Below are 57671 nucleotides of genomic sequence, written 5' to 3'. Positions count from 1 at the left end.
CAAGGCCAACCTCAACCTGCGCAACTTCTACATCAACCGTAACTTCGTCGACCCGGCCAACCCCCAGGGCAAGGCCGAAGAATGGACCCAGAGCTTCATCCTCGACGCCAAATCGGGCTTCACCCAAGGCACCGTCGGCTTCGGCGTGGATATCCTCGGCCTGTACTCGGTCAAGCTCGATGGCGGCAAGGGCACGGCGGGCACCCACCTGCTGCCGGTGCATGACGATGGCCGTCCGGCCGACGACTTCGGCCGTCTCGGTGTGGCCCTGAAAGCGAAGATCTCCAAGACCGAACTGAAGGTCGGCGAATGGATGCCAGTGCTGCCGATCCTGCGTTCCGACGACGGCCGCTCACTGCCGCAGACCTTCCGCGGCGGCCAGGTCACCTCCCAGGAAATCGACGGCCTGACCCTCTATGCCGGCCAGTTCCGCGGCAACAGCCCGCGCAACGACGCGAGCATGGAAGACATGTTCATGAACGGCAAGGCGGCCTTCACCTCGGACCGCTTCAACTTCGCCGGCGGTGAGTTCACCTTCAACGAAAAGCGCACCATGGTCGGCCTGTGGAACGCGCAACTGAAGGACATCTACCAACAGCAGTACATCAACCTGGTGCACAGCCAGCCGCTGGGCGACTGGACCCTGGGTGCCAACCTCGGCTACTTCCTCGGCAAGGAAGACGGCTCGGCCCGCGCCGGCGACCTGGACAACCGCACCGCCTCGGCCATGCTCTCGGCCAAGTACGGCGGCAACACCTTCTACGTCGGCCTGCAGAAAGTCAGCGGTGACGATCAGTGGATGCGGGTCAACGGCACCAGCGGCGGAACACTGGCCAACGACAGCTACAACTCCAGCTTCGACAACGCCAAGGAACGTTCCTGGCAGTTGCGCCACGACTACAACTTCGCTGCCCTCGGCGTGCCTGGCCTGACCCTGATGAACCGCTACATCAAGGGTGACAACGTGCATACCGCTACCGTCGACGACGGCAAGGAATGGGCGCGGGAATCGGAGCTGGCCTACGTGATCCAGTCCGGCACCCTGAAGAACCTGTCGGTGAAATGGCGCAACTCCACGATGCGCCGGGACTACAGCACCAATGCCTTCGATGAGAACCGCCTGATCATCAGCTACCCGATCAGCCTGCTCTGACCCTTGGGGCGGCGGCGGCCCCTCTCTCGCCGTCGCCCGTTTTGCTTATGCAATACCGAGCTAACCAGTCAAGAATTAATTCTTGGACGAAATAAGCATCTGGCTTTACAACACCGGTTTTCATCGGTGATGCCGAGGGCAGTACACGACGCGCTTGTAGGAGCGTGGCTTGCCCGCGAAGGACCGCGCAACGGTCCCATTGGCAACACTGCCCCGCCCTGAAACACCGGTACTTCAAATGGATCTCCGCCAACTGCGCTATTTCATCGCGCTCAACGATCACCGCAGCTTCGTGCGTGCCGCGGAAGCCATGGGCATCACCCAGCCGGCCTTCAGCCGCAGCATCCAGGGCCTGGAACAGGAACTGGGCTGCATCCTGGTAGATCGCGGCAACAAGGACCTGCGCCCGACTCCCGAAGGCCAGATGGTCCTGCAGCACGCCTTGCGCCTGGTCCAGGGCGCCAACCAACTTAGCAACGACGTGCGTCGCATGACCAAGCTCGATGCCGGCGAACTGCACTTCGGCGCAGGCCCCGCCCCCGCCGTAGACCTGGTGCCACGTGCCCTGACCAGCTTCCTCAAGGCCCATCCCCGGGTACAGACGCGCCTGCGCGTGGACAACTGGGAAAACCTGAGTCGCGCTCTCAGCCGCGAAGAAATCGAGTTCTTTATCGCCGATATCCGTCATTTCGAAGCCGACCCGAACTTCCAGACCCGCGCCCTGACTCCCCGCCGCGGCCTGTTCTTCTGTCGGCCGGGACATCCGCTGCTGAGCAAGGACAGCCTGTCCACCAACGACCTGTTCGACTATCCGCTGGCCACGCCGCAGATACTCCCCGGCGCACGCAAGCTGCTGGCCAACCTCAGCGGCAAGACCGACTTCTCGCCCCAGGTACAGACCGAGCACCTGCCGACCCTGCTGAAGGTGGTGCTGGACAGTAATGCCATCGGCATCGGTCCGGAAGAAGCCTTCGCCAACGAGATCGCCACAGGGGAGCTGGTGGAACTGCATTGGCGCAACCTGCCGGTGAACCAGGAAAGCCTCAAGGCCCGCTGCGGCATCGTCAGCCGCAGCGGTTATCGGCTGTCACCGGCGGCGCGGGCGATGATCGAAACGCTGGTGCAGCTCGACCACCAACCGGCGGCCAACGAACTAGCCCTTGGCTAGCTGCTCGAGACGGGCGCTATCGACAATCTCGATCTCGCCGTAGCCCAGGCGCAGCGCGCCTTCCTGCTGCAGGTTCTTGAGGATCTGGTTAGTGGTCTGGCGTGACAGCGAGAGCATCAGCGCCAGTTGCTCCTGGGACAGGTGCAGCACCCGCCGGGGGCCGTCCACCTCGCCGTAGCCTGCGGCCATCTGCAGCAGGCGGAAGGCCACGCGAGGCGCGGCCCCCATCAGGCTCTGCTGCTCCAGCGCGACGAAGGCCAGGCGCAGCTTGTGGCTCATGAGCAGGGCGAACTCGCGCCAATAGCGGGGCTGCTCGTCGAGCAACGCCTGCACGCTGGCCTGCGGCACCCGCAACAGCCGGGTCGCGCCTTCGGCATAGGCGTCGTGGGTGCGCGGCTGGCCGTCGAACAGGCAGATCTCACCGAACCAGTGCGGCGCCTCGACCAGGGTCAGCAGTGCTTCCTTGCCATCGGCGCTCAACGCTCCGATGCGTATCGCCCCGGACAACACCGCATACAGGCCGCAGGGCGCATCGCCGCGCTGGAACAGGCGCTCGCCTGCGGCCAGCACCAAGGGCCGGGCGGCCTCCAGCAGGCGGTCCTGCAAGGCAGGCGATAACTGCCTGAACCAATGACCGTGTTGCAACTGTTCGCGCCAGGCGTGGGTATCGTTCATCCGGAGCCTCGGAAGCGACTGTCGGGCAGGCGACAGACTGGGGCGGGCCCGCCGGGCATGCTGGGTCATCCCTGACGGAGGAACAACAATGAAAAACCTCGTTGAACATCTGAGTCAATACGCCAGCTACCACCGTGATCCGCGCAATATCGCCACGCACTTCGTTGGCATCCCGATGATCGTGGTGGCGGTGACCGTGCTGCTGTCGCGGCCGGGTGTCGAACTGGGCGGGTTGTGGCTATCGCCGGCGTTGCTGGTGGCGTTACTGTCGATGGGGTTCTACTTGCGGCTGAACCTGAACCTGGGCGTGCTGATGACCGGGCTGTTGCTGTTATGCCTGTGGGCCGGGAAAGTGCTGGCGCTGCAGAGCACCGGGGTGTGGCTGGGAGCCGGGCTGGGGCTGTTTTTCGTGGGCTGGGTGATCCAGTTCGTCGGGCACTACTACGAGGGACGCAAGCCGGCGTTCGTCGACGATGTCAGCGGGCTGATCGTCGGGCCGTTGTTCGTGGTGGCGGAGTTGGCGTTCATGTTCGGGCTGTTGCCGGCGTTGAAGGCAGACATCGAGCGGAACGCGGGGCCGGTTCGTGTTCGGCAGAAGAAAGCGACTGCCTAACTTTGTGGGAGCGGGTTTACCCGCGATTGCAATGGTGAATTCACCGACGTAATCGCGGGTGAACCCGCTCCCACAGGGTACGCGTCGTTCTTAGGTACGCGATTCGACCCCAAGCTCATCCCACACCGACTCAGCCAGGTGGAAGGTGGCATTGGCCGCGGGAATGCCGCAGTAGATCGCGCTTTGCATCAGCACTTCCTTGATCTCGTCGCGCGTTACGCCGTTGTTGGCGGCGGCGCGCAGGTGCAGCTTGAGCTCTTCGTTGCGGTTCATGCCGATGAGCATGGCGATGGTGATCAGGCTGCGGGTGTGGCGCGGCAGACCCGGGCGGGTCCAGATATCACCCCAGGCGTGCCGGGTGATCATTTCCTGGAACTCACTGTTGAATTCGGTGAGGTTGGTCAGGCTGCGATCAACATGGGCATCGCCCAGCACCGCACGGCGAACCTGCATGCCGGCGTCGTAACGTTGTTTCTCATCCACGGGTACAGCTCCTCAACGGGCCAGCAGGAAATCGATGACGCGGCGGCTGAACGGCTCGCCCACTTCGACGTTGGACAGGTGGGCGGCATGGAACTCGGCGTATTCGGCACCGGGCACATGCTCCTGGATGAACAGCCCGCCCGATGGCGGCGTGACCGCATCGGCGGTACCGGAAATCACCAGCAGCGGCGCCTTGATCTCGCCGAGTCGATCGCGAAAATCGGCATCGCGCACGGCCGCGCAGTTAGCTGCGTAGCCTTCGGGCGAAGTGGCCGCGAGCATATCGGTGATGCGCTTGGCCGACTCGGGGTTGGCTTCGGAATACGCCGGGGTGAACCAGCGCGCGATGGAGGCATCGCGCAGGCCGACCATGGCCGCCTCACGGTCACGCAGCACGGTTTCGATCCGCGGGTTCCAGACCTCGGGCGAAGCGATCTTCGCGGCGGTGTTGCACACCACCAGGCAGTCCAGGCGCTCGGGGCGTTGATCCCCAGCCACTGGCCAATCAGGCCGCCCATGGACAGGCCGCAGAAATGCGCCTTGTCGATCTCCAGCGCATCCAGCAGCGAGAGCACGTCGCGCCCCAGTTGCTCGATGCTGTACGGCCCTTCGGTGACCAGCGACTGGCCATGGCCACGGGTGTCGTAGCGCAGCACACGAAAGTGCGCGGCGAACGCCGGGACCTGGGTGTCCCACATATGCAGGTTGGTGCCCAGCGAGTTGGACAGCACCAGCACCGGTGCGCCTTCAGGACCGTCGAGCTGGTAATTCAGAACGCCATCGGCGAGTTGTACGCTTCCCACAGCAGCCTCCTTCAGGCTTTGAATCGTTGATGTTCGGCCACTGCACGCTCGACCCAGGCCTTGGCCTGGCCGAGGTAGTTGGCCGGGTCGAGCAGGCGGTCGAGTTCTTCGGCGGACAGTTCCGCGCTCACCTGGGCATCGTCGCCGAGCACCGCGCGCAAGTGACGCTGTTCGGCCACCGCACGCTTGCAGCAGGTTTCCAGCAGATGGTGCGCATGGTCGCGCCCGAGGCGCTGGGCGAGGACGATACTGACGGCCTCGGCCAGCACCAGGCCCTGGGTCAGATCGAGGTTGCGGCGCATGCGCTCGGCATCCACTTCCAGGCCCTCGGCAATGATCCGCGCCTGACGTAGCGCTCCGGAGACCAGGCAGCAGATTTCCGGCAGGGTTTCCCATTCGGCATGCCACAGGCCGAGGCTGCGTTCGTGCTCCTGAGGCATCGCCGAGTACAAGGTGGCGATCAGGCCGGGCACGCGGGTCGCGGCACCGATCAGCACCGCCGCGCCAACCGGGTTGCGCTTGTGCGGCATGGTCGAGGAACCGCCCTTGCCCGGCGCCGACGGCTCGAACACCTCACCGGCTTCGGTCTGCATCAGCAGGCTGACATCGCGGCCCATCTTGCCCAGGCTGCCGGCGACCAGGCCGAGGACCGAGGCGAATTCGACAAGACGGTCGCGCTGGGTGTGCCAGGGTTGTTCCGGCAAGCCCAGCTTGAGCTGGTCGGCCAGGGCCTCGGCGATCGGCAGCGCCTTGTCGCCCAGCGCCGCCAGGGTGCCGGAGGCGCCGCCAAACTGCAGGGTCAGCAGGCGCGGCCTGAGTTCGGCCAGGCGCTGGCGGCTGCGGTCGAGGGCGCCGAGCCAGCCGGCGATCTTCATGCCCAGGGTTACCGGGGTCGCGTGCTGCAGCCAGGTGCGCCCGGCCAGCGGGGTGTCGGCATGGGCGCTGGCCTGTTTGGCAAGCACGTCGGTCAGTTGTGCCAGCTCGTCTTCGATCAGGGCCAGTGCGTCGCGCAGTTGCAGGACCAGCCCGGTATCCATTGCATCCTGGCTGGTAGCGCCCAGATGCACATAGCGCTCGGCTTCGGCCACACCGCTGGCGATGACCTTGCCCAATGCCTTGACCAGCGGGATCGCCGAGTTGCCAGCGCTGCCGATGGCCTCGGCCAGTGCAGCAAAATCGTAGCGTTCGGCCTGGCAGGCCATTTCGATGGGCGCCACCGCTACCGCCGGGATTACGCCGACGGCGGCTTCGGCGCGGGCCAGGGCGGCCTCGAAATCGAGCATGCCCTGGACCCGGCCACGGTCGGAGAAGATCTCGCGCATGGCCGGCGCGGTGAAGTAGGCATCGAACAGCTGGTTGCCCGGACGTGGTTGCATGTCTGGTCCTTCAACAGGACGCGCTGCGCGCAGCGCGTCGATAGGTCAATGATCGTGGTGCAGGTACGCGGCCTGCTTCGGCAGGCGCAGGCTGAACAGGAAGGCAATCGCCATCATCGCGGTAACGTACCAGTAGAACGCGTTTTCAACATGGGCAGCCTTCAGGCTCAGGGCGACGAACTCCGCCGAACCGCCGAACACCGCGTTGGCCACGGCATAGGCCAGGCCAACACCCAGCGCCCGGACCTGGGGCGGGAACATCTCGGCCTTCACCAGGCCGCTGATGGAGGTGTAGAAACTGACGATGGCCAGGGCCAGGGTAATCAGCACGAAGGCCAGGAACGGGCTGGTCACGGTTTTCAAGGCCATCAGGATCGGCACGGTGAACAACGTGCCCAAGGCACCGAACAGCAGCATCGAATTGCGCCGGCCGATACGGTCGGACAGCATGCCGAACAGCGGCTGCATGCACATGTACAGGAACAGCGCGCCGGTCATGATGAAGCTGGCGGTCTTGGCGCTCATCCCGGCGGTGTTCACCAGGTACTTCTGCATGTAGGTGGTGAAGGTGTAGAAGATCAGCGAGCCGCCGGCAGTGTAGCCAAGTACGGTGATAAAGGCCGCGGCGTGGTTGCGGAACAGGCCCTTGATGCTGCCGGCTTCCTTGTCGCTACGGGTTTCGGCACTGCTGGTTTCCTCCAGGGAGCGGCGCAGCAGCAGGGAGATCACCGCGGCGATGGCGCCGATCACGAAGGGAATCCGCCAGCCCCAGGCACGCAGCTCGTCCTCGGTCAGCAGCTGTTGCAGGATCACCACCACCAGCACCGCCAGCAACTGGCCGCCGATCAGGGTCACATACTGGAACGAGGCGAAGAAACCGCGTTGGCCACGCAAGGCCACTTCACTCATGTAGGTCGCGGTGGTGCCGTATTCGCCACCGACGGAAAGGCCCTGGAACAGCCGCGCCACCAGCAGCAGCGCCGGAGCCATCACGCCGATGCTGGCGTAGGTCGGCAGGCAGGCGATCACCAGCGAACCGGCGCACATCATCAGCACCGAGATCATCATCGAATTCTTGCGGCCATGGCGGTCGGCAATGCGGCCGAACAGCCAGCCACCGATCGGGCGCATCAGGAAGCCCGCGGCGAACACGCCGGCGGTATTGAGCAATTGCACCGTGGGATCGTCGGACGGGAAGAACGCGGGGGCGAAGTAGATGGCGCAGAAGGCGTAGACGTAGAAGTCGAACCATTCGACCAGGTTGCCCGAGGACGCACCGACGATGGCGAAGATGCGTTTGCTGCGTTCTTCGCCGGTGTAATAGCTTGAGGTCATGACTGCATACTCCTGGAGTGTATTAACGAGTCTAGACACACCCGGTAACACTCTCGTTCCGCCTGACAATCACCCCGGACGACCGGCCTTGCGTGGAGGCCGTCCGTCCGGGGTCATTGGTTTTACACGCGCTCGATGGCCAGTGCGAGGCCTTGGCCGACGCCGACGCACATGGTCGCCAGGCCTTTGCGGCCACCGGATTTTTCCAGTTGGTGCAAGGCGGTCAGGATCAGACGCGCACCGCTCATGCCCAGCGGGTGGCCGAGGGCGATGGCGCCGCCGTTCGGGTTGACCTGCGGCGCGTCATCGGCGAGCCCCAGGCCGCGCAACACCGCCAGGCCCTGGCTGGCGAAGGCTTCGTTAAGCTCGATCACATCGAAATCGCTGACCGCCAGGCCCAGGCGCTCGGTGAGCTTGAGCACCGCCGGAACCGGACCGATCCCCATTACCCGGGGCGCCACACCGGCACTGGCCATGCCCAGCACGCGGGCACGCGGGGTCAGCCCGTGTTTCTTCACCGCTTCGGCGGAGGCGAGGATCATCGCGGCAGCACCGTCGTTGACACCCGAGGCATTGCCGGCGGTGACGGTCTTGTCCGGGCCATTGACCGGTTTCAGCTTGCTCAGGATTTCCAGGGTGGTGTCCGCGCGCGGATGCTCGTCATGCTCGACCACGGTCTCGCCCTTCTTGTGGGCAATACGTACCGGGACGATCTCCTCGGCAAAGAAACCGGCGGCCTGTGCCGCCGCGGTGCGCTGCTGGCTGCGCAGGGCAAAGGCGTCCTGGTCGGCGCGGGAAACGTTGTAGTCGTCGGCGACGTTATCAGCGGTTTGCGGCATGGCGTCTACGCCGTATTGCGCTTTCATCAGCGGGTTGATGAAACGCCAGCCGATGGTGGTGTCTTCCAGCTTCATGTTGCGCGAGTAAGCGCTTTCGGCCTTGCCCATGACGAACGGTGCACGGGACATGGACTCAACGCCGCCAGCGATGGCCAGTTCCATCTCGCCGCTGGCGATGGCGCGGAAGGCAGTGCCCACCGCGTCCATACCCGAAGCGCAGAGACGGTTGAGGGTCACGCCCGGCACGCTCTCCGGCAGTCCGGCCAGGAGCAGCGCCATGCGCGCCACGTTGCGGTTGTCTTCACCGGCCTGGTTGGCACAGCCGAGGAAGACTTCGTCGATCTGGTCCCATTGCACGGTCGGGTTGCGCTCGATCAGCGCCTTCAGCGGGACTGCCGCCAGGTCGTCGGCGCGCACGCCGGCCAGCCCGCCGCCGAAACGGCCGATGGGTGTACGAATGGCGTCGCAGATAAATACATCACGCATCAAGGCTTCTCCTGAGTTCCGGCGCTATGGGCAGGGTGGTATGGAGATGAGAGTACGGCGGGGGTTGGAGCGGTTCAATCCGATAATCGGCATAGAGTTCGATTATCGAACGGATTGTTGTGGCGGGTTTGAGGGCCTAATCGCTGGCAAGCCAGCTCCCACAGGGTGTGGGAGCTGGCTTGCCAGCGATTAGGCCCTCAAGGGCAATGAAGATCAGCGATCAGGTCGCATCAGCATGGCTGACCACACCCTTGACGATCACCGCCACGGTGGCCAGGCCTGCCGGAATCACCAGCGCCGTCAGCACCTGCTCGAAGTTCCAGCCCAGGCCCAGCAGGGTCGCGCCCATCCAGGCACCGAGGATGGCGCCGAAGCGACCGATCCCGAGCATCCACGACACACCGGTCGCCCGCCCCTGGGTCGGGTAGAAGCGTGCCGCCAGCGAAGGCATCGCCGATTGCGCGCCGTTCACGCACATACCGGCGATCAGCACCAGGGTCGCGAGCAGGGTGATATTGCCCAGGCTCTGCCCGACCGCGTAGGCGAACACCCCGGCCAGCAGGTAGAAGGTGCCGATGACCTTGTGCGGATTGAAGCGGTCCATGGCCCAGCCGACGCCCACTGCACTGAGCACGCCACCGAACTGGAACAGCGCGCCGATGAACGCAGCCTGCTCCATGCTCGCACCGCTGTCGCGCATCAGTGTCGGCAGCCAACTGGTCAGCAGGTACACGATCACCAGGCCCATGAAATAGGTCAGCCACAGCAGCAGGGTGCCAATGCTGTAGGTACCGGAGAAGATCACCGCCAGCACGTTGCGGCTCTTGACGGTCTTCTGTTCCGGCACGCTGAAGCTGCTGGCCCGGGCTACGGTGGCCGGCTCGATCGGGGCAAGGGTCTTGCGGATCTTGTCGATGCTACGGTTGCGCACTACCAGGAAGCGCGCCGACTCCGGCAGCCAGAACACCAGGACTACCGCCAGCACTACCGGCAGCAAACCGCCAATCAGCAGCAGGCTGTGCCAGCCATAGGCCGGGATCAGCTTGGCGGAAATGAAACCGCCACCGGCCATGCCCAGGTTGAAACCGCAGAACATGCTGGTCACCAGCAGCGACTTCAAACGCTCGGGTGTGTACTCCGACAGCAGGGTCGTGGCGTTTGGCATACCGGCGCCCAGACCCAGGCCGGTCAGGAAGCGCAGTACCAGCAACTGGTCGACATTGGTGCTGTAGGCCGATGCCAGGCTGAAGCCGCCGAACACCACGACCGCACCGACCAGCACTACCTTGCGGCCGAAGCGGTCGGCCAGCGGCCCGGAGCCCAGGGCTCCGAAGACCATGCCGATCAACGCGGCACTCATCACCGGGCCGAGGCTGGCGCGATCGATGCCCCAGTCCTGGGACAGTGCCGGAGCGATGAAGCCCATGGCAGCGGTGTCCAGACCATCGAGGAATACGATCAGGAAACAGAGGATCACTACGCGCCACTGATAACGCGACAAGGGTTGGGCATTGATGAAGGACTGGACGTCCAGGGAAGTTCCGGTAGCAGCGTGCGGGCTGTTCATTGTTGTTATCCGATAAATCAGGCGAGCAGGCGCGAGCGCGTCTTGGCTAAACGCGAAGCGCGGGTCTGGACAAGGACGATCTGGTAAAGCGTAAACGAGTGATCTAGCCGGTGCGGCTAGGGATGGATGTGCGGGTCATTGGACTGTGCCTCTCGCTCATTATTATTGACGGACCGGTCAGGCCGGCCGTTGCGAGCGACATTAATAAGGGCCGCGAAACCGCGCAATTCGATAAACGCATCAGTGTGCGTTTATCGAACAGGTTTGCATGCCTTTCAGGCGAAAAGCTGGGCGCTGAGATCGCGACTGGCGGCGATCATGATCGGCAGGAAACGCTGCTCCAGCTCGCTGCGGCTGACCCTGCCGGCATGCGTACTGACGTTCAGCGCCGCCAGCACCTGCCCCGAAGCATCGTAGACCGGCACGGCGATGGAGCGCAGGCCTTGCTCCAGTTCCTGATCAACGATGCACCAGCCTTGCTGGCGGACCACCTGCAGGCATTCGAGCAGCGCTTGCGGATCGTGGATGGTGCGGCTGGTCTTGGGCTGCAGGTCGGCGCGATCGAGGTATTCATGGAGGCTGGCGTCGTCCAGGGCAGCGAGGAGAATGCGGCCCATCGAGGTGCAGTAGGCCGGAAGGCGCCCGCCCACCGACAGGTCCACCGATATCAGCCGCTGAACGGTGGCGGACCGGGCTATATAAAGGATGTCGTCGCCTTCCAGGGTCGCCATGTTGCAGGCTTCATGCAGTTGGTCGCTCATGCGGTCCAGGTACGGCTGGGCGGAAACCGCCAGCGGCGTAGACGACAGATAGGCGTGGCCCAGGGTCAGGACCTTGGGCAGCAGGGAATAGGTGCGCCCGTCGGTGGTGGCATAGCCCAGCTTGATCAGGGTATGCAGGCAGCGCCGCACCGCCGCCCGGGGAATCTCCGTACGGTGGCTGATCTGAGCGATGGTCAGGTGTCGCTTGCGCTCCTGGAATGCCTGCACCACCGCCAGGCCACGGGCCAGGGAAGTCATGAAATCCGGATCGCCGGTGAACGCCTGGATGCGCCTGGCTGGCGACGCCACGATAGGCGGCGCCAGTGACGAGAATGAATTGCGTACCTGGTCGCTCAAACCTGAACCCTTCGGGGCTGTTTCATCGCTCATGACTCACCTCGGTCACACTCTCACGAGGGCGATTATCGAACCATCGACCGATAATCGCAATTGACCAAACGCCATAATTGCTTATACCTTTCCTTCGCCCTTGTGGCTTCTTGGAGAGACTGGTCAGGTACCCACCGTAGAAGTCCCGGGTACGGCCTCGCCCACCAGCGAGGCCGTTTTTCTTTGAACCCGTAACAAGCGGTTCTTGCATATATATTGTTTTACGTAACAAAGAGGGAAACAAAGTCCCTTCTTTTAATGTCCTGATTCTTCTACCCCATAATTGGACGTATCCATCTTCCCTTCACTTGCTATACTCGGGCAACGATGTCGCCCGTCCGGGCCTCGTCGATATGGATTCCCTGTTGGACTTGCCGAATCCCCGTGTCAGGCGCAACCCTGCGCCGACACCAGACGAAAGTCTGTTGCTACGACAGCCTTTATCAACTCTGGCAACCGTAGCCGCGCGCGCGTGACGTCACCTCAGTACTAACGCCTCGCGTAAGCCAGCGTAACTTGATCGACAGGTAGCACTGTGACGAAAGACGAACTGCGCGCGGAACTTGAGCGCCAGGAACAACGTTTCAAGGAAGTCTATGGTGGCGAAGTCACCACCTATGCCGCGCAACCCGAACCGGAACGCAAGCCCTGGCGCAAGCGTGCCACGGTGATGGACCAGGTATTCGCCGAAGAACTGCGCAAGATGGAACAGGAAAAGGACGGCAAGCCCGAGGAGACTTGAGCCCCGACGCCGACCCGTTCCGGACCGCAACGGTACCTGTCCATGCAGGTACCCCGGCGCCTGCATCAGCTATTGAAGATGAAACCGTAATGGTTTCTGACAAATTTCATACGTTCGTTTGAAATTTTTCTGACATCAAGAATTCACGATTTTCATACCAAATAGTCGCTTTCTCGTGGATTTTAGCCGCGTTTTTCTTCCAGCCACTCGTCCGAACGGGTGAACCTGCGGCACTCTGCTGCCCTCCACCCGTCAGCAGCCAGTGCATTGATTACGGGGGATTTCTGGCATAATCGCGCCCCCTTATGACCGGGTCAGAAAACCTTCATGATCGAATTATTCAGCGGACTTGATGCGTGGGTACTGGTGAGCCTCATCCTCGCCTTGACCTTCGTACTCGCCTTCGAGTTCATCAATGGCTTTCATGACACCGCGAACGCGGTAGCGACAGTCATCTACACCAAGGCCATGCCCCCGCAACTGGCGGTCTTCGCCTCCGGTGTCTTCAACTTCCTCGGCGTGCTGCTCGGCGGTGTCGGTGTTGCCTACGCCATCGTCCACCTGTTGCCGGTGGAGTTGCTGATCAACGTCAACACCGGGCACGGCCTGGCCATGGTCTTCTCGCTGCTGGCCGCCGCCATCGCCTGGAACCTGGGCACCTGGTATTTCGGCATTCCGGCTTCCAGTTCCCACACCCTGATCGGTTCGATCCTCGGCGTCGGCCTGGCCAATGCACTGCTCAACGACATTCCCTTGGGCGATGGCGTCAACTGGCAGAAAGCGATCGATATCGGCATGTCCCTGGTCCTTTCGCCCATGGCCGGCTTCCTGGTCGCCGCGCTGGTGCTGCTGGGCCTGAAATGGTGGCGTCCGCTGTCGAAGATGCACAAGACGCCGGAGCAACGGCGCATGCTCGACGACAAGAAGCACCCTCCTTTCTGGAACCGCCTGGTGCTGGTCATGTCGGCCATGGGCGTGAGCTTCGTGCACGGCTCCAACGATGGCCAGAAAGGTATCGGCCTGATCATGCTGGTACTGATCGGTATCGTTCCGCAGCAATTCGTTCTTGACCTCAACAGCACCACCTACCAGATCGAGCGGACCCGCGACGCCACCCTGCACCTGAGCCAGTTCTACCAGCGCAACCACGAAACCCTTGGTGAGTTCCTGGCTCTGGGCAAGGCTGCCAAGGGCGATCTGCCTGAGCAGTTCAGCTGCAACCCGCACCAGACCGAACCGACCATCGCCGCGCTGCAGCAATCGCTGGAAGGCGTCGCCGACTATCGCGCGCTGAGCGCCGAGAAGCGTGTCGAAGTGCGTCGTTACCTGCTGTGCCTGGACGACACCGCGAAGAAGGTCGGCAAGCTGCCGGGCCTGGAGGCTCGCGAGAAGTCCGACCTCGACAAGCTGCGCAAGGACCTCACCGCCACCACCGAATATGCGCCGTTCTGGGTCATCCTGGCCGTTGCCCTGGCCCTGGGCCTGGGCACCATGGTTGGCTGGAAGCGCGTCGTGCTGACCATCGGCGAGAAGATCGGCAAGCAGGGCATGACCTATGCCCAGGGCATGTCGGCACAGATCACCGCGGCGTGCGCCATCGGCATGGCCAACGTCTTCAGCCTGCCGGTATCGACCACCCACGTGCTGTCGTCCGGTGTGGCCGGAACCATGGTCGCCAACCGCAGCGGCCTCCAGGGCGGCACCGTACGGACCATCCTGCTCGCCTGGGTACTGACCCTGCCGGCGTCGATGGGCCTGGCGGCCGGGCTGTTCTGGTTGTCGACGCGGTTCGTTGGCTGATTTGCAGAGAATTGAAAAAGGCGCCTCTACAGGCGCCTTTTTTATTGCCCTCTCGGGCCTCATCGCTGGCAAGCCAGCTCCCACAGGTTTCGCGGCGTACACAGAACCTGTGGGAGCTGGCTTGCCAGCGATGAGGCCCTCAAGAACAACACATCACTTGCGCTTGCCGCCCAGCAAAGACCCCATCAACCCCCGCACCAACTGCCTCCCGAACTGGTTCGCCGCCTGCCGCACCGCCGACTTGATCGCCTGCCCTGCCGCACTCTGCAAGAACTCCCCGGCCTTGTCCGCCAGGCTCTCCTCCTCCTTGGCAGCTACCACCGGCGCCTCGCCCTTGCGCGTCATCAGGATTTCATAGGCCGATTCGCGGTCGATCGGTTTGTCATAACGCCCCGCCAATGGAGACCCGGCCACCAGCGCCGCCCGCTCCGCTTCGCTCAAGGGACCGATCCGCGACTGTGGCGGGGCGATCAACACGCGCTGCGCCATCCCCGGCGTGCCTTTGTCCTGCAAGGTGCCCACCAGCGCTTCGCCAATTCCCAGCTCGGTGAGCACCGTGAGGGTGTCGAACGCCGGGTTGGGCCGGAAACCGTCCGCCACCGCACGCAGCGACTTCTGCTCCTTGGCGGTAAAGGCGCGCAAACCATGCTGAACCCGCAAACCCAACTGGGCCAGCACATCATCCGGCAGATCAGTTGGCGACTGGGTCACGAAGTACACGCCCACGCCCTTGGAGCGAATCAGCCGCACCACTTGCTCCAGCCGATCCTGCAAGGCCTTGGGCGTGCCGTTGAACAGCAGGTGCGCCTCGTCGAAGAACAGCGCCAGCAATGGCTTGTCCGCATCACCGCGCTCCGGCAACTGTTCGAACAGCTCCGCCAGCAGCCATAAAAGGAAGGTGGCATAGACCTTGGGCGACTCGTGAATCAGGCGGCTGGCGTCGAGCAGATGAATGCGCCCGCGCCCGTCCGGTGCAGGGTGCAACAGATCTTCCAGTTGCAGTGCCGGCTCGCCGAACAGCGCCTCGGCGCCCTGCTGCTCCAGGGTCGCCAGGCGTCGCAACAAGGCCTGGGTCGATCCGCTGGTCATCAGCGCGGCGTCCTCACCCAACACTTGCGGGTTGTCCTTGAGGTGGCCGAGCAACGCCTTGAGGTCCTTGATATCCAGGAGCAACAAACCTTCCCGGTCCGCTACCTTGAATGCGGCATACAGTGCAGCCTGCTGGCTGTCATTCAACTCCAGCAGGTTGCCCAGCAACAGCGGCCCCATTTCACTCAAGGTGGTACGCAGCGGATGACCGGATTGACCGTGGATATCCCACAAGGTCACGGGATAGGCCTGGAGGCGATGGTTCAGCCAGGACATCCCGGCAATGCGCTCGGCCACCTTGCCTTGGGGATTGCCCGCTGCGCCCAGGCCACAAAGGTCGCCCTTCACATCGGCGGCGAACACTGCCACGCCGGCATCGCTGAAAGCTTCCGCCAGGCGTTGCAGGGTTACGGTCTTTCCGGTGCCGGTGGCACCCGCGACGAGGCCGTGCCGGTTGGTCAGGCGCAGGGCCTGGGAAACCGGCTGTCCGTCAAGGTCTGCACCCAGAACGAATTGCGTGGAGTCCGGCATGTTTTTTCATCCTCCATATAAAGCTTTTGTGTGAATCAGCCGATATCAAAGTGTGATTGATCGCTCGAAAAACAGGAAATCCCCGATAAGGACATGGGACCTCTCTCTGACTCTCATCAGCGACTCCGTGCGAACCACCCGGATATTCAAGACCTTAGCGGACCCAACACGCCATGAATAAAAATCTCCGTTTCAGCCACAAGATATTGTTGGCTGCCTCACTGATCGTGATGCTCGCGTTCAGCCTGTTCACCTTGTACAACGACTACTTGCAGCGTAATGCCATCCGGGAAAACCTGGAGAACTATCTCGGCGAGATGGGCGATACCACGGCGACCAATATCAAGAATCTTTTTGATGGCCGCATTCTGCTGGTAGAGAACGCGGTGCAGAACATCGCTGCCGATCCACAGAACGTCGGCACCGTGCTCGGCCAGAAAGCACTGACATCCAGCTTCCTTACTACCTACATGGGTCATCCGAATGGTGACTTCACCATTCGCCCGCAGTTGAAGATGCCCGATGGCTACGATCCACGTGCTCGTCCCTGGTACAAGGACGGCCTGGCCGCCGGCAAGACCATCCTGACCGAGCCCTACATCGATATGAGCACCGGCAAGATGGTGATCTCCATCGTCACCCCGGTATCCGCGCAGATCGGCGTGGTCGGTGGCGACCTGGCCCTCGATGGCCTGGTGGAAATCATCAACTCGCTGAATTTCGGCGGCATGGGCTACGCCTTCCTGGTCAGTGACCAGGGCAAGATCCTCGTTCACCCGAACAAGGACCTGACCATGAAGGCCATGAGCGAATTGTTCCCGAGCAACACCCCACGCCTTGACAAGAAGCCGGTGGAAGTGGAAATGGACGGCAAGCCGACCATCCTCAGCTTTACCCCCGTCAAAGGCCTGCCTTCGGCCAACTGGTATATCGGCCTGGCTGTAGACAAGGACAAGGCCTACGGAATGCTCAGCAAGTTCCGCACGTCGGCAGTGATCGCCACCCTCATTGCAGTGGGCTTCATCATCGGCCTGCTGGGCCTGCTGATCAACGTGCTGATGCGTCCGCTGCACACCATGATCCGCGCGATGGAAGGCATCGCCCAAGGCGAAGGCGACCTGACCCGTCGCCTGAGCATTCACAACCACGACGAATTCGGCATGCTCGGCAAGGCCTTCAACCATTTCGTCGAACGTATCCACCAGTCGATCCGCGAAGTGGCCTCGGCCACCGAGCATGTCAACGAGGTGGCCCTGCGCGTGGTCGCGGCCTCCAACTCGTCGATGGTCAACTCCGATGAGCAAAGCAACCGCACCAACAGCGTTGCCGCGGCAATCAACCAGCTCGGTGCCGCCGCCCAGGAGATCGCCCATAACGCTGCCCAGGCTTCGCAACAGGCCAGCTCGGCGCGTCATCTGGCCGAGGAAGGCCAGCAGGTAGTGGACCGTAGCATTCAGGCGATGAATCGTCTGTCGGACATGATCTCGACCTCCAGTACCCACATCGAGACGCTGAACAGCAAGACCGTGAACATCGGCCAGATCCTCGAAGTGATCACCAGCATTTCCCAGCAGACCAACCTGCTGGCGCTCAACGCCGCCATCGAAGCGGCACGCGCCGGCGAGGCCGGGCGCGGCTTCGCGGTGGTGGCCGACGAGGTGCGCAACCTGGCGCACCGCACCCAGGAGTCGGCGCAGCAAGTGCAGAACATGATCGAAGAGTTGCAGGTCGGTGCCCGCGAGTCCGTGGAAACCATGAGCCAAAGCCAGCGCCACAGCCACGACAGCGTAAGCATCGCCAACCAGGCGGGCGAGCGCCTGAGCAGCGTGACCCAGCGCATCGGCGAGATCGACGGCATGAACCAGTCGGTGGCCACTGCCACCGAGGAACAGACCGCCGTGGTCGACTCGATCAACATGGATATCAGTGAAATCAACATGCTCAACCAGGAAGGTGTCGAAAACCTGCAATCGACCCTGCGCGCCTGCGCGGACCTGGAGCAGCAGGCCGGTCGCCTGAAGCACTTGGTCGGCAGCTTCCGCATCTGATCCCACCGCCCCGTCCGGCGGCAGATTGCCGCCGGACCCTGCCGTAACAATTCGAACAAACTATCCTTGTCCAGGGTCAACCTTAAGGCACGTAACTGCGGCTTGCCTGCGCCGCATGACTGTCCGAAAGAAGATCCGGGAGGGATGCTGATCGTGCATATCGCTGACATCACCATGTTCTACGCCCCTGCCAGCGGCGGAGTGCGTACCTATCTTGATGCCAAACACCGCCGCCTGGGCCTTGCACCGAATGTTCGACACAGCCTGCTGATTCCCGGCGCCAGCGCGCGCCACCACAACGGAATCCACGAGGTACCCGCCCCGCCGCTGCCATTCGGCAATGGCTACCGTTTTCCGCTGCGCCTGGCGCCTTGGTGCAATGTCCTGCGCGAGCTGCAGCCCGACCTGATCGAGGTCGGCGACCCCTACCTCACCGCCTGGGCTGCGCTGGATGCGCGTCGCCGGCTGGACGTGCCGGTGATCGGCTTTTATCACTCCGATCTGCCGCTGCTGGTCAGCAACCGCATGGGCAATTGGTTTACCCCCAATGTCGAAGCCTATGTCAGCAGGCTCTACGGCAATTTCGACCGGGTTCTCGCGCCTAGCCAGGTCATGGCCCACAAGCTGCGCAGACTTGGCATACGTGATGTGCATGTGCAGCGCCTGGGCGTCGACCTGGAGACCTTCCATCCAGAACGCCGCGACCCTGGACTGCGTGCCGAACTCGGGCTGAGCGACGATACTCGCCTGCTGGTCTTCGCCGGACGCGGCTCGCGGGAAAAGAACCTGCCGGTGCTGCTCGACTGCATCCAGCGCCTCGGCAAGCCCTGGCACCTGCTGCTGGTGGGCTCGCATATGCCCGCCAATGTGCCGGACAACGTCACGGTGTTCGACTGCTTCCGCCCGGCCAGCGAAGTCGCCCGGCTGCTGGCCAGCGCCGACCTGCTGGTGCACGCCGGCGACCAGGAAACCTTCGGCCTGGTGATTCTCGAAGCCATGGCCAGCGGTACTCCCGTGGTCGCGGTGGCCGCCGGGGCCTTTACCGAGATCGTCGATCCAGGCTGCGGCCAGCTTTGCCAGCCGGGTGACGGCCAGGCCATGGCCAATGCGGTGCGCGAGGTCTTCGAGCGCGGCACCCATGAACTCGGGCAACAGGCACGGCGGCATGTAGAGCGGCACTACAGTTGGGACAACGTGGTCAGCGGCCTGCTTGCCCATTACCGCGCGGTGCTCGGCTACAGCGACCTGCCGGTACGCGCCCATGCATGAGCGCCTCGCTGCCGGCCGTAGCGTGCTGCTGGTACTGCACGACGTAGCGCCGGAAACCTGGCCGGACTACCAGCCCTTCGTCGAAGCCGTGGACGCCCTGGGCGAGGTGCCCATGACCCTGCTGGTGGTCCCGGATTTCCACAAGCGCAATGCCCTGGAGCAAGACGCCGGGTTTCGCCGGATCATGCAACGACGGCTGGTGCGTGGCGACGAACTGGCCCTGCACGGTTATTACCACGCCGACGATGGGCCCGCCCCGCGCTCGCTTCGCGACTACTTCATGCGCCGCATCTACACTTGGGAGGGCGAGTTCTACGGTTTGAGCGAAGCCCAGGCATTGCAGCGCCTGGAAGCAGGGGTCGAGCTGTTCCAGCGCCTGGACTGGCCACTGACCGGCTTCGTCGCCCCCGCCTGGCTGATGAGCGAAGGCACCCGCCAGGCACTGCGCCAGCTACCGCTGCATTACACCAGCGACCCGCAGCATCTCTATCGACTGCCGGACTTCACCGCGATCAAGGCTCCGGGGTTGGTGTGGAGCGCACGCAGCGCCTGGCGCCGGGGCTTGTCGAAAGCCGTCAGCACAATGCAGGAGCGACGCATGCACGGTGCCAGCACCCTGCGCCTGGGGCTGCATCCGGTGGATATGCGTCATGACTTTTCCCGCAATTATTGGCTGGATACTTTGCAGCGCCTACTCGCCGACGGGCGTACGCCCATGACCAAGATGGCGTGGCTGGCCAGCAGGCCGGTGCCGTGAACCGCTTCGGCTGGCTGCTGGCAGCGCTGGTGATGGCAGCGCTGGTGCCGGTCCTGCTCGGAGGCAGTGACCTGCTGCCTCGCCTGCGCGGCTTTCCTCCAGGGCTGCTGCTGGCATTGTTCGGCATGATCGTCCTGTGCTGGGCGCTCAATTCGTTGCGCCTGCGCTTGTTGCTGGGCAGCCAGGGCGAGAAGATCGGCCGCCTGCGCAGCCTCGGGGTGGTCATGGCCACGGAGTTCGCCATCTGCACCACACCCGGCGGCAGCGGCGGCCCGCTGACCCTGATGGCCCTGCTCTCGCGGGATCGTGTACGGCCGGCCCACAGTGGCGCGGTATTCGCCATGGACCAGTTGAATGACCTGCTGTTTTTCCTCTGCGCCGTTTTCGCGATCGTCATCTATACCCTGTTTCACAGCGTGGGGCGTAGCCTTGAAGGCATGCTGCTGGGCAGCGCGCTGCTGATGCTCGCGGTACTGGGCATGGGTATCGGGTTGCTGCGCTGGCGGCGCGACTGGATGCGCTGGAATGGCCGCCTGCTGAAGAAACTGAATGTACGCAGCGCAACGCGGCGGCGCTGGGCAAGACGACTGTTGCATTTCTTCCGGGCATTCCGGGCGACCTTGCGTCTGCCGCGCAGGGTGCTGGCCCTGGTGTTCATGCTCACCTGCCTGCACTGGGCGCTTCGCTACAGCGTGCTTTACCTGGTCCTGGCGGGGCTGGGGGGCAACCTGCAGTGGGTGTCCAGCTTCCTGGTCCAGGTGCTGTCGTTGAGTGCCGGGCAATTCAGCCTGCTGCCGGGCGGCGCGGGTGCGGCGGAACTGACCTCTGCAACCTTGCTGACACCGATGGTCGGCAAATCAACGGCGGCGGCCGCGGTGCTGGTCTGGCGGGTTGTTACCTACTATTTCTACCTGGTCGCCGGCGGGCCGGTCTTTCTCTGCCTGCTGGGCAAGCCGCTGCTCGAACGGATCAGCGGCCTGCGCCGCTAACTGCGCCTGCCACAGCTCGGCGGCACCGGGGAAATCGGTGCCGTCCTCGCTGCCCAGGGCATCCGGGTCATAACGGCTGAGACAGCCCTCGCCCAGGGTAGGCGGGGGATTGGCCGCAGCCTTGTCGAGCGGATCGGCCATGGCCTCAGTTGAAGACCACGGTCTTGTTGCCGTGCACCAGCACGCGGTCTTCCAGGTGGTAACGCAGGCCACGGGCCAGGACCATCTTTTCGACGTCACGACCGAAACGAACCATGTCCTCGATGCTGTCGCTGTGGCTGACACGCACCACGTCCTGCTCGATGATGGGGCCGGCGTCCAGCTCTTCGGTAACGTAGTGGCAGGTCGCGCCGATCAGCTTCACACCGCGCAGCGAGGCCTGGTGGTACGGCTTGGCACCGACGAAGGATGGCAGGAAGCTGTGGTGGATGTTAATGACCTTCTGCGCGTATTCCTCGCACAGCTGCGGCGGCAGGATCTGCATGTAGCGCGCCAGCACCACCACATCCGCACCATGCTCCTTGACCAGGCGCGAGACTTCGGCGAACGCCGGCTGCTTGTCCTTCGGGTCGACCGGAACGTGGAAGAACGGAATGCCATGCCACTCGACCATGCTGCGCAGATCGTCATGGTTGGAGATCACGCAAGGGATCTCGCAGTCCAGCTCGTTGCTGTGCCAGCGGTGCAGCAGGTCGGCCAGGCAATGGGACTCGCGGCTGGCCATGAGCACGACACGCTTTTTCTGGTCGGTGTCGGTAATGCGCCAGGTCATGGAGAACTCTTCGGCGATCGGCGCGAATGCCTCGCGGAACGCCTCGATGCCAAACGGCAGGGTATCGGCACGGATTTCGTGGCGCATGAAGAACCAGCCGCTCAGGTCATCGGAATGATGGCTCGCTTCGGTGATCCAGCCATTGTGGGACGCCAGGAAATTACTGACTTTGGCGACGATGCCGACACGGTCGGGGCAGGCTATCACCAGCCGATAGGTACGCATGCAGGGGGCTCCAGAACTTCGCAAAGGCGCACATTCTAACGACTGCCGGGCAAAACTTCAGTATCCATGTGACGTCCGGGGAGCCGCTGCATCTGGAGCAGCGGCTGTCGGCCCGGTCTCGGAAAAGCGACATTGAATTAGTTGCGAATTTCACCCGACGGGAGTTGTAAAGTGCCAGCGCCACAATCGATGCCGGGAATAAACAATCAAACGTGCAGCACTTCAATGTTTACTTGAGCAAATTGTCTGACTATTATTGCCTCACTGTTACCCAGAACTCCCAATTTGCAAGGAACGACTCATGTCCCTGATCAACGAATATCGCGCCACCGAAGAAGCCATCAAAGAACTGCAAGCCCGCCTGAAGAATCTGTCCGAAGACAACAAGCTGCAACAAGAGCTGGAGTTCGAAAAGAAGCTGCGCGATCTGATGGGGACCTACGGTAAATCCCTGAAAGACATCATTGCCCTGCTGGACCCGGACGCCAAGCTGAACAAGGCGCCACGTGGCGCTGCAGTTAAACCCGCCGGCACCAAGCGCGCTCGCAAGGTCAAGCAATACAAGAACCCGCACAACGGTGAAATCATCGAAACCAAAGGTGGCAACCACAAGACCCTCAAAGAGTGGAAAGCCAAGTGGGGCGGTGACGTTGTAGAAGGCTGGGCTACCCTGCTGGATTGATTTGCGCCTCTACCAATAAAAAACGCCGGCATGCCGGCGTTTTTTATTGGGCGGTCTTTACATTGCTTACATTCCCAGCCGCTGGCGCAGGCCATTGGCGTGTGCACGCCACGCTTCAAGCAAGGCCCGCTGCGCGCCATCGGCCGTAGCCAAAGCCTCCTGCAGCGCGGTTTCAAAGGCGGCGAGGGTATGCGGCGCGCCCATCGCTTCGTCATTAAGCCGCTGCTGGCAGAATGTTCTCCATTGCACTTGCTCCGTTTCACTGAGGCTCGCCGGAAAGTTCCTGGCCCTATATCGGAACAATAACTCTGTCAGACGCGGATCGTCGAACATCCACTGCCCACTCGCCAATTGCTGAGGATCGGCCATGCGTACCTGCTCGCACAGACGCCGGTCGCGGTCACCGAAAAATCCGTCATACAGCTGCTGCTCGGGATCTTCACCAGGGGCAAATTCCCTGCCTTCATAAATTGACGTCAATTTATTTTCCCACTGCTCCTGCACGGCAATCAGCTGTTCACCACGGCGTAGCAATTCGGACATATCGAGGCCCAGGCGGAGCTGATCCTGCTTGCGCAATACCGCCAATGGCGCCACCACCGGGCAGCGATTGATGTGCAACAACTTGAGAGGAACCGGCAATTGTCCTTCAGGCATTTCCTCGCGACGCATGTATAAACGCTGGCGCAATACTTCGGAATCTTCCTTCAACAACGGTGCAATATCCTGGTGCAAGTCACAAACGATCAGGGCATTGCGATTGGCCGGATGCCAAGCCAGCGGCAGCACCACGCCAAGATAATTACGCGCCGCCGAAAAACGTCCGGAAATATGTACCAAGGGCTGCAACAGACGGATCTGATCGAGGACTTTATGTTTGCTGCGCAGCTCGAACAGCCACTCATAGAGGCGCGGTTGCTTTTGCCGGATCAGGCGGGCCAGGGCGATGGTTGCGCGCACGTCCGACAAGGCCTCGTGTGCCTGGCCGTGATGGATGCCGTTGGCCGCGCTGAGCAGTTCCAGGCGCAGGCTGACCTGGCCATTCACCTGCGGCCACTCGATCCCCTCGGGACGCAGCGCATAGGCCGTGCGCACCGTGTCGATCAGATCCCAGCGGCTGTTGCCGCCCTGCCATTCCCGGGCATAGGGATCGAAGAAATTGCGGTACAGGCTGTAGCGGGTCACTTCATCGTCGAAGCGCAGGGTGTTGTAGCCGGCGCCGCAGGTACCGGGACGAGCCAGCTCGGCATGCACCCGGGTCATGAAGCCGGCTTCGGCCAGGCCATCACGGGCCAGTTGCGCCGGAGTGATCCCGGTGATCAGGCAGGCGGCCGGGTGCGGCAGGATATCGTCGCTCGGCTGGCAGAACAGATTGACCGGCGCTTCGATCTCGTTGAGCTCCAGATCGGTGCGCACGCCGGCGACCTGCAAGGGCCGGTCGCAGCGTGGATCGATGCCGGTGGTTTCGTAGTCGTGCCAGAAAATGCTGGAGGTCACGGCGATTCATCCTGAACGGTAAATCGCCGAAGTCTACCTCATGCCGATGTCGGCAACGGCCTGAAGCTGAAGTAGTTGAACAGGGCCGCCACCAACTGGTCGTACTCCCGGGGCGCCTGCAGCAACATGAACCCCGAGTCGTAGAAGCCGGGGCTTTCGTCCTCGTGGCACCACAGGCAACTGGCGGTGATGTTGATGCGCTGCCAGGCGCCGGCCTTGGCGGGAATGCGCAATTGCAGTTCGAAGTCGGGGCCGACCAGCAAAGGCAGGGTGCTGATCAACATGAGGCCGTCCTCCGATGCGTAGCCCAGGTAGCCGATGGGCTGATCGGTGAAACGGTTGTAGACCTTGAGGAAGCTGGGGAGCAGGTGTCGCTCGATTCGGCGCTCGGTATACATGGCAATGGGTCGCAATGGATAACCCTTAGAGCAGGGTCGCGCTAGTGCCGTCTTGTACAGGTGCACGCTGGTTGTACACAGTCTGTTTCACTCAGAGTAGCGCAGACCGGAGCAAGGCATCCAGCGCAAATTGCCCCCCGTCGCCTCACCGCAACGGTGCGAGCGGGGCCGGGCGCGGGGTCGCGGCCTCGCCCTCGCGATAATGTCCAAGCTGTTCAAGCGTTTGCAGGCGCGCGCGGGCCCGGTAGGCGTATTCGTTCTGCGGATACTGCTGGATGATGAATTTGTAGGTCTGCGCCGCGTCGACGAAAAGCATCTGTCGCTCCAGGCACTGGCCACGCAGCAACGCCGTTTCCGGCCAGATGAACGGTCGCGCGCGGCTGGTGCGATCGACCTGCGACAACTCCAGGGTGACCCGCTCGCAGTCGCCACGGTCATAGGCCCGGTAGGCATTGTTCAGATGGTGGTCCATGGACCAGCGGGTGCAGCCGACGACGCTGGTCGCCAGCGCCAAGACAATCAGGGCTCGCATGGGAATTCTCCTTTGATAGGCAATGTATCGGCGCCTGACCGGAATTCTTCAACCACGAAGCTGCAAGAGAATACGCGATCCGTTTTTACTTGTAGCTTTCGGCTTGTAGCTTGCAGCTCGAAGTCCCGTTCAAACGCCCGCCCTGCCCCCTCCCAAGGTAGTGCAAAGGAACAATGACTACAGCGTTTTTCAGGAGTAGCCTTTCGCTGCGCTTCACTAAAGGAGTCTGTGCATGACCATCCGCCGTACCAAAATCGTCGCCACCCTCGGCCCCGCCAGCAATTCACCGGAAGTAATCGAACAGCTGATCCTCGCCGGCCTGGATGTCGCCCGCCTGAACTTCTCCCACGGCACCCCGGACGAGCACAAGGCGCGTGCCCGGCTGATCCGTGACATCGCTGCCCGCCACAATCGCCACGTGGCGCTGCTGGGCGATCTGCAGGGTCCGAAGATCCGCATCGCCAAGTTCACCAACAAACGTATCGAACTGAAGGTGGGCGACCGTTTCACCTTCTCCACCGCGCACCCGCTGACCGCCGGTACCCAGGAAATCGTCGGCATCGACTATCCGGACCTGGTAAAGGACTGCGGCGTCGGTGACGAACTGCTGCTCGACGATGGCCGCGTGGTCATGCGCGTCGAAACCGCCACCGCCGACTCGCTGCACTGCGTGGTGCTGATCGGCGGCCCGCTGTCCGACCACAAGGGCATCAACCGCAAGGGTGGCGGCCTGACCGCCCCGGCCCTGACCGAGAAAGACAAGGCCGACATCAAGCTCGCCGCGGAAATGGACCTGGACTACCTGGCCGTGTCCTTCCCCGTGATGCATCCGACATGGAATATGCCCGCCGCCTGCGCGACGAAGCCGGCGGTACTGCCTGGCTGGTGGCCAAGATCGAGCGCGCCGAAGCCGTGGCCGACGACGAGACCCTCGACGGCCTGATCCGCGCCAGTGACGCAGTGATGGTGGCCCGTGGCGACCTCGGCGTGGAAATCGGCGATGCCGAGCTGGTGGGCATCCAGAAGAAGATCATTCTGCACTCGCGCCGCCATAACAAAGCGGTGATCGTCGCGACCCAGATGATGGAGTCGATGATCCAGAACCCGATGCCGACCCGCGCCGAAGTGTCCGACGTGTCCAACGCCGTGCTGGACTACACCGACGCCGTGATGCTCTCGGCCGAGAGCGCCGCCGGTGCCTACCCGCTGGAAGCCGTGCAGGCCATGGCGCGAATCTGCCTTGGCGCGGAAAAGCACCCGACCAGCAAGACCTCCAGCCACCGCATGGGCACCCAATTCAGCCGCTGCGATGAAAGCATCGCCCTGGCTGCCATGTACACTGCCAACCACTTCCCGGGCGTCAAGGCGATCATCGCCCTGACCGAAAGTGGCTACACCCCGCTGATCATGTCGCGAATCCGCTCCTCGATCCCGATCTTCGCCTTCTCCCCGCACCGCGAAACCCAGGCCCGCGTTGCCCTGTTCCGCGGGGTCTACACCGTGCCGTTCGATCCGGCAGCGCTGCCGGCGGAAAAGGTCAGCCAGGCCGCGGTGGACGAGCTGCTCAAGCTCGGCGTGGTCGAGCAGGGTGACTGGGTCATCCTGACCAAGGGTGACAGCTACCACACCATCGGTGGCACCAATGGCATGAAGATCCTGCATGTCGGTGATCCGCTGGTTTGATGTTGCTGCTGTGAATGAAAACGCCCGGCCTTGAGCCGGGCGTTTTTCATTGTTCTTTCGGGCCCTATCGCTGGCAAGCCAGCTCCCACAGGGTCCGCGCCGAGCACAAATCTTGTGGAGGACACAGGTCCTTGTGGGAGCTGGCTTGCCAGCGATGAGGCCTACACATGCCCCACAAAAAGGTCTGAATACACCTGATTACGAGGCACCCCCGCCAAAAACAACCGCCGCGAAAACGCCTCCACACTCCCTGGCGCCCCGCACACCAGCGCCACCGTCTGCCGCGATTGCACGCGCAAGGCCGCCAGTGCCACAGGCAATTCCGTCGGTGTCACCAGCTCCACCTGCAACTGCGGATGCTGCGCCGCCCTCTCCTTCAATTCCTCGGCCAGATAATGCCCCCCTCGTCCCGCGCCAGATGCAGCACGCGGATCGGCCCGCGATGCTCCTGGCGCAAGGCTTCGCGCAGGATGCCCCACAACGGCGCCAGCCCCGTCCCCGCCGCCAGCAGCCAGAGCGGCCGCTCCTGCCAGTCCGGGTCGTAGTGCAGGCCGCCGGCGCGCAGCTCGCCAAGCCGCAACTCCGCGCCTTCGAGCAGATGCCGCGCTGGCGTGCAGAATGCACCCGGCTGGCGACAGTCGATATGGAACTCCAGCCACGGATCCTCCCCCGGCACGCTCGCCAGGGAATAGGGCCGTGCCACCCCCAGGGCGTTCCACAGCAACAGATGCTGCCCCGCCTGGTAGCGCAAGCCTTTCAGGGGTTTCAGGCGCAAGCGCAGGACATCGCCCAGCCAATCCACCGAAACGACCTGCGCCGGCTGGCCATCGGTCTTCGGATCGAACAACGCAACCCGCAGGTCCATCCCGATCCGACACTGACACGCCAGTCGCCAGCCCAACTCGCGCTGCGCCGCGTTCAATGCCTCCGGCCGCCCGTCCTCCGGCTCGCCTTCGACACAGCGCACCAGGCAGGCATGGCAGCTCCCGGCCCGACAGCTGTAGGGCACGCCACAGCCTGCATCATTGAGCGCATCGAGCAGATTGCTGCCGGGCGCAACGGACCATTGGCGTTCGCCGACCTGCAGTTCAGGCATTGCTGTTCATCTCCACTGACCATTCATATCATGCGCCAATCTAGGCTCGTTCTGATTGACAGGCCAGGAAAACAGCAAGAACGATGCCGTGCGATCACCGACCATGGTTGGACCACTGGCGCGTGTACCAACGGCCGAGCCGCGCTATACTGCCGCGCCTTTTTTGCGTCGGGCATTTTGTCGCGGCGCGTCTGAAAGGTCGTTTCGACACCTCGGCCTGTCCGCGTCGGAATACCTATTGAATGTTCCCGTGTTTAAGAGGAGCGCGCTGCATGACCGTGATCAAGCAAGACGACCTGATTCAGAGCGTCGCCGATGCCCTGCAATTCATTTCGTACTACCACCCCGTCGATTTCATCCAGGCGATGCACGAAGCCTATCTGCGCGAGGAGTCGCCAGCCGCGCGTGATTCCATCGCCCAGATCCTGATCAACTCGCGCATGTGCGCCACCGGCCACCGTCCGATCTGCCAGGACACCGGCATCGTCACCGTGTTCGTGCGCGTCGGCATGGACGTGAGCTGGGACGGCGCCACCATGAGCGTCGACGACATGATCAACGAGGGCGTGCGTCGCGCCTACAACCTGCCGGACAACGTCCTGCGTGCCTCGATCCTGGCCGACCCGGCCGGTGCCCGCAAGAACACCAAGGACAACACGCCGGCGGTCATCCACTACTCCATCGTCCCGGGCAATACCGTGGAAGTGGACGTGGCAGCCAAGGGCGGCGGTTCCGAGAACAAGTCGAAGATGGCCATGCTCAACCCGTCCGACTCGATCGTCGACTGGGTACTGAAGACTGTGCCGACCATGGGCGCTGGCTGGTGCCCGCCCGGCATGCTCGGCATCGGCATCGGCGGTACCGCCGAGAAGGCCGCGGTAATGGCCAAGGAAGTGCTGATGGAGTCCATCGACATCCATGAGCTGAAAGCCCGCGGCCCGCAGAACCGCATCGAGGAACTGCGCCTGGAGCTGTTCGACAAGGTCAACCAGCTGGGTATCGGTGCCCAGGGCCTCGGCGGCCTGACCACCGTGCTCGACGTGAAGATCATGGACTACCCGACCCACGCCGCGTCCTTGCCGGTGTGCATGATCCCGAACTGCGCCGCTACCCGTCACGCCCACTTCGTGCTGGACGGCTCCGGCCCGGCCGAACTGGAAGCGCCGTCGCTGGACGCCTACCCGGAAATCGTCTGGGAAGCCGGCCCGTCGGCTCGCCGTGTCAACCTCGACACCCTGACCCCGGAAGAGGTGCAGAGCTGGAAACCGGGCGAGACCATCCTGCTCAACGGCAAGATGCTCACCGGCCGCGACGCTGCGCACAAGCGCATGGTCGAAATGCTCAACCGCGGCGAAGAGCTGCCGGTAGACCTGAAAGGTCGCTTCATCTACTACGTCGGCCCGGTCGACCCGGTCCGCGAAGAAGTGGTTGGCCCGGCTGGCCCGACCACCGCGACCCGCATGGACAAGTTCACCCGCCAGATCCTCGAGCAGACCGGTCTGCTGGGCATGATCGGCAAGTCCGAGCGTGGCCCGACCGCGATCGACGCGATCAAGGACAACAAGGCCGTATACCTGATGGCCGTGGGCGGCGCTGCCTACCTGGTCGCCCAGGCGATCAAGAAGTCCCAGGTGCTGGCCTTCGCCGAACTGGGCATGGAAGCGATCTACGAGTTCGAGGTCAAGGACATGCCGGTCACCGTTGCGGTGGACAGCAAGGGCGAGTCGGTACACATCACCGGCCCTGCGATCTGGCAGAGCAAGATCGCCGAAAGCCTGGCGGTGGAAGTGAAGTAACGCCGCACGCTTCAAGCGGCAAGCTTCAAAAGCAAAAGCGGCGTGGATTCCACGCCGCTTTTTTAATGGGTCAACGCGCGACGGCTTTCAAGGGGACCGGCTCGGCGCTGCGGCGCTGGCCCAGGTAGCGGATACAGCTCACCCGCAGGAACGAGGCGAAGTTCACCACTTCGCCGCGGTACTCCATGACCTCGTCGTACAGCTTGCTGATCAGCTGGTTGGTGGTCATCCCGTCGACCTCGGCGATTTCCCGAAGCACATCCCAGAACTGGTTTTCCAGGCGCAAGGTGGTCACCACCCCGCGAATGCGCAGCGAGCGGCTGCGGGACTCGTAGAGAATCGGGTCGGCCTTGACGTAAAGCTCGCACATCTGCGGTTACCTCACAGGGTGATACGGGTGCCCAGAAGCCCGAGGAAACCCGCCAGCCAGGCCGGATGCGCCGGCCAGGCAGGGGCGCTGGCGAGATTGCCCTGGACATGAGCCTGGGTGACCTCGATGTCGATGTAGCGACCGCCCGCCAGTTTCACTTCCGGCGCACAGGCGGGATAGGCGCTGCATTCGCGCCCTTCCAGCACCCCGGCGGCGGCCAGCAGTTGCGCACCGTGGCAAACCGCAGCAATCGGCTTGCCGGCCTGGTCGATGGCTTTCACCAACGCCAGCACTTCCTCGTTCAGGCGCAGGTACTCTGGCGCGCGACCGCCCGGGATCACCAGGGCGTCGTAGTCCTCGGACCTGACCTTGGCGAAATCGAAATTCAGGGCGAAGTTGTGGCCGGGCTTTTCACTATAGGTCTGGTCGCCTTCGAAGTCGTGGATCGCGGTGCGTACCGACTGCCCGGATTGCTTGCCCGGACACACCGCATGCACGGTATGGCCGACCATCTGCAGGGCCTGGAACGGCACCATCACCTCGTAGTCTTCGACGTAGTCGCCCACCAGCATCAGAATCTTCTTGGCCGCCATTTCACGTTCTCCTTCGTGTGCAGGGGAAAAGGTACCCAGACACGTTAGACCTTGGCGCAGGCTTGCGGGTAATAGGCGCCTACTACGTCAGGATCAATCGCGCCGATCCAGCAGATTCACCACCAGCCGATCCAGCCAGCCCCAGAGGCGCTGCTGCACCCGCCGCCACAGCGGCCGGGCGCGCCAATCATCGAGGTTGACCTCGCGACTCAAGGCAAAATCGCGGACGAAACTCTCGCTCACCGCCTGGTTCAGCAGGGGGTCGATGGCTTCGACGTTCGCTTCGAGGTTGAAGCGCAGGTTCCAATGATCGAAGTTGCACGAGCCGATGCTGACCCAATCGTCTACCGCCACCATCTTCAGGTGCAGGAAACATGGCTGGTACTCGAATATCTTCACCCCGGCACGCAGCAATCGCGGGTAATAGCGATGACCGGCGTAGCGTACCGACGGATGATCGGTGCGCGGGCCGGTCAGCAGCAGACGCACATCGATGCCCCTTGAAGCGGCACGGCGCAGGGCGCGACGGACTTTCCAGGTCGGCAGGAAATACGGGGTGGCCAGCCAGATGCGACGCTGGCTGCTGTTCAGTGCGCGCACCAGCGATTGCAGGATATCGCGGTGTTGCCGGGCGTCGGCGTAGGCCACCCGGCCCAGCCCCTCGCCACTGGCCGGCGCACGCGGCAAGCGCGGCAGGCCGAAATGGGTCGGCGGCCGCCAGGCGACACGCCGCAGGTTGGCGCGCCACTGGCGATCGAAGAGCATTTGCCAGTCCGCCACCAGCGGCCCCTGCATCTGCACCATCACTTCATGCCAGTCGCTGGCGTTCTCGCCGGGATTCCAGAACTCGTCGGTAACCCCGGTTCCGCCCACCCAGGCAACGGCCTGATCGACGAGGAGAATCTTGCGATGGTCGCGATAAAGATTGCGAAAACCCCGGCGCCAGCGCAGACGGTTATACCAGCGCAGCTCGACACCAGCCGCCTGCAAGCGTTGGCGCAGGCCCAGGGTGAAGGCCAGCGAGCCATAGTCATCGAACAGGCAGCGCACCTGCACACCGCGCTCCGCCGCGCTGACCAGGGCCTGGACCATGGCTTCGGCGCAGGCACCCGCTTCCACCAGGTACAGTTCCAGGTCCACCTGGAATTCGGCCCGGGCGATGGCCGTGAGCATGGGCGGGAAAAACGCCGGACCGTCGATCAGCAGTTCGAATTGATTTCCGGAACGCCAGGGAAAGACCGGCCCGGCCATGTCAGCGCGCCGTGAAGATCAGCACCGCACCCACCGGCACCGAGAGGTTGATCGACTTCAGTCCGGCGGCCTTGCGCAAGGTTTCCAGGCCGGGGGCCAGATCGAAATGCTCGGCGCGCAGGATCAGCGGTTCCAGGGTTACCACCTGGAAGCGGCGTTCGTCGAGGCGGGTGGCGAGCAACTGGGCGTTATAGGCGTGGGTCTTGCCGTGCAGGGTCACGTTGACCGGCAGGCGCAGTTCCAGTTGCGCGCCATTGGCCAGGTCGTTGATCGGACGCAGGTCGAGCTGGGCACTGATGGTCGCCTCGGGGAAGGTTTCTACGGCGAACAGATCCTTGCGCATGCGTTCGTCGCGCAGCGGGATACCGCTGCTGACCGAATCCATCTCCACCTGCAATGCCGCCGCCCCTTTGCGATCCACCTTGCCGTGCAGCACCAGGAAGCGGTGCACTTCGGACACATCGCCGTTCTTGCTGCTGATAAAGGAAAGGCGGGATGACTCGTTGTCCAGGTACCAGTTGGCCTGAACGGGAAGACAGACGATCGCCAAGGAGGCGAGCAGAAGGCGGAGCGGACTGGGCATGCGAAATCCTGAAACACTTTGGCGCTCAACCTTAACCGCCCGTCCTCACGGCAGCAAGCGGCAGCCCTCGCGCGGCCCCAGCCATTGGGCACTGGCGCTGCGCCCAAGCCCACGGGCCTCGACGCGGCGGGCCGGCACATCGTCACGCAACTCGCTCAACGGCAGCCATTGCTTCACGTAGGCCTGGCAGTAGCCGGTATCCAGGCCCATCACATAGCGGCACGAGCAGAACTCCTTGGCCGAATAGGCACTGAGAATGCCAGGGAAGGCACTCAAGGCCGCGCGCTCCGACCAGCCCCAGGCCAGCAGGCCAAGGAGAACCAGCAGCAACAGGCGTTTCATCGCTGTTCTCCGGGGAAGGCGGCAAGGACATGACGCAGCAGGGTGTTGTGCTGGAAGCTGCCGTCGCGATCGTCGGCGTAGCGCACGATCACCAGCTTCTGTTTCGGCAGTACGTAGAGGCCCTGGCCCCAGTGGCCGAGGGCGGCGAAGGTGTCGCTCGGCGCGTCCGGCCAGGCCAGGGCGCTGTTCAGCCACCATTGTGCGCCGGGTGTCGCTTCGCCGGGCTCGACAGCGGCACCGGCGAACGGCGTGCGGGTGAATTCCACCCAGTCCGCCGGAAGCAGTTGCCGGCCTTGCCAGCGGCCGTCGTCGAGCATCAGCTGGCCAATGCGCGCCAGTTCGCGGGCGGTCATGTACAGATAGGAGGAACCGACGAAGGTGCCGCGGGCATCACGCTCCCAGACCGCCCTTTCGATACCGAGGGGCTGGAACAGTGCGGTCCAGGGATAGTCGGGATAGTGCTCGGCGCCGACCATCCGGCGCAGGGCGGCGGCGAGGAGATTGCTGTCGCCACTGGAATAAAGGAAACGTTCGCCCGGCGCAGCGAGTGAAACATGGGCCGCGGTAAAGCCGGCCATATCCTTGCGCCCGGTGGTGTAGAGCATGGCGACCACCGAGGATTTCAGCGGGGCATATTCATAGTCTTCCTGCCAGTCGAGTCCGCTGGCCCAGTGCATCAGGTCCTGGATGCGTACCTGGGGATGGTCCGTCATCGGCGGGTAGAAGGTGGCAACCGGGTCATCCAGCTTGAAGCGGTCTTCGCCATAGGCCACGCCAAGGACCGTGGCCATCACGCTCTTGCTGACGGACCAGGTGAGGTGCGGGGTGTCGGCGCCGGTCGGCGCGGCGTAGTGCTCGTAGACGATCCTGCCGTTCTGGATCACCAGCAGGGCGTCGGTGCGGATGCCTTCGCGGGCCTGGTCGTCGCGAGGGGGGAAGGCGTAGGCCTGCAAGGCCGACTCGTCGGCCCGGGCGGGAGTGAGCATAAAGAGGAGGAAGGCGATAAGCGCGGTGCGCATGGTGGGTACCCGGCTGCGTGATCGGGCAAGGGTAGCCGGGGTTCATGACAGGTGGTGGGTGTTCTCTCGGGCCTCATCGCTGGCAAGCCAGCTCCCACAGGATTTGCGGTGCACTCGATCCCTGTGGGAGCTGGCTTGCCAGCGATGAGGCCATCAGTCACAACTCAGAACCCGGCCTGCCCCCAGGCCTTGGCCAGGCGCTTGGCCCGCGCCGCACTGGCAATTTCCAGGATCCCCTGATCGCGCATCCACAGGTCGACCCACTCCCCTTCGCTCGCCGCCAGCGCTGCGTTGATCTCGTCGCGCAGTTCGCCGAACTGGGCGAACAACCCGCCCAGCAACAAGTGACAGGCCGGCGATTCGGCGTTCTGCCGGCTGCCTTCGGCACATCCGCCGAGCAGCGCCAGCAAGCGCAGGATCAACCCTTGGGACCAGCCCTGGGAACGGCCGATGCCGTACAACCAGGCTACCAACGCGCTGAGCACGTAGAGGTCTTCCAGCGAGCGGAACGGCTTCACATAGGCATCCCAGCCATCCCCTGCCAAGCGCTCGCACAAGGCCTGCTCCAGGTGCAGTCGTGCATGCCCCACTTCCGGCATCAGCGGCAAGGTCGGCAACGGATCGAGGCGCACTCCCGGCTCGCCCGGATAGACCACCGCCAGGCTGATCCGTGGTGCTTCTCCCGGTGCTTCGCTGCGCGCCGCCACCAGCAGCCAGTCCGCCTCATGTCCGCCGGTGACGAAATCCTTGCTGCCGGTCAGGCGCAGTGCCTCCAGGTCCAGGCGCATGTGCATGTCCGCCGGGCGCACGCTGCGTTTCTCGCTGGCACACAGTGCGCCAAGGCCCTCCGGTGCACTGGGCCAGAGTACCCGCAAGGCCGCCTGGTAACCGGCCAGGAATGCCAGCCCCGGCGTCGGCATGGCCTTGCCACCGAGCACCGCAAGTTCGAAGGGCGACACCGGCCCGAGACGTTCCAGCAGTGCCGCCCAGCTGTCGCCGAGGTTGACCGGAAGGGGTTGGGAAAGCGGTCGGTCGAGACGTTCCAGCCAGCTCATCGAGGAACTCCTTGAGGCCTGTCATACAAGCATCACTAAACATTCATGGGGGTGACACCCCCTCTGCCTAGGCTGAGCTTGCACAACAAAGCCGACCGGCCGCAACCCCATGGCTGGCTTATGGAGACATGCAATGACTCGGATCGCTCGCTCTGGCGACAACTGCACTGAACGCCGTCTGCAAGCCGAACGCCTGGTGGGCCCGGCTGCCCTTCGCGAAGCCCAGGCCCTGCGTTTCAGCGTGTTCAGCGGTGAATTCAAGGCGAAACTGAAGGGTGCCGAGCTGGGCCTGGACATGGACGACTACGACGCCCACTGCATGCATATCGGCGTGCGCGACCTCAATAGCGGCCGCCTCGTCGCCACCACCCGCCTGCTCGACCATCGCGCTGCCAGCAGCCTGGGCCGCTTCTACAGCGAGGAAGAGTTCAGCCTGGACGGGCTGGTGCATCTGCAAGGCCCGATCCTCGAGCTCGGCCGCACCTGCGTCGATGCCGCCTACCGCAACGGTGGCACCATCGCCGTGCTGTGGAGCGAACTGGCCGAGATCCTCAACGAAGGCCAGTACCGCTACCTGATGGGCTGCGCCAGCATCCCGATGCAGGACGGCGGGATCCAGGCCCATGCGATCATGCAGCGCCTGCGCGAACAGCACCTGTGCACCGACCACCTGCGCGCCGAGCCGAAGAACCCGCTGCCGAGCCTGGCCCTGCCGGGCAACGTGGTGGCGCAGATGCCGCCCTTGCTCAAGGCCTACATGCGCCTGGGCGCGAAGATCTGTGGCGAACCGTGCTGGGACGAGGATTTCCAGGTCGCCGATGTGTTCATCCTGCTCAAGCGTGACGAGCTCTGCCCGCGCTACGCCCGGCACTTCAAGGCGGCGGTGTGATGCAGCGCCTGCGGGTGTTCGCCCGCATCGCCCGGCTGCTGCTGGTGGTGGCGCTGGGGCTGGGCATGGCCACGCTGTTCGGCCTGTTCGAGCGCCTGGGTATGAACGCGTCGGCGCAACGCCGCCAGCGTTGGTCGCAGATCTTCATGAAGCGCCTGGTCAATGCCTTGCCGCTGCGGGTCAAGGTGATCGGCGAACTGCCCAGCCAGCCGATGCTGTGGATCAGCAACCATGTGTCGTGGACCGATATCCCGGTGCTGGGCATGCTGGCTCCGCTGTCCTTCCTATCCAAGGCCGAAGTGCGCACCTGGCCGGTGGCCGGGTGGCTTGCACACAAGGCCGGGACCCTGTTCATCCGCCGTGGTGGTGGCGACAGCCAGTTGCTGCGCCGGCAGATCACCCAGCACCTCGCCCGGCAATGCCCGCTGCTTATCTTCCCGAAGGCACCACCACCGATGGCCGTGGCCTGCGTACCTTCCACGGCCGGCTGCTGGCCAGCGCCATCGACAGCGAGGTGCCGCTGCAACCAGTAGCTGTGCGCTATCTGCGCGAAGGCCGGATAGACCCGATCGCACCGTTCATTGGCGATGACGATCTGCTGTCGCACCTGATACGCCTGTTCGGCCAACCGTGCAGTGAAGTCGAGGTGCAGTTGCTGGAACCGATCGCCAGCAAAGGTGAGGAACGGGCGGCGCTGGCATTCCAGGCGCAGCAGGCGGTAAGCCGGGCGCTGTTCGGCGAGGCAGCCGAAAACCTGCCTCAGCGCCGCGCCAGGGCGGCCTGAGGATCGGCCAGCGCCGCAGCGGCGAAGGCCTGCAACTGCGGATAGAACTGGCGGAAGTCCTCCAGCAGCAGCGGATACAGGCTTTCCACCTCGCCCATGGCCCCGGCCAGGCCTTCCGGGCGTGACAGGCGTCGGGCGATGCCGCGGAACACCTGTTCCAGCACCGCGAACTCGCGGTACGACCCCAGCCAGTCGCCGGCCGCCATCAAGGGCGCGATCTGCGCCAGGCGGCCCGGCAGCGCCGGCTCCCCGTTCAGTACCTGATACACCCGCGCGGTGAACTGCGGCAGCGGCTGCGTGGCGTAGTCGTGCCAGTGCAGGGCCAGGCAATGATCGAAGAACACGTCGAGAATGATCCCGGCAAAGCGCCGGCGTCCGGCGGGGAAGCGCGCCAGGGCGGCGAGCACCAGCGGATGGCTGTCGGTGAAGGTGTCGATGTGCCGGTGCAGGCGGATGGCCTGTTCCAGGCGCAGCGGGAAACGGCCTTCCAGCGGGCCCTTGACGAAGTCGCCGTACAGGCTGCCAAGCAGTTGCTCGGGCTGGTCGCCGCCGAGGTGGAGGTGGGCTAGGTAGTTCATGGGGTATGAGTCTAAGGCATTGTGTTGCTCTTTGAGGGCCTCATCGCTGGCAAGCCAGCTCCCACAGGATCGCGTAACCTGTGGGAGCTGGCTTGCCAGCGATGAGGCCCTCAAGAACGCCGCCATATACCGATTTTTTCTACACCCCGAACCTTTTCATATTTGTATATCGCGAAATACCGATTTATATTTCGTCCCATCGCGATATACCGCTACACACCCACGAGCCCGACCATGCCTCTTGATCTCGACGAAATAATAAAAGCCCTTGCCCACCCGGTGCGGCGAGAAATCCTCGGTTGGCTGAAAGACCCGCTGGCCTGCTTCCCCGACCAGCACCACAGCCTCGACAACGGCGTGTGCGCAGGGCAGATCGACCAGCGCTGCGGTCTGTCGCAGTCCACCGTATCGGCGCACCTGGCGACCCTGCAACGGGCCGGCCTGGTCAGCAGCCACAAGGTCGGGCAGTGGAATTTCTTCAAACGCAACGAGGACACCATCCAGGCGTTCCTCGCGCAACTGAGCCGCGAGCTCTGAACAAGGAACATCCATGCCCCTTTCACTCCTGATCCTGGCCCTCAGCGCCTTCGCCATCGGCACCACCGAGTTCGTCATCATGGGCCTGCTGCCGGATGTGGCCCTGGACCTCGGGTATCGATCCCCGGTGCCGGCTGGCTGGTGACCGGCTATGCCCTGGGCGTCGCCATCGGCGCGCCGTTCATGGCCATGGCCACCTCGAAGCTACCGCGCAAGCTGGCACTGGTCACCCTGATGGGGTGTTCATCCTCGGCAACCTGCTGTGCGCGATCGCCAGCGACTACAACCTGCTGATGTTCGCCCGGGTGGTCACCGCCCTGTGCCATGGCGCCTTCTTCGGCATCGGTTCGGTGGTGGCGGCCAGCCTGGTACCGGTCAACCGCCGCGCTTCGGCGGTGGCCCTGATGTTTACCGGCCTGACCCTGGCCAACGTGCTTGGCGTGCCGCTGGGCACCGCGCTGGGCCAAGTCGCCGGCTGGCGCGCGACCTTCTGGGCAGTGACCGCTATCGGCGTGATCGCGCTGCTCGGCCTGATCCGCTTCCTGCCGCTGCGCCATGACGAGGAAAAACTCGATATGCGCGCCGAGCTGGCCGCCCTGAAAGGCGCCGGGATCTGGTTGTCGCTGTCGATGACCGTGCTGTTCTCGGCATCGATGTTCGCCCTGTTCACCTACGTTGCGCCGCTGCTCGGCGATGTCACCGGCGTTTCGCCGCGCGGCGTGACCTGGACACTGCTGCTGATCGGCCTGGGCCTGACCTTGGGCAACATCCTCGGCGGCAAGATGGCCGACCGGCGTCTCGGCGCCACCCTTGTCGGCGTGTTCGCGGCCATGGCCATCGTGTCCACCGCCCTGACCTGGAGCAGCAGCGCGCTGATCCCGGCGGAGATCACCCTGTTCCTCTGGGCCACTGCCGCCTTCGCTGCCGTGCCGGCCCTGCAGGTCAACGTGGTGACCTTCGGCAAGGCCGCGCCGAACCTGGTTTCGACCCTGAACATCGGCGCCTTCAACCTGGGCAACGCCCTGGGCGCCTGGACCGGTGGCCTGGTCATCGAGCAGGGCTTGGGCCTGACCCGCGTGCCCCTCGCCGCCGCCGCCCTCGCGGTGCTGGCGCTGATCGTCACCCTTATCACATTCCGCCAGGGCGGCAACGACGCCGAACTGGCTCCCGCAACCCACTGAGGTTTGAGCAATGACGACTCTGTTTGATCCGATCACCCTTGGCGATCTCGAATTGCCGAACCGTATCATCATGGCCCCGCTGACCCGTTGCCGTGCCGATGAAGGCCGGGTGCCCAACGCGCTGATGGCCGAGTACTACGTGCAGCGCGCCAGCGCCGGCCTGATCCTGACCGAGGCGACCTCGGTCATGCCGATGGGCGTCGGCTACCCGGACACCCCGGGTATCTGGTCCAACGACCAGGTGCGTGGCTGGACCAACGTGACCAAGGCGGTACATGCCGCCGGCGGGCGGATCTTCCTGCAGCTGTGGCATGTGGGACGCATCTCCCACCCGAGCTACCTGAACGGCGAACTGCCGGTGGCGCCGAGTGCGATCCAGCCCAAGGGGCATGTCAGCCTGGTCCGGCCGACCACCGAGTACCCGACCCCACGGGCGCTGGAAACCGCCGAGTTGAGCGATATCGTCGACGCCTACCGGACCGCCGCGGAAAACGCCAAGGCCGCCGGCTTCGATGGCGTCGAAGTGCATGCGGCCAACGGCTACCTGATCGACCAGTTCCTGCAGAGCAGCACCAACCAGCGCACCGACCAGTACGGCGGTTCCCTGGAAAACCGTGCACGCCTGCTGCTGGAAGTCACCGATGCAGTGATCGAGGTATGGGGTGCCAAGCGTGTCGGCGTGCACCTGGCGCCGCGGGCCGATGCCCATGACATGGGCGATGCCAACCGTGCCGAAACCTTCACCTATGTCGCCCGGGAACTGGGCAAGCGTGGCATCGCCTTCATCTGCTCGCGCGAGAAGGAAGCCGACGATAGCCTCGGGCCACAGATCAAGGCGGCCTTCGGCGGGCCTTACATCGTCAACGAGCGCTTCGACAAACAAAGCGCCAATGCGGCGCTGGCGGCAGGAACCGCGGATGCGGTGGCGTTCGGCATTCCGTTCATCGCCAACCCCGACCTGCCGGCGCGGCTGGCGGCGGATGCGCCGTTGAATGAAGCGCGGCCGGAGACCTTCTATGGCAAGGGGCCGGTGGGGTATATCGATTATCCGCGGATGTGATGTTGTTCTTCAGGGCCTCATCGCTGGCAAGACAGCTCCCACAGGGTTTTGCAGCGACCCGCGATGAGGGCCTGGAGGTCAATCAGTTCCGGGCATTGATCTGCTGTTGCAGGTTCTGCACCTGGCTTTGCAGGGTGTTGATGTTGCGGGTGATCTGCCCACGGAAGGCATCGAATTCGGCAGTGGAGGCACCAGGACTGGCCGCCGGACGATTCTCCTGCTCGCTCTTGAGCACGATCAGGTCCTGCTCCAGGCGCTGGATCGCCGCCGCCTGATTCTTCAGTTGCGTATCGATCTTGCCGCCATCCAGCTGCGCAGCCTTGAGCGTGGCCAGTTCCTGCGCCACTGCCTTCAGTTGGGTCTGCAATTCGTTCTGCAACTGCGCATTGGCCGCCTGCTGCTGGCTGACCTGGGCCATCGCCGCTTCCAGGCGCTTGCCCAGTTCACCGGCCTGCCCGGCCACGCCTTCCTGCAACTTGCCCTGCTCGCCCAGGCTGGCCTGCAACTGGCGCACCTGGAGCTTCAGCGCTTCGTTCTCGCTATTGGCCGAGGACTCGGTGGCGCTGACCTTGCCGGAAATCGCCTGCAAACGCCCCGCCGCTTCCTCGCTGATGCGGGCGAAGCTTTCCTGGGTCGCCACCAATTGCTGCTCCATCAGCGAGATCTGCTGGAAGCTCCACCAGGCCAACCCGCCCAGGGCGATGAAAGATGCACCGAGCAACGCCCACAACGGACCGACCAGCGGCGCCCTGCCCGCGCGCTTGCGGGCGCTGCGCGGGTGCGCCGGCGGAGCGAACTCGTCATCATCGCGCTCCACCGCCTTGAGGGTGGGCACGTCGTCAAAATCATCTCGAGCATCGTTGCGCATGGGTAGTTTTCAACCACGGTGATAGCAAAATGGGCGCTAGTATAAACCGCTTGCACGGCGCCCTCATCGACCACGATCCGGGGATCTGGTTCAGTGGCCACCCTGCTGCGCCTGCCACCAGGCGCAGAATTCATCCAGCGCGGCCCAAAGGCTGACCTGCGGCCGGTAATCGAGGTAATGCCGGGCGCGACTGATATCAAGCGTGAAGTCCTTGCTCATCACCTGCACGCCAAGGCGGCTCAAGGTCGGCTGGGGGCGGCCCGGCCAGAGCATGCAGGCGCCTTCGTTAATGGCCGCCGCCGTGTAGGCGAGGCCGACGGAGCGATAGCGGGTGACCTGTGGCAGCGACAGGCGTCGCATCACGTAATTGACCACGTCCCACACCGGCAGCGGGTGGCCGTTGCTGATGTTGTAGGCCATGCCCAGCGCCTCGGGGCCGGCATTGATCGCAGCGAGCAGGGCTTCGTTAAGGTTCTGCACGCTGGTGAAATCGACCTTGTTCAGGCCGTTGCCGATGATCGCCAGGCGCTTCTTGCGCTGCATCTGCAACAACCGCGGGAAGATGCTGACATCGCCAGCCCCGGTGACGAAGCGCGGACGCAAGGCCAGGACTTCGAGACCGAACTCCTGGGCGCCGAAGACCTTCTGCTCGGCGAGGTGCTTGGTCGCCCCGTAATGGTCATAGAAGCGCCGCGGGACCTGGTCCTCGGTGATGCCGGTGCGCGAGCGCCCGGTGAAATAGATCGACGGCGAGGACAGGTGCACCAGGCGGCGCACATGTTCCTTGAGACAGGCTTCGACGACATTTTCGGTGAGTACCACGTTGCCCTGGTAAAAGTCCTGGTAGCGTCCCCAGTTGCCCACCGCACCGGCGCAATGCACCACGGTGTCGATGCCCTGGCACAGGCGCCGGGCCACTTCCGGGTCGGACAGGTCGCCCGGAATGAACTGGGCGCCGCGTCGCACCAGGTGCTCGACGCCCTCGGCGCGACGCCCGTTGACCCGAACGTCCAGGCCCTGCTCCAGGGCGAAACGCGCAAAGCGCCCGCCAATGAAGCCGCTTGCGCCGGTGACCAGAATTCCCATGAAGCACTCCGCCTTACGTTTTTTTTCCTGAAGGTGCAGACGCCGTCCGGGCGTCCCACGGCACCAGCCACTGCCCGGCGCTGCGGCGCAGATGATCGGTGAGCCGGGCCAGCAGTTGCCCGCCGTTGCGCCAATGGTGCCAGTACAAAGGCACATCGATGGGGCGCTCCGGGAGGACTTCGACCAGCCGCCCGCTTGCCAGTTGTTCCCTGGCCTGCAGCTCGGGCACCAGGCCCCAGCCCATGCCGGCCTCGGTCAGGCGCAGGAAGCCTTCGGATGAAGGACACAGATGATGCAGGAAACCATCGCTGATGCCTAATGAAGCCAGGTAGCGATGCTGGAGGAAATCATCCGGGCCGAACACGATGGCCGGGGTGCGGGCCAGGCGTTGCGGATCGACGCCCTCGTTGAAATGCCGGGCCATGAAGGCCGGGCTGGCCAGCGCACGATAGCGCATCGCCCCGAGCAGCACGCTGCGTGCCCCGGCCACCGGGCGTTCGCTGGCACACAGGCAACCGGCCACCTCGCCGGCACGCATGCGCTTGAGGCCGACTTCCTGGTCTTCCACCACCAGGTCGAGCAGCACCTGGGTCCGCGCGCAGAAGTCCTCGGCGGCCTCGGCCCACCAGGTCGCCAGGCTGTCGGCGTTGAGCGCAATGCGCAGGCGTTCCGGCAGGCCCTCTTCATCCAGCGCCGGGACCTGGCCTTGCAGATCGCGCTCGAGCAGGCGCACCTGCTGCACATGGTTGAGCAGGCGGCGACCGATTTCCGTGGGCGCCGGGGGAGTGGCACGCACCAGTACCGGCTGTCCGACCCGGGCCTCGAGAAGTTTGATGCGCTGGGAGATCGCCGATTGCGACAAGCCCAGCAGTTGCGCGGCGCGCTCGAAACCGGCCTGTTCGATGACGGCGGCGAGGGCCGAGAGCAGCTTGTAGTCGAACATCAGATTTCCTAATGCGGGATGAGGTTTATTGGTTTTTCTTATAGCTGCAAAGACCGGAGAATTACTAGTCATTGAGGGCCTCATCGCTGGCAAGCCAGCTCCCACAGGTAGTGCATGCACCGCCGACCCTGTGGGAGCTGGCTTGCCAGCGATAGGGCCCTGGAAAGCACTAGAAGATCCGGAGTCATACCCATGTGGCAAAGCTACCTCAACGGCCTCCTCGTCGCCTTCGGCCTGATCATGGCCATCGGTACCCAGAACGCCTTCGTCCTCGCCCAGAGCCTGCGCCGGGAACATCACCTGCCGGTGGCCGCGCTGTGCGTGCTTTGCGATGCGGTGCTGGTCGCCCTCGGCGTGTTCGGCCTGGCGACGGTGCTGGCGCAGAATCCCACCCTGCTCGCCGTCGCCCGCTGGGGTGGCGCCGTGTTCCTGGTCTGGTACGGCAGCAAGGCGCTGATGCGCGCCTGTTCCAGCCAGAGCCTGCAACAGGGCGACGGCCAGGGCCTGCGCTCGCGCCGTGCCGTACTGCTCAGTGCACTGGCGGTGACCCTGCTCAATCCGCACGTGTACCTCGACACGGTGCTGCTGATCGGCTCCCTCGGCGCCCAGCAGAGCGTGCCCGGCGCCTATGTCGCCGGGGCCGCCAGTGCGTCCCTGCTGTGGTTCTTCACCCTTGCCCTCGGTGCGGCATGGCTGGCCCCGTGGCTGGCGCGGCCAGGCACCTGGCGCCTGCTCGACCTGATGGTGGCGGTGATGATGTTCGCCGTGGCGGCACAGCTGATCTTCAGCTGAAGGCCACTCATCCGTATGGGCAAAAGGCTCTGGAACCTCTTGTCCATACACTTGTTGCGTGGTTTACCCACGGGCCCGGTGCTATGATCCGGAGCCTGCGTCGCAAAGAGTACAAACTCGCCGATGCATTTTCCGGCCGCCCGTGATCGGCCTTGCGTTCACCGCACCAGACCTGATTAGGAGAATCCACATGGCTTTTGAATTGCCGCCGCTGCCTTACGCCCACGATGCCCTGCAGCCGCACATTTCCAAGGAAACCCTGGAATACCACCACGACAAGCACCACAACACCTACGTCGTGAACCTGAACAACCTGGTCCCAGGTACCGAATTCGAAGGCAAGACCCTGGAAGAAATCGTCAAGACTTCTTCGGGCGGCATCTTCAACAACGCCGCTCAGGTCTGGAACCACACCTTCTACTGGAACTGCCTGGCACCGAACGCCGGTGGCCAACCGACCGGCGCCCTGGCTGAAGCCATCAACGCTGCGTTCGGCTCCTTCGACAAGTTCAAGGAAGAGTTCACCAAGACTTCCGTCGGCACCTTCGGTTCCGGCTGGGGCTGGCTGGTGAAGAAAGCCGACGGCTCCCTGGCCCTGGCCAGCACCATCGGCGCCGGCAACCCGCTGACCAATGGCGATACTCCGCTGCTGACCTGCGACGTCTGGGAACACGCCTACTACATCGACTACCGCAACGTCCGTCCGAAATACGTCGAGGCGTTCTGGAACCTGGTCAACTGGAAGTTCGTCGCCGAGCAGTTCGAAGGCAAGACCTTCACTGCCTGAGTCGCCCGCTTCTGAAAAAAACCCGGCCCGTGCCGGGTTTTTTTTGCGCTCGGGGAAGAGCCGCACGCTTGCTGCCTGAATCAGGCACGCTAACATCAATCCCTTGGGAATCTTCCGACATCCGGTACTCAAGTCGTTCGGGAGCCCTACCGATACAGTGCTGAAGGTCTGCCGGACGAGATGGACCAGGCTGCGGAAAATGCCAGAACGCCACACATTTTCCGTGCAAAGGCCAATAGTGGACTGTCATCATTGATGTCAAAATGATGCCGCGCGCATGGATTAAGGAACTCCCCATTGAAGCTGGAATTCAAGAACAGCTTATCGGTCAAGTTGCTCAGGGTTGTCCTGCTTTCGGCGCTGATCGTCGGAGTGGTGCTCAGCTGTGCGCAGATCGTGTTCGACGCCTACAAGACTCGCCAGGCCGTGGCCAGCGATGCCCAGCGCATCCTCGACATGTTCCGCGACCCGTCGACCCAGGCGGTGTACAGCCTTGACCGGGAAATGGGCATGCAGGTCATCGAGGGGCTGTTCCAGGACCAGGCGGTGCGCATGGCCTCGATCGGCCATCCCAACGAAACCATGCTCGCGGAAAAATCCCGCCCGCTGCAGCAGAACAACACCCGCTGGCTGACCGACCTGATCCTTGGCCAGGAACGCACCTTCACCACCCAACTGGTCGGTCGCGGGCCCTACAGCGAATACTACGGCGATCTGAACATCACCCTGGATACCGCCAGCTACGGCCAAGGCTTCATCTTCAGCTCGGTGATCATTTTCATTTCCGGCGTGCTGCGGGCCCTGGCCATGGGCCTGGTGCTGTACCTGGTCTATCACTGGCTGCTGACCAAGCCGCTGTCGCGGATCATCGAGCACCTCACCCAGATCAATCCGGACCGTCCCAGCGAGCATCAATTGCCGCTGCTCAAGGGTCACGAAACCAACGAACTGGGGCTATGGATCAACACCCACAACCAATTGCTGTCCTCGATCGAACGCAACACCCATCTGCGCCACGAGGCGGAAAACAGCCTGCTGCGCATGGCCCAGTACGACTTTCTTACCGGCCTGCCCAATCGCCAGCAGCTCCAGCAGCAACTGGACAAGATCCTGGTCGATGCCGGGCGCCTGCAACGCCGGGTCGCGGTGATCTGCGTCGGCCTCGATGACTTCAAGGGCATCAACGAACAGTTCAGCTACCAGGCTGGCGACCAGTTGCTGCTGGCCCTGGCCGACCGCCTGCGTGCCCATAGCGGTCGGCTGGGCGCCCTCGCCCGCCTGGGCGGCGACCAGTTCGCCCTGGTCCAGGCCGATATCGAGCAGCCTTACGAAGCGGCGGAACTGGCCCAGAGCATCCTCGACGACCTGGAGGCCCCCTTCGCCCTCGACCTGCAGGAGATCCGCCTGCGGGCCACCATCGGCATCACCCTGTTCCCGGAAGATGGCGACAGCACCGAGAAGCTGTTGCAGAAAGCCGAACAGACCATGACCCTGGCCAAGTCCCGCTCGCGCAACCGCTACCAGTTCTACATCGCCAGCGTGGACAGCGAGATGCGCCGCCGCCGGGAACTGGAAAAGGACCTGCGCGAAGCCTTGCCGCGCAACCAGCTGTTCCTCGTCTACCAACCGCAGATCAGCTACCGCGACCAGCGCGTGGTAGGTGTCGAAGCGCTGCTGCGCTGGCAGCATCCGGAACTGGGCATGGTCCCGCCCGACCAGTTCATCCCGCTGGCCGAGCAGAACGGCAATATCGTCGCGATTGGCGAATGGGTACTCGACCAGGCCTGCCGCCAGTTGCGCGAATGGCACGACCAGGGCTTCAGCGAGCTGCGCATGGCGGTCAACCTGTCCACCGTGCAGTTGCACCACAGCGAGCTGCCGCGGGTGGTCAACAACCTGCTGCAGATCTACCGCCTGCCGCCGCGCAGCCTGGAGCTGGAAGTCACCGAGACCGGCCTGATGGAAGACATCAGCACCGCCGCCCAGCATCTGCTGAGCCTGCGCCGTTCCGGTGCACTGATCGCCATCGACGACTTCGGCACCGGCTACTCCTCCCTGAGCTACCTGAAATCCCTGCCCCTGGACAAGATCAAGATCGACAAGAGCTTCGTCCAGGACCTGCTGGAGGACGACGACGACGCCACCATCGTCCGCGCCATCATCCAGCTTGGCAAAAGCCTGGGCATGCAGGTGATCGCCGAGGGCGTGGAAACCGCCGAGCAGGAGGCCTACATCGTTGCCCAGGGCTGCCACGAGGGCCAGGGCTATCACTACAGCAAGCCGCTGCCCGCGCGTGAACTCACGGCATTCCTCAAGCAGGCCCAACGCAGCCAGGTCTCAGTGCTGTAGGACGACATCAAGGTTGTCCGGGTACGACACGCCTGGAATATTTGCGTGATGGCCTCTTTACACAAAATGCAAATCTTTCGCATTATGTCGCAGCTTTTTTTTCGCGTGCGGCCTTCTGCACGTCTGTTCAACCTTCGATGCAGGAATTCGCCATGATTCGTATGCCTCTGGCTACCGCCAGTCTGTTGGCCATCGCCATCTCCCTCGCCGGTTGCGGCGAGGGCAAGGACAAGGCCGCCGCCCCGCAAGCCCAGGCACCGGCAGCTGCCGCCACCCCGGCTGCTCCGGCCGCCGCCGGCGCGGTCGACGAAGCGGCCGCGCAGGCCGTGGTCAAGCACTACGCCGAGATCGTCTACGCGGTCTACAGCGACTCCCTGAGCACCGCGAAAACCCTGCAGGGCGCCATCGACGCCTTCCTTGCCAAGCCCAACGACGAAACCCTCAAGGCAGCCCGCGAAGCCTGGGTAGCGGCCCGCGTCCCGTACCTGCAGAGCGAGGCGTTCCGCTTCGGCAACACCATCATCGACGACTGGGAAGGCCAGGTGAACGCATGGCCGCTGGACGAAGGCCTGATCGACTACGTCGACAAGAGCTACGAGCACGCCCTGGGCAACCCGGCGGCCAGCGCCAACATCATCGCCAACACCGAGATCCAGGTCGGCGAAGACAAGATCGACGTGAAGGACATCACCCCGGAAAAACTCGCCACCCTGAACGAGCTGGGCGGTTCCGAGGCCAACGTCGCCACGGGCTACCACGCCATCGAATTCCTGCTCTGGGGCCAGGACCTGAACGGCACCGGCCCGGGCGCCGGCAACCGTCCGGCCTCGGACTACCTCGAAGGCCAGGGTGCCACCGGCGGCCACAACGATCGCCGTCGCGCCTACCTCAAGGCCGTCACCGACCTGCTGGTCAGCGACCTGGAGGAAATGGTCAAGAACTGGGCGCCGAACGTCACCGACAACTACCGCGCCAGCCTGGAGGCCGAGCCGGTCGCCAACGGCCTGCGCAAGATGCTGTTCGGCATGGGCAGCCTGTCGCTGGGTGAACTGGCAGGCGAGCGCATGAAGGTGTCCCTGGAAGCCAACTCGCCGGAAGACGAGCACGACTGCTTCAGCGACAACACTCACTATTCGCACTTCTACGACGCCAAGGGCATCCGCAACGTCTACCTGGGCGAGTACACCCGCGTCGATGGCAGCAAGCTGACCGGCCCGAGCCTGTCGTCGCTGGTGGCCAAGGTCGATCCGGCCGCGGACAAGACCCTGCAGGATGACCTGGCCGCAACCGAGGCCAAGATCCAGGTTATCGTCGACCATGCCCTCAAGGGCGAGCACTACGACCAACTGATCGCCGCCGACAATGCCGCCGGCAACCAGATCGTGCGTGACGCCATCGCTTCGCTGGTCAAGCAGACCGGCGCGATCGAACAGGCCGCTGCTAAGCTGGGCATCACCGACCTGAACCCGGATACCGCCGATCACGAATTCTGATCCGGCTCCGGTTTCGAGAAAGGCGACCTTCGGGTCGCCTTTTTTATTGTCCCGGGTTTGTGGTGTGGCTGATGGCCTCATCGCTGGCGAGCCAGCTCCCACAGGTTCTGCATGCACCGCTAACCCTGTGGGAGCTGGCTTGCCAGCGATGAGGCCCTGAAGAACAGCACACCCGCCAGATCCTTGCCCCCAATCAAAAGTCCCACATAACTGACAACGATTTCATCCGGCAAACGCAAATCCCTCTTATTCACTCCGCCCGCTCCTGTTAAGCTTGCGGGCTGTTTTCGAACACCGTCCGGGATCATTCATGCCCTCGTTGCGTCGCCTGTGTCTGCCCCTGCTGCTGGCCCTGCCCCTGGCCGCCTGCGACGAAGCCCCGCGCTTCACCCAGGCAGAGCCGGGCGAAGCCCGTGCCGGTGGCGATACCACGGTGAACCGCGGCGATCGCGGGGCCTACCAGATGCCCTCGGCCAACCTGACACCCGCTCGCCGCCTGGATTTCAACGTCGGCAACAGCTTCTTCCGCAATCCTTGGGTGATCGCCCCCTCGACCACCACCGCTCGCGACGGCCTTGGCCCGCTGTTCAACACCAATGCCTGCCAGAACTGCCATATCCGCGACGGTCGCGGCCATCCGCCAGAGCCCGGCGACAGCAACGCGGTGTCGATGCTGGTGCGCCTGTCGATCCCCGACCAGCCGGAATACGCCAAGATCATCGAACGCCTGGGCATCGTTCCCGAGCCGGTCTATGGCGGTCAGTTGCAGGACATGGCCATCCCCGGCGTCGCGCCGGAAGGCAAGGTGCGGGTCGAGTACGAGCCGCAGACCGTGACCTTCAAGGACGGTACCCAGGTCGAACTGCGCAAGCCCAGGCTGGCGATCACCCAGCTCGGCTATGGCCCCATGCACCCGGACACCCGTTTCTCCGCGCGCATCGCCCCGCCGATGATCGGCCTCGGCCTGCTCGAAGCCATTCCCGAGGAAGCGATCCTGGCCAACGCCGACCCCGACGATCGCAACGGCGACGGCATCCGCGGCCGGCCCAACCGGGTCTGGGACGATGCCCGGGGCGAGACCGTGCTCGGACGTTTCGGCTGGAAGGCCGGGCAACCCAACCTCAACCAGCAGAACGTCCACGCGCTGTCTGGCGACATGGGCCTGACCACCACCCTGCGCCCCTTCGACGACTGCACCCCGGCCCAGGCCGATTGCCTGGCCGCGCCCAACGGCAACGGCGCCAATGGCGAGCAGGAAGTCAGCGACAACATTCTGCGGCTGATCCTCTACTACACCCGCAACCTGGCGGTACCGGCACGCAAGGACGTCGATTCGCCCCAGGTGCTGGCCGGCAAGAACCTGTTCTACCAGGCCGGTTGCCAGGGCTGCCACACGCCCAAGTTCGTGACCTCGGCCAATGCCGCCGAGCCGGAGCTGGCCAACCAGACTATCTGGCCCTATAGCGACCTGCTCCTGCACGACATGGGCCCGGGCCTGGCCGACCAGCGCAGCGAGTTCGCCGCCAGCGGCCAGGACTGGCGCACCCCGCCGCTGTGGGGCATCGGCAAGAACCAGCTCGTCAGCGGCCATACCCAGTTCCTTCACGATGGCCGGGCCCGCAATCTGCTTGAAGCCGTGCTCTGGCACGGCGGCGAGGCAGAAGCCGCCCGCCAGCGTGTGTTGTCCTTCGATGCCGGCCAGCGCGAGGCGCTGCTGGCTTTCCTGAATTCACTCTGAGAGAGGAGCCGGACACATGTTCCGTCCCAAGCTGTTGTTCACCAGCCTCGCCGCCCTCGCGCTGGGCGCCTGCTCGCCGCAAGACCCGCAGGCGGTGACCTCCGCCGCCATCGCCAAGCAGGTGATCATGCCGACCTACAGCCGCTGGGTCGAAGCCGACCGCCAGCTGGCCGTCAGCGCCCTGGCCTATTGCGAAGGCAAGGCCAGCCTGGAAACCGCCCGCGCCGATTACCTGCACGCGCAGAAAGCCTGGGCCGAGCTGCAACCCCTGCTGATCGGGCCACTGGCCGAAGGCAACCGCGCCTGGCAAGTGCAGTTCTGGCCGGACAAGAAAAACCTGGTCGGTCGCCAGGTCGAGGCGCTGGTCAGTGGCGACGCGCCGGTGGACGCCGAGACCGTGGCCAAGTCCAGCGTGGTGGTGCGCGGCCTGTCCGCCTACGAATACATCCTCTTCGACAGCAAGCCGGACGCCGCCAACCCGGAACAGAAGGCGCGCTATTGCCCGCTGCTGGTAGCCATCGCCGACTACCAGAAGACCATGGCCGAGGACATCCTCAAGAGCTGGAACAGCACCGACGGCATGCTCGCCCAGATGACCAAGTTCCCCAACCAGCGCTACGCCGACTCCCACGAGGCCATCGCCGACCTGCTGCGCGCCCAGGTGACTGCCCTGGATACCCTGAAAAAGAAGCTCGGCACGCCGATGGGCCGCATGAGCAAGGGTATCCCGCAGCCGCTGCAGGCCGAAGCCTGGCGCAGCCAGTCGTCGCTCAAGAGTATTGCCGCCAGCCTGGCCGCGGCCCAGGCCGTCTGGGTCGGTGTCGACAACCAGGGCCTGCGCGGCCTGCTGGGCAAGGACCAGAAAGCCCTGGCCGACAAGATCGACGCCGCCTACGCCGATGCGACGAAGAAGCTCGAGGGCAACCAGCGCACCCTCGACGAACTGCTCCAGGACGATGCCGGACGCCAGCAGCTCAACGCCATCTACGACAGCCTGAACGTGGTGCACCGCCTGCATGAAGGCGAACTGGCCAAGGCGCTGAACATCCAGCTCGGCTTCAATGCCAACGACGGTGACTGATCATGCTGCGACGCCAGGCCCTGAAACTCGGTAGTGTTCTGCTCAGCGCCCTGACCCTGGGCGGCTGGACCCTGCTGCGGCAAAAGGAACAGCCGCCCCTGTTGCTGTCGGCCCGCGATGATGCGGACGGCCAGCATTACGCGGTCGGCTATCGCCTGGACGGCACCCGGGTGTTCGCCACCCGGGTGGCCCAGCGTTGCCACGACATCATCGATCATCCGGAACTGCCCATCGCCCTGTTCGTGGCCCGTCGACCGGGGACCGAAAGCTACCTGATCGACCTGCGCGACGGGCGCCTGCTGCAGACGCTCACCTCGCAGCCCAACCGCCACTTCTACGGTCACGCGGTGATCCACAAGAGTGGCGAATGGCTGTACGCCACGGAGAACGACACCACCGACCCGGGGCGCGGCGTACTCGGCGTGTACCGCTTCGACGGCGAGCGCCTGGTCCACAGCGGCGAACTGTCCACCCATGGCATCGGCCCGCACCAGGTGAGCTGGCTGCCCGACGGGGAAACCCTGGTGGTGGCCAACGGCGGTATCCGCACCGAAGCGGAAAGCCGGGTGGAAATGAACCTCGACGCCATGGAACCCAGCCTGGTACTGATGCGCCGCGACGGCAGCCTGATCAGCAAGGAAACCCTCGGCCAGCAGATGAACAGCGTGCGCCACCTGGCCATCGGCAGCGATGGTACCGTGGTCGCTTGCCAGCAGTTCATGGGCGACGCCCACGAGACCGCCCAGTTGCTGGCGATCAAGCGCCCGGGCCAGCCTTTCGAGGCGTTCCCGGTACCGGAGCACCAGCTGCAATCGATGGCCCAGTACACCGCCAGCGTCGCTGTGCACAGCGAGTTGCGCCTGGTGGCGATGACCGCACCACGGGCCAACCGCCTGTTCATCTGGAACCTCGACGATGCCAGCGTGCGCCTCGATGCGCCGATGCCGGACTGCGCCGGCGTGGGCGCGGTGGCCGACGGCTTCGTGGTCACCTCGGGACAGGGGCGCTGCCGCCTGTACGACTGCCGTCAGGAGACGCTGGTCGGCCAGCCGCTGCAACTGCCATCGGGGCTATGGGACAACCACCTGCACCTGGTGTGAATAGAGGCTGCAGGGCATAGGGCAAACGGACTAAACTTCGCCCACTTGCATCCAGGGAAATGGAACTATGCTGCGCCGTCGCATGCTGATCATGTTGGGCATCGTGCTGCTGATCGTGTTGGTCCTGGGAGGCTATAAAGGCTTCTCGATCTACAAGCAGATCCAGATGTTCTCCGCACCGAAGCCCGCCATCAGCGTGGCGGCCACCGAGGCGCGGGAGCTCGCCTGGCAGAGTCGCCTGCCGGCGGTGGGCAGCCTCAAGGCGCTGCAGGGCGTCGACCTGAGCCTGGAAACCGACGGCACGGTGACCAAGCTTATGTTCGAGTCCGGCCAGCAGGTCAAGCAGGGCCAGCCGCTGCTGGAGCTGGACCAGAAAGCCGAGATCGCCCTGCTCGGCACCGCCCAGGCCGACCTCAAGCTGGCGGAAGTGGACTTCGGCCGCGGCAGCCAGCTGGTCGGCAGCCAGGCCATTTCCAAGGGCGAATTCGATCGCCTCACTTCGCAGTTCCGGCGCAACAAGGCGGTGGTCGAGCAACTCAAGGCGTCCCTGGACAAGAAAAGCATCGCAGCGCCCTTCAGCGGCACCATCGGCATCCGCCAGGTGGATGTCGGCGAGTACCTGCCCAGCGGCACGGTGATCGCCACCCTGCAGGACCTCAGCAGCCTGTACGTGGATTTCTCCATTCCGGAGCAGAGCCTGCCGAAGGTCGGCCTCGACCAGGACGTACTGATCGACGTCGCCGCCTACCCCGGCCAGACCTTCCCCGCGCGAATCAGCGCAATCAATCCCAAGGTCGAGGACGCCACACGCAACGTGCTGGTCCGCGCCACCCTGGCCAACCCCGACGGCAAGCTGCTGCCGGGGATGTTCGCCAACGTCCAGGTGCTGCTGCCCAACCCGCGCAACCAGGTGGTGGTGCCGCAGAGCGCGGTGACCTACACCCTGTACGGCAATTCGGTGTATGTCGCAGTGCCGAAGAAAAACGAGAACGGCGAGCAGGAGAAGGACGCCCTGATCGCCGAGCGGCGCTTCGTCACCACGGGCGAGCACCGTGACGGCCTGGTGGTAGTGAGCAAGGGCCTGAAAGCCGGCGAGCAGGTGGTCACCGCCGGCCAGCTCAAGCTGACCCAGGGCGCATCGGTCACCATCAGCCCCGACAAGACCCTCGAACAGCCAGGCGCCAACTGACAAGGAGGCACCATGGCCTTTACCGATCCGTTCATCCGCCGCCCGGTGCTGGCCAGCGTGGTCAGCCTGCTGATCGTCCTGCTCGGCTTCCAGGCCTGGAGCAAGCTGCCGATCCGCCAGTACCCGCAGATGGAAAACGCCCTGATCACGGTCACCACCGCCTACCCCGGGGCCAACGCCGAGACCATCCAGGGCTACATTACCCAGCCGATGCAACAGAGCCTGGCCAGTGCCGAGGGCATCGACTACATGACTTCGGTGAGCCGGCAGAATTTCTCGGTGATCTCGATCTACGCACGTATCGGCTCGGACAGCGACCGGCTGTTCACCGAGCTGCTGGCCAAGGCCAACGAGGTGAAGAACAAGCTGCCCCAGGACGCCGAGGACCCGGTGCTGAGCAAGGAGGCGGCCGACGCCTCGGCGCTGATGTACATCAGCTTCTACAGCAGCGAGCTGAGCAATCCGCAGATCACCGATTACCTGTCGCGGGTCATCCAGCCCAAGCTGGCAACCCTGCCGGGCATGGCCGAAGCCGAGATCCTCGGCAACCAGCTGTTCGCCATGCGCCTGTGGCTCGATCCGGTGCGCCTGGCCGGCTATGGCCTCAGCGCCAGCGACGTGACCGACGCGGTGCGTCGCTACAACTTCCTGTCCGCCGCCGGCGAGGTGAAGGGCGAGTACGTGGTCACCAGCATCAACGCCAACACCGAGCTGAAGTCCGCCGAGGCGTTCGCCAGCATTCCGCTCAAGACCAGCGGCAACAGCCGCGTCCTGCTCGGCGACGTGGCACGGGTGGAAATGGGCGCGGAGAACTACGACACGGTCAGTTCCTTCGACGGCACGCCATCGGTATATATCGGCATCAAGGCCACGCCCGGGGCCAACCCGCTGGACGTGATCAAGGAAGTGCGCAAGCTGATGCCGGAACTGGAGGCCCAGTTGCCGCCGAACCTCAAGGCGTCCATCGCCTATGACGCCACCCTGTTCATCCAGGCCTCGATCGACGAGGTGGTGAAGACCCTGGTCGAGGCGGTGCTGATCGTTATCGTCGTGGTGTTCCTGTTCCTCGGGGCCTTGCGCTCGGTGCTGATCCCGGTGATCACCATCCCGCTGTCGATGATCGGCGTGCTGTTCTTCATGCAGTTGATGGGATACTCGCTGAACCTGCTGACCCTGCTGGCGATGGTGCTGGCCATCGGCCTGGTGGTGGACGATGCGATCGTCGTGGTGGAAAACATCCACCGGCACATCGAGGAAGGCAAGACGCCGTTCGAGGCATCGCTGGAAGGGGCGCGGGAAATCGCCATGCCGGTGGTGTCGATGACCATCACCCTGGCAGCCGTGTATGCGCCGATCGGTTTCCTCGAAGGGCTGACCGGAGCCCTGTTCAAGGAGTTCGCCCTGACCCTGGCCGGAGCGGTGATCATCTCCGGGATCGTCGCCCTCACCCTGTCGCCGATGATGTGCGCCAAGCTGCTGCGCCACGAGGAGAATCCCAGCGGCCTGGCCCATCGCCTGGACCTGATTTTCGAACGACTCAAGCTGCGCTATCAGAAGCTGCTCCACGCCACCCTGGATACCCGGCCGGTGGTGATCGTCTTCGGCATCATCGTGCTCTGCCTGATCCCGGTGTTCCTCAAGTTCAGCACCTCGGAGCTGGCACCGAACGAGGACCAGGGGATCATCTTCATGATGGCCACGGCGCCGCAGCCGGCCAACCTGGATTACCTGAATGCCTACACCGGCGAGTTCACGAAGATCTTCAAGGAGTTCCCGGAGTACTACTCGTCGTTCCAGATCAATGGCTTCAATGGCGTGCAGTCGGGGATCGGCGGCTTCCTGCTCAAGCCGTGGGGCGACCGCAAGCGCACGCAGATGGAGTTGCTGCCCGAGGTGCAGCACAAGCTCGACAGCATCGCCGGGCTACAGATCTTCGGCTTCAACCTGCCGGCGCTGCCGGGCACCGGCGAAGGCCTGCCGTTCGCCTTCGTGATCAACACGCCAAACGACTACGAGTCGCTGCTGGACGTAGCCCAGCGGGTCAAGGAGCGCGCGGAGAAGTCCGGCAAGTTCGCCTTCCTCGACATCGACCTGGCCTTCGACAAGCCGGAAGTGGTGGTGGATATCGACCGGGCCAAGGCCGCGCAGATGGGGGTGTCCATGGATGTGCTGGGCAGTACCCTGGCGACCCTGCTCGGCGAGGCGGAGATCAACCGCTTCACCATCGACGGGCGCAGCTACAAGGTGATCGCCCAGGTCGAGCGGGCCTACCGCGACAACCCGGACTGGCTGAACAGCTACTACGTGAAGAACCAGGACGGGCAGATGCTGCCGCTGTCCACTCTGATCACCGTCAGCGATCGGGCCCGGCCGCGTCAACTCAACCAGTTCCAGCAACTCAACTCGGCGATCATCTCCGGTTTCCCGCTGGTCAGCATGGGCGAAGCCTTACAGGAGGTGCGCAGCATCGCCCAGGAAGAGGCGCCGGCCGGCTTCGCCTTCGACTATGCCAGTGCGGCCAGGCAATACGTGCAGGAGGGCAGCGCCCTGTGGGTCACCTTTGGCCTGGCCTTGGCGATCATCTTCCTGGTGCTGGCGGCGCAGTTCGAAAGCTTCCGCGATCCGCTGGTGATCCTGGTGACGGTGCCGATGTCGATCTGCGGGGCGCTGATCCCGCTGTTCCTCGGCCTATCGAGCCTGAATATCTACACCCAGGTGGGGCTGGTGACACTGATCGGGTTGATCAGCAAGCACGGGATCCTGATCGTCGAGTTCGCCAACCAGTTGCGTGAGCACAAGGGACTGTCGGTAAGGGAAGCGATCGAGGAAGCCGCGGCAATTCGCCTGCGCCCGGTGCTGATGACCACGGCGGCGATGGTGTTCGGCATGGTGCCGTTGATCATTGCCACGGGTGCCGGTGCGGTTAGCCGGTTCGATATCGGGATGGTGATCGCCACCGGGATGTCGGTGGGAACGCTGTTTACCCTGTTCGTGTTGCCGTGCGTCTATACGTTGCTGGCGAAGAAGGATGAACCGCGTACGGTCGAGCAGACCGTGTAAACATTGAGGGCCTCATCGCTGGCAAGCCAGCTCCCACAGGTTCAGCACAAATCTTGAGGTCTGCGCAGCACCTGTGGGAGCTGGCTTGCCAGCGATAAGGCCCTAGCCCTTCAGCCCTGAGCGCGAAGCCCCTGGCTCATGCCAAACAGAAACAGCAGCAGGTCATGGTCGGGCTGCACCTGGACCTGCGGTTTCGCCGCCCGTGGCAGCGGACAGTGCGTGGAGGCACTGATCACACCCGGACGAGGCTGCTCCCAAGCGGCGACCGCAACAGTCGCGGTAGCCAGGGCAGCCAGAAGAAACACACTTCGAGCTATTTCTAGTTTCATCACTCTAAACCTTTGACTGCGCTGCCAAACGCCATACGGTAAAAGTAGAGCAGCTTTTCCCAATCGGCGTCGCTGAACGACGAATGGCGGCGCAACTGGCGCAGATCATGGGCGGCGGCGCGGTGCTTGCTGAAGCGCTGCCGACACTTTTCCAGATCCAGCAGTGCCACTTCGGCACGCGCCTCTTTGCCCTCACCCGTCACTTTGACGAAAACATGTTTCGAATAAAGGCAGCCATGCTGCCAACGCCCCGTGTGCATGCGCGCCAGGTTGCGTGCCAGGTCCTCGAGGATGCTGTCGTGCAGTGCTTCGCCATGACGCTCCCGACCACCCTTGGCGTACCAGACGTCGATTTCCTCGAAGCCATCCAGCGCCTCGCTGACCAGCAGCGCCCGCCATTGCCGCTCGGCATCGCGCTCGACGCCGCAATAGACGATCCTGGGCACCCGCACGCCCAACTGCCCGCAACCGGTCAGTGCGGCATATTCGCGCAACACCGTGGGTCGACCGAAGGGATGCAACAGGCTGCGGTAGATATGTCCGACCTGGCGCTTGGCATAGAGCAGGTGTCCGCCGTCGTCACGCAGGCGTTGTACGCCGCTTTCGCCACCACGACGCTGGTTGGGCTCTTCCACCCACTCGCCCTGTTGTTGCCAGAAGTACTTGAATCGGTCATTTCCGGCCTGTCGGCCCGCATCTGTAACATCCATTCAATCAACCCTTTCGTAATACAGGGTATCCGGAATTTCTGGTTGATAAAATGCCAAAGATGTAAAGAAGAAAATCTTTCTCAGCGGATTATCTGATTGATCCTCTTCAGCCTACTCTACTGCCAATTTTCTGTTTCCACCTTCGCCTGAGTCTTCATAGCGATGCTGACTAGGGAGGACAGCGAGAGCTGGGCAAGCGTCAAAGCGGTTCTGGTTCATGCGCAATCCGGACACCTGCACAACATTCCTCTTGTAAGAAACCGATCAAATTCTCTAGGTGCCCATACTCGGGTATACAGACAATCGTGCGGCTATGTTTCTCCTGCCGGATCAGCCCTACCTTGGCCAT

The 57671-nt window shown here is 63.7% G+C and carries 49 protein-coding genes and 7 pseudogenes (2 of these 56 only partly in view); 27 read left to right on the top strand and 29 right to left on the bottom strand.

Annotation, left to right across the window (positions count from 1 at the left end; translation table 11 throughout):
* Both CSV86_RS01065 and CSV86_RS01060 read left to right on the top strand, forming a co-directional pair.
* Nucleotides 1-1153, top strand: partial view of an OprD family porin gene (locus CSV86_RS01065; RefSeq protein WP_037060729.1) — the 3' portion only. The gene continues 104 nt to the left of window position 1, outside the view; only the last 1153 of its 1257 coding nucleotides appear in the window; the start codon falls outside the window, past its left edge; it ends in the stop codon at nt 1151-1153.
* 238 nt (nt 1154-1391) lie between these two features.
* Nucleotides 1392-2321, top strand: a complete 930-nt coding sequence (locus tag CSV86_RS01060; RefSeq protein WP_009401180.1) for a LysR family transcriptional regulator — start codon at nt 1392-1394, stop codon at nt 2319-2321.
* Here CSV86_RS01060 and CSV86_RS01055 read toward each other — a convergent pair.
* Complete coding sequence (locus tag CSV86_RS01055; RefSeq protein WP_009401181.1) at nt 2307-2996, bottom strand: Crp/Fnr family transcriptional regulator; 690 nt, start codon at nt 2994-2996, stop codon at nt 2307-2309. The genes CSV86_RS01060 and CSV86_RS01055 overlap by 15 nt on opposite strands.
* 88 nt (nt 2997-3084) lie before the next feature.
* Between CSV86_RS01055 and CSV86_RS01050 the strand changes: the two genes are divergently transcribed.
* On the top strand, nt 3085-3609 hold the full coding sequence (locus tag CSV86_RS01050) for an Mpo1 family 2-hydroxy fatty acid dioxygenase (protein ID WP_009401182.1): 525 nt from the start codon (nt 3085-3087) through the stop codon (nt 3607-3609).
* Between the two features lie 90 nt (nt 3610-3699).
* Here CSV86_RS01050 and pcaC read toward each other — a convergent pair whose 3' ends face one another.
* From pcaC to pcaR, 7 genes and pseudogenes are all read right to left on the bottom strand, one after another.
* On the bottom strand, nt 3700-4092 hold the full coding sequence (gene pcaC, locus CSV86_RS01045; protein ID WP_009401183.1) for a 4-carboxymuconolactone decarboxylase: 393 nt from the start codon (nt 4090-4092) through the stop codon (nt 3700-3702).
* 12 nt (nt 4093-4104) lie between these two features.
* Nucleotides 4105-4895 (bottom strand): annotated as a pseudogene (gene pcaD, locus CSV86_RS01040) (3-oxoadipate enol-lactonase).
* A gap of 11 nt (nt 4896-4906) precedes the next feature.
* Nucleotides 4907-6271 (bottom strand): 3-carboxy-cis,cis-muconate cycloisomerase, encoded by a 1365-nt coding sequence (locus tag CSV86_RS01035; protein WP_009401185.1) that lies wholly within the window; start codon nt 6269-6271, stop codon nt 4907-4909.
* 45 nt (nt 6272-6316) lie between these two features.
* Nucleotides 6317-7606: an MFS family transporter gene (locus tag CSV86_RS01030; RefSeq protein WP_009401186.1), complete on the bottom strand. Its 1290-nt coding sequence runs from the start codon at nt 7604-7606 to the stop codon at nt 6317-6319.
* 122 nt (nt 7607-7728) lie between these two features.
* Entirely contained in the window at nt 7729-8934 is a 1206-nt protein-coding gene (pcaF, locus tag CSV86_RS01025) for a 3-oxoadipyl-CoA thiolase (protein ID WP_170394296.1), read from the bottom strand.
* 217 nt (nt 8935-9151) lie between these two features.
* A complete protein-coding gene (gene pcaK, locus CSV86_RS01020) occupies nt 9152-10498 on the bottom strand; it encodes a 4-hydroxybenzoate transporter PcaK (protein ID WP_009401188.1) in 1347 nt (448 codons plus the stop codon).
* Nucleotides 10499-10773: 275 nt separating this feature from the next.
* Nucleotides 10774-11649: a pca regulon transcriptional regulator PcaR gene (pcaR, locus tag CSV86_RS01015; RefSeq protein WP_170394293.1), complete on the bottom strand. Its 876-nt coding sequence runs from the start codon at nt 11647-11649 to the stop codon at nt 10774-10776.
* A 535-nt stretch (nt 11650-12184) separates the two neighbouring features.
* Here pcaR and CSV86_RS01010 point away from each other — a divergent pair.
* Nucleotides 12185-12391 (top strand): hypothetical protein, encoded by a 207-nt coding sequence (locus tag CSV86_RS01010; protein WP_009401190.1) that lies wholly within the window; start codon nt 12185-12187, stop codon nt 12389-12391.
* Nucleotides 12392-12718: 327 nt separating this feature from the next.
* Nucleotides 12719-14191 (top strand): inorganic phosphate transporter, encoded by a 1473-nt coding sequence (locus tag CSV86_RS01005; protein WP_009401191.1) that lies wholly within the window; start codon nt 12719-12721, stop codon nt 14189-14191.
* Nucleotides 14192-14344: 153 nt separating this feature from the next.
* On the opposite strand, the gene CSV86_RS01000 is transcribed toward CSV86_RS01005, so the two are convergent.
* On the bottom strand, nt 14345-15811 hold the full coding sequence (locus tag CSV86_RS01000; RefSeq protein WP_009401192.1) for a helicase HerA-like domain-containing protein: 1467 nt from the start codon (nt 15809-15811) through the stop codon (nt 14345-14347).
* A 173-nt stretch (nt 15812-15984) separates the two neighbouring features.
* Here CSV86_RS01000 and CSV86_RS33185 point away from each other — a divergent pair.
* From CSV86_RS33185 to gpgF, 5 genes and pseudogenes are all read left to right on the top strand, one after another.
* Nucleotides 15985-17004, top strand: a pseudogene (locus tag CSV86_RS33185) (cache domain-containing protein); the annotation flags it as partial.
* 90 nt (nt 17005-17094) lie between these two features.
* Nucleotides 17095-17859: a methyl-accepting chemotaxis protein gene (locus tag CSV86_RS33180; RefSeq protein ID WP_376699740.1), complete on the top strand. Its 765-nt coding sequence runs from the start codon at nt 17095-17097 to the stop codon at nt 17857-17859.
* A gap of 153 nt (nt 17860-18012) precedes the next feature.
* Entirely contained in the window at nt 18013-19128 is a 1116-nt protein-coding gene (gene gpgS, locus CSV86_RS00990) for an N-acetylglucosaminyl phosphatidylglycerol synthase (protein WP_376699730.1), read from the top strand.
* Nucleotides 19121-19885 (top strand): N-acetylglucosaminyl phosphatidylglycerol deacetylase, encoded by a 765-nt coding sequence (gene gpgD / locus CSV86_RS00985; RefSeq protein WP_009401195.1) that lies wholly within the window; start codon nt 19121-19123, stop codon nt 19883-19885. Before gpgS ends, gpgD begins: the two co-directional genes overlap by 8 nt.
* Nucleotides 19882-20874, top strand: a complete 993-nt coding sequence (gene gpgF, locus CSV86_RS00980; RefSeq protein WP_037060739.1) for a glucosaminyl phosphatidylglycerol flippase — start codon at nt 19882-19884, stop codon at nt 20872-20874. The genes gpgD and gpgF overlap by 4 nt, the downstream gene beginning before the upstream one ends.
* Before the next feature lie 6 nt (nt 20875-20880).
* On the opposite strand, the pseudogene CSV86_RS33175 reads toward gpgF, so the two are convergent.
* Together CSV86_RS33175 and purU are read right to left on the bottom strand one after the other, a co-directional pair.
* Nucleotides 20881-21015 (bottom strand): annotated as a pseudogene (locus CSV86_RS33175) (hypothetical protein); the annotation flags it as partial.
* A gap of 4 nt (nt 21016-21019) precedes the next feature.
* The gene (gene purU, locus CSV86_RS00975) at nt 21020-21871 is read right to left on the bottom strand and encodes a formyltetrahydrofolate deformylase (protein ID WP_009401197.1); all 852 of its coding nucleotides are present in this window, start codon (nt 21869-21871) and stop codon (nt 21020-21022) included.
* 301 nt (nt 21872-22172) lie between these two features.
* Here purU and mvaT point away from each other — a divergent pair, with 301 nt between their 5' ends.
* Nucleotides 22173-22553 (top strand): histone-like nucleoid-structuring protein MvaT, encoded by a 381-nt coding sequence (mvaT, locus tag CSV86_RS00970; protein ID WP_009401198.1) that lies wholly within the window; start codon nt 22173-22175, stop codon nt 22551-22553.
* Between the two features lie 66 nt (nt 22554-22619).
* Here mvaT and sbcB read toward each other — a convergent pair whose 3' ends face one another.
* From sbcB to CSV86_RS00955, 3 genes are all read right to left on the bottom strand, one after another.
* Nucleotides 22620-24050: an exodeoxyribonuclease I gene (sbcB, locus tag CSV86_RS00965; protein ID WP_009394754.1), complete on the bottom strand. Its 1431-nt coding sequence runs from the start codon at nt 24048-24050 to the stop codon at nt 22620-22622.
* A 38-nt stretch (nt 24051-24088) separates the two neighbouring features.
* A complete protein-coding gene (locus CSV86_RS00960; RefSeq protein WP_009394753.1) occupies nt 24089-24448 on the bottom strand; it encodes a hypothetical protein in 360 nt (119 codons plus the stop codon).
* A 145-nt stretch (nt 24449-24593) separates the two neighbouring features.
* Nucleotides 24594-24980, bottom strand: coding sequence for a tetratricopeptide repeat protein (locus tag CSV86_RS00955; protein WP_009394752.1), 387 nt, complete (start codon nt 24978-24980; stop codon nt 24594-24596).
* 232 nt (nt 24981-25212) lie between these two features.
* Between CSV86_RS00955 and pyk the strand changes: the two are divergent.
* Nucleotides 25213-26663: pseudogene (gene pyk, locus CSV86_RS00950) on the top strand (pyruvate kinase).
* Between the two features lie 161 nt (nt 26664-26824).
* Here the strand turns inward: pyk and CSV86_RS00945 are convergent.
* A pseudogene (locus CSV86_RS00945) lies at nt 26825-27759 on the bottom strand (iron-sulfur-binding ferredoxin reductase).
* Between the two features lie 272 nt (nt 27760-28031).
* Between CSV86_RS00945 and CSV86_RS00940 the strand changes: the two are divergent.
* Nucleotides 28032-29555: a fumarate hydratase gene (locus CSV86_RS00940; protein ID WP_009394749.1), complete on the top strand. Its 1524-nt coding sequence runs from the start codon at nt 28032-28034 to the stop codon at nt 29553-29555.
* A gap of 70 nt (nt 29556-29625) precedes the next feature.
* Here the strand turns inward: CSV86_RS00940 and CSV86_RS00935 are convergent, their stop codons facing one another.
* The 7 genes from CSV86_RS00935 to CSV86_RS00905 form a co-directional block, all read right to left on the bottom strand.
* On the bottom strand, nt 29626-29925 hold the full coding sequence (locus CSV86_RS00935; RefSeq protein ID WP_009394748.1) for a ribbon-helix-helix domain-containing protein: 300 nt from the start codon (nt 29923-29925) through the stop codon (nt 29626-29628).
* A gap of 11 nt (nt 29926-29936) precedes the next feature.
* Nucleotides 29937-30518 carry a DJ-1/PfpI family protein gene (locus CSV86_RS00930; RefSeq protein WP_009394747.1) on the bottom strand — a complete coding sequence of 194 codons (582 nt, stop codon included), beginning with the start codon at nt 30516-30518 and terminating at the stop codon, nt 29937-29939.
* A gap of 93 nt (nt 30519-30611) precedes the next feature.
* Nucleotides 30612-31769, bottom strand: coding sequence for a phospholipase D-like domain-containing protein (locus CSV86_RS00925; protein ID WP_009394746.1), 1158 nt, complete (start codon nt 31767-31769; stop codon nt 30612-30614).
* Nucleotide 31770: 1 nt separating this feature from the next.
* The gene (locus tag CSV86_RS00920; protein ID WP_009394745.1) at nt 31771-32352 is read right to left on the bottom strand and encodes a YceI family protein; all 582 of its coding nucleotides are present in this window, start codon (nt 32350-32352) and stop codon (nt 31771-31773) included.
* A gap of 45 nt (nt 32353-32397) precedes the next feature.
* A complete protein-coding gene (locus tag CSV86_RS00915; protein WP_009394744.1) occupies nt 32398-32694 on the bottom strand; it encodes a hypothetical protein in 297 nt (98 codons plus the stop codon).
* Nucleotides 32691-33713: a serine hydrolase domain-containing protein gene (locus CSV86_RS00910; protein ID WP_009394743.1), complete on the bottom strand. Its 1023-nt coding sequence runs from the start codon at nt 33711-33713 to the stop codon at nt 32691-32693. The genes CSV86_RS00915 and CSV86_RS00910 overlap by 4 nt, the downstream gene beginning before the upstream one ends.
* 164 nt (nt 33714-33877) lie before the next feature.
* Nucleotides 33878-34768 carry an acyl-CoA dehydrogenase family protein gene (locus CSV86_RS00905; RefSeq protein ID WP_009394742.1) on the bottom strand — a complete coding sequence of 297 codons (891 nt, stop codon included), beginning with the start codon at nt 34766-34768 and terminating at the stop codon, nt 33878-33880.
* A gap of 133 nt (nt 34769-34901) precedes the next feature.
* On the opposite strand from CSV86_RS00905, the gene olsB reads away from it, so the two are divergent.
* Together olsB and CSV86_RS00895 are read left to right on the top strand one after the other, a co-directional pair.
* On the top strand, nt 34902-35657 hold the full coding sequence (gene olsB / locus CSV86_RS00900) for an L-ornithine N(alpha)-acyltransferase (protein WP_009394741.1): 756 nt from the start codon (nt 34902-34904) through the stop codon (nt 35655-35657).
* Nucleotides 35657-36441, top strand: a pseudogene (locus CSV86_RS00895) (lysophospholipid acyltransferase family protein). The gene olsB and the pseudogene CSV86_RS00895 overlap by 1 nt, the downstream one beginning before the upstream one ends.
* On the opposite strand, the gene CSV86_RS00890 reads toward CSV86_RS00895, so the two are convergent.
* On the bottom strand, nt 36417-37019 hold the full coding sequence (locus CSV86_RS00890; protein ID WP_009394739.1) for an acyl carrier protein phosphodiesterase: 603 nt from the start codon (nt 37017-37019) through the stop codon (nt 36417-36419). The pseudogene CSV86_RS00895 and the gene CSV86_RS00890 overlap by 25 nt on opposite strands.
* Nucleotides 37020-37253: 234 nt before the next feature.
* Here CSV86_RS00890 and CSV86_RS00885 point away from each other — a divergent pair, with 234 nt between their 5' ends.
* From CSV86_RS00885 to CSV86_RS00875, 3 genes and pseudogenes are all read left to right on the top strand, one after another.
* Nucleotides 37254-37556: an ArsR/SmtB family transcription factor gene (locus tag CSV86_RS00885; RefSeq protein ID WP_009394738.1), complete on the top strand. Its 303-nt coding sequence runs from the start codon at nt 37254-37256 to the stop codon at nt 37554-37556.
* A gap of 13 nt (nt 37557-37569) precedes the next feature.
* Nucleotides 37570-38737: pseudogene (locus CSV86_RS00880) on the top strand (MFS transporter).
* A 10-nt stretch (nt 38738-38747) separates the two neighbouring features.
* Entirely contained in the window at nt 38748-39797 is a 1050-nt protein-coding gene (locus CSV86_RS00875; RefSeq protein ID WP_009394736.1) for an alkene reductase, read from the top strand.
* 82 nt (nt 39798-39879) lie between these two features.
* Here the strand turns inward: CSV86_RS00875 and CSV86_RS00870 are convergent, their stop codons facing one another.
* The 3 genes from CSV86_RS00870 to CSV86_RS00860 all read right to left on the bottom strand — a co-directional run bounded on the left by CSV86_RS00870 (nt 39880) and on the right by CSV86_RS00860 (nt 42694).
* A complete protein-coding gene (locus CSV86_RS00870; RefSeq protein ID WP_009394735.1) occupies nt 39880-40665 on the bottom strand; it encodes a hypothetical protein in 786 nt (261 codons plus the stop codon).
* Nucleotides 40666-40755: 90 nt separating this feature from the next.
* Complete coding sequence (locus CSV86_RS00865) at nt 40756-41751, bottom strand: NAD-dependent epimerase/dehydratase family protein (protein WP_009394734.1); 996 nt, start codon at nt 41749-41751, stop codon at nt 40756-40758.
* A 13-nt stretch (nt 41752-41764) separates the two neighbouring features.
* Nucleotides 41765-42694 (bottom strand): LysR family transcriptional regulator ArgP, encoded by a 930-nt coding sequence (locus CSV86_RS00860; RefSeq protein WP_009394733.1) that lies wholly within the window; start codon nt 42692-42694, stop codon nt 41765-41767.
* Nucleotides 42695-42886: 192 nt separating this feature from the next.
* On the opposite strand from CSV86_RS00860, the gene CSV86_RS00855 reads away from it, so the two are divergent.
* The 9 genes from CSV86_RS00855 to CSV86_RS00815 all read left to right on the top strand — a co-directional run bounded on the left by CSV86_RS00855 (nt 42887) and on the right by CSV86_RS00815 (nt 56283).
* Entirely contained in the window at nt 42887-43486 is a 600-nt protein-coding gene (locus tag CSV86_RS00855; protein WP_009394732.1) for a LysE/ArgO family amino acid transporter, read from the top strand.
* A 190-nt stretch (nt 43487-43676) separates the two neighbouring features.
* Entirely contained in the window at nt 43677-44273 is a 597-nt protein-coding gene (locus CSV86_RS00850; RefSeq protein ID WP_009394731.1) for a superoxide dismutase, read from the top strand.
* Between the two features lie 297 nt (nt 44274-44570).
* Nucleotides 44571-46622, top strand: a complete 2052-nt coding sequence (locus tag CSV86_RS00845; protein WP_009394730.1) for a putative bifunctional diguanylate cyclase/phosphodiesterase — start codon at nt 44571-44573, stop codon at nt 46620-46622.
* A 152-nt stretch (nt 46623-46774) separates the two neighbouring features.
* Nucleotides 46775-48115 carry an imelysin family protein gene (locus CSV86_RS00840; RefSeq protein ID WP_009394729.1) on the top strand — a complete coding sequence of 447 codons (1341 nt, stop codon included), beginning with the start codon at nt 46775-46777 and terminating at the stop codon, nt 48113-48115.
* Nucleotides 48116-48425: 310 nt separating this feature from the next.
* Nucleotides 48426-49853 carry a di-heme oxidoreductase family protein gene (locus tag CSV86_RS00835; protein ID WP_009394727.1) on the top strand — a complete coding sequence of 476 codons (1428 nt, stop codon included), beginning with the start codon at nt 48426-48428 and terminating at the stop codon, nt 49851-49853.
* 16 nt (nt 49854-49869) lie between these two features.
* A complete protein-coding gene (locus tag CSV86_RS00830) occupies nt 49870-50934 on the top strand; it encodes an imelysin family protein (RefSeq protein WP_009394726.1) in 1065 nt (354 codons plus the stop codon).
* Between the two features lie 2 nt (nt 50935-50936).
* Nucleotides 50937-52034, top strand: a complete 1098-nt coding sequence (locus CSV86_RS00825; protein ID WP_009394725.1) for a DUF1513 domain-containing protein — start codon at nt 50937-50939, stop codon at nt 52032-52034.
* Between the two features lie 67 nt (nt 52035-52101).
* Entirely contained in the window at nt 52102-53223 is a 1122-nt protein-coding gene (locus CSV86_RS00820; RefSeq protein WP_009394724.1) for an efflux RND transporter periplasmic adaptor subunit, read from the top strand.
* Between the two features lie 12 nt (nt 53224-53235).
* Nucleotides 53236-56283: a multidrug efflux RND transporter permease subunit gene (locus tag CSV86_RS00815; protein ID WP_009394723.1), complete on the top strand. Its 3048-nt coding sequence runs from the start codon at nt 53236-53238 to the stop codon at nt 56281-56283.
* Between the two features lie 110 nt (nt 56284-56393).
* Here CSV86_RS00815 and CSV86_RS31555 read toward each other — a convergent pair whose 3' ends face one another.
* From CSV86_RS31555 to CSV86_RS00805, 3 genes are all read right to left on the bottom strand, one after another.
* Nucleotides 56394-56612, bottom strand: a complete 219-nt coding sequence (locus CSV86_RS31555; RefSeq protein WP_009394722.1) for a hypothetical protein — start codon at nt 56610-56612, stop codon at nt 56394-56396.
* Entirely contained in the window at nt 56612-57322 is a 711-nt protein-coding gene (locus CSV86_RS00810) for a lipopolysaccharide kinase InaA family protein (RefSeq protein WP_009394721.1), read from the bottom strand. Before CSV86_RS00810 ends, CSV86_RS31555 begins: the two co-directional genes overlap by 1 nt.
* 199 nt (nt 57323-57521) lie before the next feature.
* On the bottom strand, nt 57522-57671 hold the 3' portion of the coding sequence (locus tag CSV86_RS00805; protein WP_000349485.1) for an ArsR/SmtB family transcription factor. Its footprint extends 165 nt past the window's final position; only the last 150 of its 315 coding nucleotides appear in the window; its start codon lies beyond the right edge, outside the window; its stop codon occupies nt 57522-57524.

It is taken from the genome of Pseudomonas bharatica CSV86 (assembly GCF_000319305.2).
Classification (GTDB): domain Bacteria; phylum Pseudomonadota; class Gammaproteobacteria; order Pseudomonadales; family Pseudomonadaceae; genus Aquipseudomonas; species Aquipseudomonas bharatica.
The sequence above is the reverse complement of the archived record's forward strand: the minus strand, read 5'-3'. Positions and strand labels throughout refer to the sequence as shown.

Coding starts and splice junctions, on each gene's coding strand:
- olsB (WP_009394741.1), top strand. CDS start 34,902: ATGACTCGGATCGCTCGCTCTGGCGACAACTGCACTGAACGCCGTCTG.
- CSV86_RS00935 (WP_009394748.1), bottom strand. CDS start 29,925: ATGTGCGAGCTTTACGTCAAGGCCGACCCGATTCTCTACGAGTCCCGC.
- CSV86_RS00835 (WP_009394727.1), top strand. CDS start 48,426: ATGCCCTCGTTGCGTCGCCTGTGTCTGCCCCTGCTGCTGGCCCTGCCC.
- CSV86_RS00890 (WP_009394739.1), bottom strand. CDS start 37,019: ATGAACTACCTAGCCCACCTCCACCTCGGCGGCGACCAGCCCGAGCAA.
- CSV86_RS00865 (WP_009394734.1), bottom strand. CDS start 41,751: ATGGGAATTCTGGTCACCGGCGCAAGCGGCTTCATTGGCGGGCGCTTT.
- CSV86_RS01055 (WP_009401181.1), bottom strand. CDS start 2,996: ATGAACGATACCCACGCCTGGCGCGAACAGTTGCAACACGGTCATTGG.
- purU (WP_009401197.1), bottom strand. CDS start 21,871: ATGCGTACCTATCGGCTGGTGATAGCCTGCCCCGACCGTGTCGGCATC.
- CSV86_RS00840 (WP_009394729.1), top strand. CDS start 46,775: ATGATTCGTATGCCTCTGGCTACCGCCAGTCTGTTGGCCATCGCCATC.
- CSV86_RS00825 (WP_009394725.1), top strand. CDS start 50,937: ATGCTGCGACGCCAGGCCCTGAAACTCGGTAGTGTTCTGCTCAGCGCC.
- CSV86_RS33180 (WP_376699740.1), top strand. CDS start 17,095: ATGGTCAACTCCGATGAGCAAAGCAACCGCACCAACAGCGTTGCCGCG.
- CSV86_RS00860 (WP_009394733.1), bottom strand. CDS start 42,694: ATGTTCGACTACAAGCTGCTCTCGGCCCTCGCCGCCGTCATCGAACAG.
- CSV86_RS00815 (WP_009394723.1), top strand. CDS start 53,236: ATGGCCTTTACCGATCCGTTCATCCGCCGCCCGGTGCTGGCCAGCGTG.
- CSV86_RS01050 (WP_009401182.1), top strand. CDS start 3,085: ATGAAAAACCTCGTTGAACATCTGAGTCAATACGCCAGCTACCACCGT.
- CSV86_RS00915 (WP_009394744.1), bottom strand. CDS start 32,694: ATGAAACGCCTGTTGCTGCTGGTTCTCCTTGGCCTGCTGGCCTGGGGC.
- CSV86_RS01030 (WP_009401186.1), bottom strand. CDS start 7,606: ATGACCTCAAGCTATTACACCGGCGAAGAACGCAGCAAACGCATCTTC.
- gpgD (WP_009401195.1), top strand. CDS start 19,121: ATGCATGAGCGCCTCGCTGCCGGCCGTAGCGTGCTGCTGGTACTGCAC.
- CSV86_RS00885 (WP_009394738.1), top strand. CDS start 37,254: ATGCCTCTTGATCTCGACGAAATAATAAAAGCCCTTGCCCACCCGGTG.
- CSV86_RS00820 (WP_009394724.1), top strand. CDS start 52,102: ATGCTGCGCCGTCGCATGCTGATCATGTTGGGCATCGTGCTGCTGATC.
- CSV86_RS00910 (WP_009394743.1), bottom strand. CDS start 33,713: ATGCGCACCGCGCTTATCGCCTTCCTCCTCTTTATGCTCACTCCCGCC.
- CSV86_RS31555 (WP_009394722.1), bottom strand. CDS start 56,612: ATGAAACTAGAAATAGCTCGAAGTGTGTTTCTTCTGGCTGCCCTGGCT.
- CSV86_RS00925 (WP_009394746.1), bottom strand. CDS start 31,769: ATGGCCGGGCCGGTCTTTCCCTGGCGTTCCGGAAATCAATTCGAACTG.
- CSV86_RS00930 (WP_009394747.1), bottom strand. CDS start 30,518: ATGGCGGCCAAGAAGATTCTGATGCTGGTGGGCGACTACGTCGAAGAC.
- pcaR (WP_170394293.1), bottom strand. CDS start 11,649: ATGAGCGATGAAACAGCCCCGAAGGGTTCAGGTTTGAGCGACCAGGTA.
- CSV86_RS00905 (WP_009394742.1), bottom strand. CDS start 34,768: ATGAGCTGGCTGGAACGTCTCGACCGACCGCTTTCCCAACCCCTTCCG.
- pcaK (WP_009401188.1), bottom strand. CDS start 10,498: ATGAACAGCCCGCACGCTGCTACCGGAACTTCCCTGGACGTCCAGTCC.
- CSV86_RS00850 (WP_009394731.1), top strand. CDS start 43,677: ATGGCTTTTGAATTGCCGCCGCTGCCTTACGCCCACGATGCCCTGCAG.
- CSV86_RS00870 (WP_009394735.1), bottom strand. CDS start 40,665: ATGCGCAACGATGCTCGAGATGATTTTGACGACGTGCCCACCCTCAAG.
- CSV86_RS00920 (WP_009394745.1), bottom strand. CDS start 32,352: ATGCCCAGTCCGCTCCGCCTTCTGCTCGCCTCCTTGGCGATCGTCTGT.
- CSV86_RS00830 (WP_009394726.1), top strand. CDS start 49,870: ATGTTCCGTCCCAAGCTGTTGTTCACCAGCCTCGCCGCCCTCGCGCTG.
- CSV86_RS00855 (WP_009394732.1), top strand. CDS start 42,887: ATGTGGCAAAGCTACCTCAACGGCCTCCTCGTCGCCTTCGGCCTGATC.
- mvaT (WP_009401198.1), top strand. CDS start 22,173: ATGTCCCTGATCAACGAATATCGCGCCACCGAAGAAGCCATCAAAGAA.
- CSV86_RS00955 (WP_009394752.1), bottom strand. CDS start 24,980: ATGCGAGCCCTGATTGTCTTGGCGCTGGCGACCAGCGTCGTCGGCTGC.
- CSV86_RS01060 (WP_009401180.1), top strand. CDS start 1,392: ATGGATCTCCGCCAACTGCGCTATTTCATCGCGCTCAACGATCACCGC.
- CSV86_RS01005 (WP_009401191.1), top strand. CDS start 12,719: ATGATCGAATTATTCAGCGGACTTGATGCGTGGGTACTGGTGAGCCTC.
- CSV86_RS00875 (WP_009394736.1), top strand. CDS start 38,748: ATGACGACTCTGTTTGATCCGATCACCCTTGGCGATCTCGAATTGCCG.
- CSV86_RS01035 (WP_009401185.1), bottom strand. CDS start 6,271: ATGCAACCACGTCCGGGCAACCAGCTGTTCGATGCCTACTTCACCGCG.
- CSV86_RS00960 (WP_009394753.1), bottom strand. CDS start 24,448: ATGTATACCGAGCGCCGAATCGAGCGACACCTGCTCCCCAGCTTCCTC.
- CSV86_RS01000 (WP_009401192.1), bottom strand. CDS start 15,811: ATGCCGGACTCCACGCAATTCGTTCTGGGTGCAGACCTTGACGGACAG.
- CSV86_RS00810 (WP_009394721.1), bottom strand. CDS start 57,322: ATGGATGTTACAGATGCGGGCCGACAGGCCGGAAATGACCGATTCAAG.
- CSV86_RS00940 (WP_009394749.1), top strand. CDS start 28,032: ATGACCGTGATCAAGCAAGACGACCTGATTCAGAGCGTCGCCGATGCC.